General features: G+C 72.2%; 43 protein-coding genes, 1 rRNA gene and 2 pseudogenes. 9 read left to right on the top strand and 37 right to left on the bottom strand.

Translation table 11 applies throughout. The annotated features are described in order from the left end of the window. The first annotated feature begins 106 nt into the window (after positions 1–106). Positions 107–1,726 carry a PAS domain-containing protein gene (locus tag AB0B58_RS20150; protein WP_360225408.1) on the top strand — a complete coding sequence of 540 codons (1,620 nt, stop codon included), beginning with the start codon at positions 107–109 and terminating at the stop codon, positions 1,724–1,726. A 61-nt stretch (positions 1,727–1,787) separates the two neighbouring features. Here the strand turns inward: AB0B58_RS20150 and AB0B58_RS20145 are convergent, their stop codons facing one another. The 4 genes from AB0B58_RS20145 to AB0B58_RS20130 form a co-directional block, all read right to left on the bottom strand. Next, entirely contained in the window at positions 1,788–2,063 is a 276-nt protein-coding gene (locus AB0B58_RS20145; RefSeq protein ID WP_360225406.1) for a GlsB/YeaQ/YmgE family stress response membrane protein, read from the bottom strand. A gap of 81 nt (positions 2,064–2,144) precedes the next feature. After that, on the bottom strand, positions 2,145–4,019 hold the full coding sequence (lepA, locus tag AB0B58_RS20140; protein ID WP_360225404.1) for a translation elongation factor 4: 1,875 nt from the start codon (positions 4,017–4,019) through the stop codon (positions 2,145–2,147). 85 nt (positions 4,020–4,104) lie between these two features. Then, complete coding sequence (locus AB0B58_RS20135; RefSeq protein ID WP_360225402.1) at positions 4,105–5,073, bottom strand: transcription elongation factor; 969 nt, start codon at positions 5,071–5,073, stop codon at positions 4,105–4,107. A gap of 277 nt (positions 5,074–5,350) precedes the next feature. Next, the gene (locus AB0B58_RS20130) at positions 5,351–5,884 is read right to left on the bottom strand and encodes a DUF4240 domain-containing protein (protein ID WP_360225400.1); all 534 of its coding nucleotides are present in this window, start codon (positions 5,882–5,884) and stop codon (positions 5,351–5,353) included. 52 nt (positions 5,885–5,936) lie between these two features. On the opposite strand from AB0B58_RS20130, the gene AB0B58_RS20125 reads away from it, so the two are divergent. Both AB0B58_RS20125 and rpsT read left to right on the top strand, forming a co-directional pair. Beyond that, positions 5,937–6,905 (top strand): phosphotransferase, encoded by a 969-nt coding sequence (locus tag AB0B58_RS20125; RefSeq protein ID WP_360225398.1) that lies wholly within the window; start codon positions 5,937–5,939, stop codon positions 6,903–6,905. Positions 6,906–7,065: 160 nt separating this feature from the next. Continuing rightward, entirely contained in the window at positions 7,066–7,332 is a 267-nt protein-coding gene (gene rpsT, locus AB0B58_RS20120) for a 30S ribosomal protein S20 (protein WP_360225396.1), read from the top strand. Between the two features lie 854 nt (positions 7,333–8,186). Here rpsT and AB0B58_RS20115 read toward each other — a convergent pair. The 7 genes and pseudogenes from AB0B58_RS20115 to AB0B58_RS20085 form a co-directional block, all read right to left on the bottom strand. After that, positions 8,187–8,447: pseudogene (locus AB0B58_RS20115) on the bottom strand (hypothetical protein); the annotation flags it as partial. Continuing rightward, a complete protein-coding gene (gene holA, locus AB0B58_RS20110) occupies positions 8,444–9,427 on the bottom strand; it encodes a DNA polymerase III subunit delta (RefSeq protein WP_360225901.1) in 984 nt (327 codons plus the stop codon). The gene holA and the pseudogene AB0B58_RS20115, both read right to left, overlap by 4 nt. Positions 9,428–9,682: 255 nt before the next feature. Continuing rightward, complete coding sequence (locus AB0B58_RS20105) at positions 9,683–12,094, bottom strand: GH92 family glycosyl hydrolase (protein ID WP_360225394.1); 2,412 nt, start codon at positions 12,092–12,094, stop codon at positions 9,683–9,685. Positions 12,095–12,195: 101 nt separating this feature from the next. Further along, the gene (locus tag AB0B58_RS20100) at positions 12,196–12,930 is read right to left on the bottom strand and encodes an NAD(P)H-binding protein (RefSeq protein ID WP_360225392.1); all 735 of its coding nucleotides are present in this window, start codon (positions 12,928–12,930) and stop codon (positions 12,196–12,198) included. A gap of 171 nt (positions 12,931–13,101) precedes the next feature. Then, a complete protein-coding gene (locus AB0B58_RS20095) occupies positions 13,102–13,830 on the bottom strand; it encodes a hypothetical protein (RefSeq protein ID WP_360225390.1) in 729 nt (242 codons plus the stop codon). Positions 13,831–14,003: 173 nt separating this feature from the next. Next, positions 14,004–16,397, bottom strand: coding sequence for a ComEC/Rec2 family competence protein (locus AB0B58_RS20090; protein ID WP_360225388.1), 2,394 nt, complete (start codon positions 16,395–16,397; stop codon positions 14,004–14,006). After that, entirely contained in the window at positions 16,394–17,170 is a 777-nt protein-coding gene (locus AB0B58_RS20085) for a ComEA family DNA-binding protein (protein ID WP_360225386.1), read from the bottom strand. Before AB0B58_RS20085 ends, AB0B58_RS20090 begins: the two co-directional genes overlap by 4 nt. 780 nt (positions 17,171–17,950) lie before the next feature. Here AB0B58_RS20085 and AB0B58_RS20080 point away from each other — a divergent pair. Both AB0B58_RS20080 and AB0B58_RS20075 read left to right on the top strand, forming a co-directional pair. Next, the gene (locus tag AB0B58_RS20080) at positions 17,951–18,916 is read left to right on the top strand and encodes a methyltransferase (RefSeq protein ID WP_360225384.1); all 966 of its coding nucleotides are present in this window, start codon (positions 17,951–17,953) and stop codon (positions 18,914–18,916) included. Between the two features lie 31 nt (positions 18,917–18,947). Further along, complete coding sequence (locus AB0B58_RS20075; protein WP_360225382.1) at positions 18,948–19,997, top strand: hypothetical protein; 1,050 nt, start codon at positions 18,948–18,950, stop codon at positions 19,995–19,997. A gap of 2 nt (positions 19,998–19,999) precedes the next feature. Here the strand turns inward: AB0B58_RS20075 and AB0B58_RS20070 are convergent, their stop codons facing one another. From AB0B58_RS20070 to AB0B58_RS19985, 18 genes are all read right to left on the bottom strand, one after another. Next, entirely contained in the window at positions 20,000–20,848 is an 849-nt protein-coding gene (locus AB0B58_RS20070; RefSeq protein WP_360225380.1) for a DegV family protein, read from the bottom strand. A gap of 24 nt (positions 20,849–20,872) precedes the next feature. Beyond that, the gene (locus AB0B58_RS20065; protein WP_360225378.1) at positions 20,873–21,250 is read right to left on the bottom strand and encodes a hypothetical protein; all 378 of its coding nucleotides are present in this window, start codon (positions 21,248–21,250) and stop codon (positions 20,873–20,875) included. A gap of 48 nt (positions 21,251–21,298) precedes the next feature. Further along, positions 21,299–21,934: a histidine phosphatase family protein gene (locus tag AB0B58_RS20060; RefSeq protein WP_360225376.1), complete on the bottom strand. Its 636-nt coding sequence runs from the start codon at positions 21,932–21,934 to the stop codon at positions 21,299–21,301. After that, positions 21,931–22,332, bottom strand: coding sequence for a ribosome silencing factor (rsfS, locus tag AB0B58_RS20055; RefSeq protein ID WP_360225374.1), 402 nt, complete (start codon positions 22,330–22,332; stop codon positions 21,931–21,933). The genes AB0B58_RS20060 and rsfS overlap by 4 nt, the downstream gene beginning before the upstream one ends. A 74-nt stretch (positions 22,333–22,406) precedes the next feature. Beyond that, complete coding sequence (nadD, locus tag AB0B58_RS20050) at positions 22,407–23,006, bottom strand: nicotinate-nucleotide adenylyltransferase (RefSeq protein WP_360225372.1); 600 nt, start codon at positions 23,004–23,006, stop codon at positions 22,407–22,409. A 14-nt stretch (positions 23,007–23,020) separates the two neighbouring features. Continuing rightward, positions 23,021–24,568 carry an ATP-binding protein gene (locus tag AB0B58_RS20045; RefSeq protein WP_360225370.1) on the bottom strand — a complete coding sequence of 516 codons (1,548 nt, stop codon included), beginning with the start codon at positions 24,566–24,568 and terminating at the stop codon, positions 23,021–23,023. A 60-nt stretch (positions 24,569–24,628) separates the two neighbouring features. Then, complete coding sequence (pepN, locus tag AB0B58_RS20040; RefSeq protein WP_360225368.1) at positions 24,629–27,139, bottom strand: aminopeptidase N; 2,511 nt, start codon at positions 27,137–27,139, stop codon at positions 24,629–24,631. A 90-nt stretch (positions 27,140–27,229) separates the two neighbouring features. Continuing rightward, the gene (locus tag AB0B58_RS20035; RefSeq protein ID WP_360225366.1) at positions 27,230–27,685 is read right to left on the bottom strand and encodes a GNAT family N-acetyltransferase; all 456 of its coding nucleotides are present in this window, start codon (positions 27,683–27,685) and stop codon (positions 27,230–27,232) included. A gap of 69 nt (positions 27,686–27,754) precedes the next feature. After that, the gene (gene obgE, locus AB0B58_RS20030; RefSeq protein WP_360225364.1) at positions 27,755–29,254 is read right to left on the bottom strand and encodes a GTPase ObgE; all 1,500 of its coding nucleotides are present in this window, start codon (positions 29,252–29,254) and stop codon (positions 27,755–27,757) included. Between the two features lie 80 nt (positions 29,255–29,334). Next, positions 29,335–29,592 carry a 50S ribosomal protein L27 gene (gene rpmA / locus AB0B58_RS20025; RefSeq protein WP_184996933.1) on the bottom strand — a complete coding sequence of 86 codons (258 nt, stop codon included), beginning with the start codon at positions 29,590–29,592 and terminating at the stop codon, positions 29,335–29,337. Between the two features lie 8 nt (positions 29,593–29,600). Then, on the bottom strand, positions 29,601–29,915 hold the full coding sequence (gene rplU, locus AB0B58_RS20020) for a 50S ribosomal protein L21 (RefSeq protein WP_184996934.1): 315 nt from the start codon (positions 29,913–29,915) through the stop codon (positions 29,601–29,603). 208 nt (positions 29,916–30,123) lie between these two features. Next, positions 30,124–30,654, bottom strand: a complete 531-nt coding sequence (locus AB0B58_RS20015) for a hypothetical protein (protein ID WP_360225361.1) — start codon at positions 30,652–30,654, stop codon at positions 30,124–30,126. Between the two features lie 122 nt (positions 30,655–30,776). Next, positions 30,777–33,932 (bottom strand): Rne/Rng family ribonuclease, encoded by a 3,156-nt coding sequence (locus tag AB0B58_RS20010; protein ID WP_360225359.1) that lies wholly within the window; start codon positions 33,930–33,932, stop codon positions 30,777–30,779. 131 nt (positions 33,933–34,063) lie between these two features. Continuing rightward, positions 34,064–34,798 (bottom strand): TIGR03936 family radical SAM-associated protein, encoded by a 735-nt coding sequence (locus tag AB0B58_RS20005; RefSeq protein ID WP_360225898.1) that lies wholly within the window; start codon positions 34,796–34,798, stop codon positions 34,064–34,066. 149 nt (positions 34,799–34,947) lie between these two features. After that, positions 34,948–36,900, bottom strand: a complete 1,953-nt coding sequence (locus AB0B58_RS20000) for a TIGR03960 family B12-binding radical SAM protein (protein WP_360225357.1) — start codon at positions 36,898–36,900, stop codon at positions 34,948–34,950. Positions 36,901–36,979: 79 nt separating this feature from the next. Continuing rightward, positions 36,980–37,321 carry an STAS domain-containing protein gene (locus AB0B58_RS19995; protein WP_360225355.1) on the bottom strand — a complete coding sequence of 114 codons (342 nt, stop codon included), beginning with the start codon at positions 37,319–37,321 and terminating at the stop codon, positions 36,980–36,982. Beyond that, positions 37,318–39,825, bottom strand: a complete 2,508-nt coding sequence (locus AB0B58_RS19990; RefSeq protein WP_360225353.1) for a SpoIIE family protein phosphatase — start codon at positions 39,823–39,825, stop codon at positions 37,318–37,320. Before AB0B58_RS19990 ends, AB0B58_RS19995 begins: the two co-directional genes overlap by 4 nt. Positions 39,826–39,829: 4 nt before the next feature. Further along, positions 39,830–40,621 (bottom strand): alpha/beta hydrolase, encoded by a 792-nt coding sequence (locus AB0B58_RS19985; protein ID WP_360225351.1) that lies wholly within the window; start codon positions 40,619–40,621, stop codon positions 39,830–39,832. A 215-nt stretch (positions 40,622–40,836) separates the two neighbouring features. Here AB0B58_RS19985 and AB0B58_RS19980 point away from each other — a divergent pair, with 215 nt between their 5' ends. Then, the gene (locus tag AB0B58_RS19980) at positions 40,837–42,141 is read left to right on the top strand and encodes a hypothetical protein (RefSeq protein ID WP_360225349.1); all 1,305 of its coding nucleotides are present in this window, start codon (positions 40,837–40,839) and stop codon (positions 42,139–42,141) included. A 62-nt stretch (positions 42,142–42,203) separates the two neighbouring features. On the opposite strand, the gene AB0B58_RS19975 is transcribed toward AB0B58_RS19980, so the two are convergent. The 3 genes and pseudogenes from AB0B58_RS19975 to AB0B58_RS19965 form a co-directional block, all read right to left on the bottom strand. Continuing rightward, positions 42,204–42,884 carry a lysophospholipid acyltransferase family protein gene (locus AB0B58_RS19975; protein ID WP_360225347.1) on the bottom strand — a complete coding sequence of 227 codons (681 nt, stop codon included), beginning with the start codon at positions 42,882–42,884 and terminating at the stop codon, positions 42,204–42,206. 150 nt (positions 42,885–43,034) lie between these two features. Then, entirely contained in the window at positions 43,035–46,151 is a 3,117-nt protein-coding gene (gene ileS, locus AB0B58_RS19970) for an isoleucine--tRNA ligase (RefSeq protein WP_360225345.1), read from the bottom strand. Between the two features lie 223 nt (positions 46,152–46,374). Next, positions 46,375–47,298, bottom strand: a pseudogene (locus AB0B58_RS19965) (alkaline phosphatase D family protein). Positions 47,299–47,366: 68 nt separating this feature from the next. Here AB0B58_RS19965 and AB0B58_RS19960 point away from each other — a divergent pair. Beyond that, positions 47,367–47,531 carry a hypothetical protein gene (locus tag AB0B58_RS19960; RefSeq protein ID WP_360225343.1) on the top strand — a complete coding sequence of 55 codons (165 nt, stop codon included), beginning with the start codon at positions 47,367–47,369 and terminating at the stop codon, positions 47,529–47,531. Here the strand turns inward: AB0B58_RS19960 and ndk are convergent. Beyond that, positions 47,528–47,950 carry a nucleoside-diphosphate kinase gene (gene ndk / locus AB0B58_RS19955; RefSeq protein WP_360225341.1) on the bottom strand — a complete coding sequence of 141 codons (423 nt, stop codon included), beginning with the start codon at positions 47,948–47,950 and terminating at the stop codon, positions 47,528–47,530. The genes AB0B58_RS19960 and ndk overlap by 4 nt on opposite strands. A gap of 168 nt (positions 47,951–48,118) precedes the next feature. Between ndk and AB0B58_RS19950 the strand changes: the two genes are divergently transcribed. Beyond that, complete coding sequence (locus AB0B58_RS19950) at positions 48,119–51,637, top strand: VOC family protein (RefSeq protein ID WP_360225339.1); 3,519 nt, start codon at positions 48,119–48,121, stop codon at positions 51,635–51,637. Between the two features lie 686 nt (positions 51,638–52,323). Here AB0B58_RS19950 and AB0B58_RS19945 read toward each other — a convergent pair. The 3 genes from AB0B58_RS19945 to AB0B58_RS19935 are packed head-to-tail and all read right to left on the bottom strand — an operon-like array spanning position 52,324 to position 56,677. Further along, positions 52,324–52,719, bottom strand: coding sequence for a DUF4233 domain-containing protein (locus AB0B58_RS19945; protein WP_360225337.1), 396 nt, complete (start codon positions 52,717–52,719; stop codon positions 52,324–52,326). Then, positions 52,716–54,041 (bottom strand): folylpolyglutamate synthase/dihydrofolate synthase family protein, encoded by a 1,326-nt coding sequence (locus AB0B58_RS19940; RefSeq protein ID WP_360225335.1) that lies wholly within the window; start codon positions 54,039–54,041, stop codon positions 52,716–52,718. The genes AB0B58_RS19945 and AB0B58_RS19940 overlap by 4 nt, the downstream gene beginning before the upstream one ends. Then, positions 54,038–56,677, bottom strand: coding sequence for a valine--tRNA ligase (locus tag AB0B58_RS19935; RefSeq protein WP_360225333.1), 2,640 nt, complete (start codon positions 56,675–56,677; stop codon positions 54,038–54,040). The genes AB0B58_RS19940 and AB0B58_RS19935 overlap by 4 nt, the downstream gene beginning before the upstream one ends. A gap of 81 nt (positions 56,678–56,758) precedes the next feature. On the opposite strand from AB0B58_RS19935, the gene AB0B58_RS19930 reads away from it, so the two are divergent. Further along, the gene (locus tag AB0B58_RS19930) at positions 56,759–57,427 is read left to right on the top strand and encodes a hypothetical protein (RefSeq protein ID WP_360225331.1); all 669 of its coding nucleotides are present in this window, start codon (positions 56,759–56,761) and stop codon (positions 57,425–57,427) included. A 156-nt stretch (positions 57,428–57,583) separates the two neighbouring features. On the opposite strand, the gene rrf is transcribed toward AB0B58_RS19930, so the two are convergent. Then, positions 57,584–57,671 (bottom strand): 5S ribosomal RNA (gene rrf / locus AB0B58_RS19925); the annotation flags it as partial.

Here is a 57,671-nt window from a genome sequence, read left to right as displayed (position 1 = left end):
TGTTCCCTGGTCATAGCGCTGCGTATACATCGACATGGACAGACAGCGACCGGACTGGTACTAGTTATTCGTGCTCCACGCCATCGAATGGGTCCTCCTCGGAGCCGTGAGCGTCATCGCCGTCATCATCGGAGTCAGCCGCCACAAGCCGGCCCGGGTCGGCCCATGGCTACTGATCGCCGCCGCCGTCACCTCGCTGGCCGTCGGTGACGTCTTCTACGCCCTGCGCCGGTCCGCGGCCGCTGACGTCTCCTACCTGGCGATGTTCGCCTTCGTTGCGCTGGCCATGCTCCAGCTGACCCGCGGCGGCGCGATCCTGATGAACCGCGCCCGGCTGATCGATCTGCTCGCGTTCACGTGCTCGGCGCTGCTGGTGGTGTGGGTCTTCGTGATCGGCGACAGCGGCCAGTTCGGCAGGATCTCGCCGGCCGACGTGATCGGCGGCCTGCTGCTGGTCGGCGTCGCCGTGCGGCTGATCGTGGCGGCCTGGTTCAACTGGTCGGCGGTGCTGCTGGGCGTGGGCGCGCTGGGCATGCTGATCAGCGACATCACCTACCCGATGGCGCCGAACGCCGCGACCGAGGCCGGCTACGTCGTGCTCTACCTGGCCTGGGGCGCCGCGGCGCTGCACCCGTCGATGGCCCGGCTGACGAGCCCGATGCCGACCCGCCCGGCCACGTGGCAGAGCCACTGGACCGCGCTGCTCGGCCTCTCCGTGGCGACGCCACCGCTGGTCCTGCTGATCGAGTCCCTGTCCGGCACGGTCCGCGACGGCGTGGCGATCGCCGTGGTCGGCGGCCTGACGCTGGTGCTGACCTTCACCAGGCTGGCGGATTCGGTCTCACAGAACGGCCAGGCGCTGACCCGCGAACGGGCCCTGCGGGAGGCCAGCGCGGCCCTGGTCGCGGCGGCCGACGAGACGGCGGTGGACGAGGCCGTCCGGGCCGCGGTCACGCAGCTGCTGCCGCCGCACGACGTGCGGCGCATCGTCTTCGCGACGGACGACCGTCAGCTCACCCTGGCGGCCCTCCCGGCGGCACAGGCGGGTCCCCGCCCCCGCAGCTGGTGGCTGGACGAGAAGGAGCGGACCGACTTCCAGGGCGTGGCCGAGGCCACACTGGTCTGTCCGCTGTGGCTGGAACCGCTGGCGGTCGCCCGCCCGAACGGCGGTGCGCTGGTGCTGTCGGGCCGCCTGGACATGCTGACGGCCAGCCGCGACGCCTTGGAGGTGCTGGCAGGGCAGGCCGCGCTGGCCCTGGACCGGATCTCGCTGGTGGAGGCGGTCGGCCGCCGCGACAGCGACCTGTACCTGCGTGCGGTGATCCGCAACACCGCCGACGTGATGCTGGTGATCGACGAGGACAAGCAGATCCGGTACGCGAGCCCGGCGCTGCGCGAGCTGATCGGCGTGGCGGACCTGCCGCCGTTCACCACCCTCCACGACCTGGTGCACCCCGACGACCGCGGCCAGGTACGCCGGGCGCTGCAGGACGAGGGCGACGGGGTGGTGTACTGCGCGCTGCAGCGCACGGACCAGCGCCAGATCCTGGTCGAGGCGACCTACCGCGACCTGCGGGAGGACCGCCTGGTGCAGGGCTACGTGGTGACGATGCGCGAAGTCACCCACTCGCACGACCCGATGGATCGGGTGCCACACCTGGAGCACGTGGACGAGCTGCCGGCCTGGGTCAACCGCCGCAGCGCGCAACACAAGTTCCGCTTCTGATCCGTGCCCGACGCACCGAAGCCCCGGACGAGGTCCGGGGCTTCGTCTGCGGTCGACTCGGTCAGCGGGTGATGCGGCGACGGCCGCTGGCACCGACCACCAGGGCGACCCCGATGGCGGCCAGCACGATCTGGAACGCCAGCTCGATCCAGTCGATGCCGCCGGTCTTGTCGACGCCGAAGGCGCGGGCGAGCACCGTGCCCAGCAGGGCGGCGACGACACCGATGACCATGGTCAGCCAGATCGGGATGTTCTGCTTGCCGGGTACGACCAGGCGGCCGAGCGCGCCGATGATCAGGCCGATGATGAGTGCGGTGATGATGCCGGTGACGGTCATTTGGGGTCCCCCTCGGGGTCGAGAAGCTGTCGCGTTCGTCTGACCCCGAGAATTCCCGAGCGTTCCGGAAACCAAACCGCCCTATTTCTTGGCCTTGCTGTCACCCGAATCGGAGGTTGACAGCGCGGCGATGAAGGCCTCCTGCGGCACCTCCACGCGGCCGACCATCTTCATCCGCTTCTTGCCTTCCTTCTGCTTCTCGAGCAGCTTGCGCTTGCGGCTGATGTCACCGCCGTAGCACTTGGCGAGGACGTCCTTGCGGATGGCGCGGATGGTCTCCCGGGCGATGATCCGGCTGCCGATGGCGGCCTGGATCGGCACCTCGAACTGCTGCCGAGGGATGAGTTTCTGCAGCTTCGACGCGATGGTCACGCCGTAGTTGTATGCCTTGTCCTTGTGCACGATCGCGCTGAACGCGTCGACGGGCTCACCGTGCAGCAGGATGTCCACCTTGACCAGGTCGGCGACCTGCTCGCCGGAGGGCTCGTAGTCGAGCGACGCGTAGCCCTTGGTCTTGCTCTTGAGCTGGTCGAAGAAATCGAAGATGATCTCGCCGAGCGGCAGCGTGTAGCGAAGTTCCACCCGTTCGGTGGACAGGTACTCCATGCCGAGCAACTGGCCCCGCCGGCTCTGGCAGAGCTCCATCACCGCGCCGACGTACTCGTTGGGCACGAGGACCGTCGCCCGCACCACCGGCTCGTGGATCTCGGCGATCTTCCCCTCGGGGAACTCGCTCGGATTGGTCACGACGAACTCGGCGGCATCCTCGGTGAAGACCCGGTAGACCACGTTCGGCGCGGTCGAGATCAGATCCAGGTTGAACTCGCGCTCGAGCCGCTCCCCGATGATCTCGAGGTGCAGCAGGCCGAGGAAGCCACACCGGAACCCGAACCCGAGCGCGGCGCTGGTCTCCGGCTCGTAGGTCAGCGACGCGTCGTTGAGCTGCAGCTTGTCGAGCGCGTCACGCAGCGCCGGGTAGTCGGAGCCGTCGATCGGGTACAGCCCCGAGTAGACCATCGGCTTCGGGTCGGAGTAGCCGCCCAGCGCCTGCTTGGCCGGCCGGTTGTTGCCGGTGACGGTGTCGCCGACCCGGGACTGGCGAACGTCCTTGACGCCGGTGATGAGGTAGCCCACCTCACCGACACCGAGGGCGCCGGCCTTCTCCATCTCGGGCGAGACGACGCCGATCTCCAGCAGCTCGTGCACGGCCCCGGTGGACATCATCTTGATCCGGTCCCGGGCCTCGATCCGCCCGTCGATGACCCGGACATAGGTGACGACGCCACGGTAGACGTCATACACCGAGTCGAAGATCATCGCGCGGGCCGGCGCGTCGGCGTCGCCGACCGGCGGCTGGAACTGCCGGACGACCTCGTCGAGCAGGTGCGCCACCCCGACCCCGGTCTTGCCGGAGACCCGCAGCACGTCCGACGGCTCGCAGCCGATGAGCTTGGCGAGCTCCTCGGCGTACTTCTCGGGCTGGGCCGCCGGCAGGTCGATCTTGTTGAGCACGGGGATGATGTGCAGGTCGTTCTCCATCGCCAGGTACAGGTTGGCGAGGGTCTGCGCCTCGATGCCCTGCGCCGCGTCGACGAGCAGGACCGCGCCCTCGCAGGCGGCGAGGCTGCGGGAGACCTCATAGGTGAAGTCGACGTGCCCAGGCGTGTCGATCATGTTGAGGACCGCGGTGTCGCCCGTGCGGTCGCCCTCCCGGACGACCCAGGGCATGCGCACGGCCTGGCTCTTGATGGTGATGCCGCGCTCGCGCTCGATGTCCATCCGGTCGAGATACTGGGCGCGCATCTGCCGTGGGTCGACCACGCCGGTGATCTGCAGCATCCGGTCGGCCAGGGTCGACTTCCCGTGGTCGATGTGCGCAATGATGCAGAAGTTCCGGATGCGACCCGGATCAGTCGCTCCGATGATGTTCACGCCGGGGTCGAGCGGTCCAGGCACGATCGTCCGTTCTTCTCAAGCGAGCTGGCTACCGGCGAAGGCGCCGGCAATGTCTATCGTCCCACGCCGCCACCGAGCGCCAGGATCACACCCGGTCGAGGGGCAGGTGAGGCGAACCGGGAAGGTCGACGCTGATCGGATCCCCGGGCCGGATCGTGCCGCCGTGCAGGACAACGGCCATGACCCCCGCCTTGCGGACCAGATCGCCCCGACTGTCTCGGCCGAGGACGTGTTTGAGCAGGCCGGTGCGGTAGGTGTTGATCTGCTGGCAGGGGTTACGCAGGCCCGTGACGATCACCGCCGGCCGGGGGATGCCTCCGTCCCCGGCGGGACTCCCGGCCGCATTCTCGGCCTCGATCCGCGCGGCGAGGACCGTGACGACGGAGGCGACGGCGGCCTCGGTCTTCGTGGCGGCCGCAGCAGCGACAACGGCCGCAGCGCCGCCCGCCGGCCCGACCCCCGCACCATCCGCGAACCCGACCCGATCCGCCGGACCATCCGAGCCCTCAACCGGAACCTCGGCGCCACCCGGAGACCCGGTCCCAACCGCCCCACCATCCGTGCCCCCGACCGGAACCTCGGCGCCACCCGCAGACACGGTCCCAACCGCCCCACCATCCGTGCCCCCGACCGGAACCCCGACGCCACCCGCAGACCCCACCCGAGCCCCCGCACCATCCGGGGGCCCGCCCGGGTCCGCCGTTCCGTTCGAGGGTTCGGCCGTGGTTGCGGCAGTGGCCTCACCCGCCGGCAGCGGACCGAAGCGCAAGATCGTGCCGACCGGCAGGTCGAGCAGGTCAAGGCCGGTCGTGGTGATGTTCTCCCCCAGGCCGCCCGCCGGCACCTCGTAGCCCTCCGGGCGCACCTCGTCGTGCAGTTCGGCGTGGATGAGATGGACCTGGCGCAGGTTGGGCTGGGTCGGGTCCGCGGCTACCCGGCTTCGATGCCTGACCGTCACGCCCGCGTGCACGTCACCCACCACGCCGAGTCCGGCGACCAGGGTGATCTCGTCCCGGGTCGGCTTGGTGAACGAATACACGTCGTTGCTGCTCACCGAGGCGACAACGCCCCGCAAGCCCGGTTCCGCTCCGACAATCCCGGAAGCCGCCGGCTCCTGCTGATAAGCGCCCATAGACCCGAGTCTGCCCAAGCAACACCACGTTCCTCGACCCCGTTCCCACCGCACGGCCCTCAACCACGCAACCCACGCACGGCCCTCGTGGTGATGGGCCGCCACTACGGGCCGCCATCACCAAGCACGCCGCCGCTTCGGCACCGGCCCCGACCGCCGATGGCGACGCCCCGGCTTGGGTGGCCGGCCCGCGGGCCGGTCAGTCCGGCGGCTCCAGGAACAGCTCGGAGAGGCGCGGCAGACGCCGCTGCATCTCGTCCTCGTTGTCGAAGTCCCACAGCATCGCCGGATCCGGCCTGGTCGGCGCCGCGTCCTTGGCGGGCAGCCCCGAGCCCGTCGCCTGCCGGTGCGCCTCCTCCGCGATGGTCAGCACCTCCTCCGCCTCGAAGACCGCGCCCGTCGACGCCGCGGCCCGCACCGCCGGGAGGTCGGCCAGCGAGTCGGGCTCGCGGACCGCGCGGGCCACCACCTCCCGCCCGTTGGCGATCAGCCAGCCGCGGAAGTTGTCGAAGCCGTCGTCGGAGCAGCCGCCGTTGATCAGATAGGCCGCCGCCCACAGGTCCTCCTTGCCGGAGGCGGCCATGACCTTGTCGAGGTGGCGGCCCCACGCCGCGATCTCGTCGGGGTCGCGGGTGGCCAGGTCGGCAATGGCCCGCTTGGCCACCTCGTCAGGCGAACCCGGCCGGTCGGCGGTCGCCCGGTCGATGACCGTCCAGAAGTCGTCCGTTCTCATGGCCACAGCCTGCCAGCCGGGTACGACAGGAACGGGGAGGCAGGATGGGGGCATGCGCGCGGTCTTCCTGCCCGATGTTGCCTACGGAGCTACGGCCGTACGCCCGGATTGGGGTGATCTGCCCGCGGCCCTGCGGGAAGCGGTCGGCGCGCGGCTCGGCGCACCCGTCACGTCCGCGGCCAGCGCGGGCGGCGGTTTCACCCGCGCCTTCGCGGCCCTGCTCACGACGGCGACCGGGGACCGGGCGTTCGTCAAGGCCGCGCCGCTGACCCAACCGATCTCCGACTGGTACGCACGCGAGGCCGCGATCACAGCCGCCCTGCCGGCGGAGGTCCCGGCCGCCCGGCCGCGGTGGACGCTGGTGGCCGAGGGGCACTTCGTGCTCTGCCTGGAGGCGGTCGAGGGGCGCCTGCCCGCGCTGCCCTGGGCGCCCGCGGACCTGGCCGCGGCGCTGTCCGCGTGGGAGGCCTCGGCGGCGGCGCTGAGCAGGCCGTCCGCCGAGCTGCTCGGACTGGGCCTGCCGGCGCTCGGCGACATCGTGCGCGACGAGTTGTCGTGGTGGTCCGAGATCGCGGCCGGGCGTGCGCCGCTGCCACCCGCGCCGTCCTGGGTGCCCGGCCGGCTGGGCGAGCTTGCCGCGCTGGAGCGGGGCCTGCCGGCCCTGGTCGCGGGGCCGGGCATGCTGCACGGCGACCTGCGCGTGGACAACCTGCTCCTCGACCGCAGCGGCAAGGCGTGGCTGTGCGACTGGACGTGGCCGTGCCTGGGCGAGCCGTGGTTCGACACGGTGACGCTGCTGGTCACGGCGTACGCGAGCGGACTGGACGTCGACGCCGCCCTGTCCGGTTGGCGCGCGCCACCGGAGGGCGTCGACGGCGCCTTGGCGGTGCTCGGCGGATACTGGCTGACGCGGGCCGCCGGCGGGCCGAGCAGTGCTTCACCACACAGTCGGCAGCATCAGCGCTTCAGCGGCGAGCAGGCCCTCGGTTGGCTCGCGGAGCGCCGCGGCTGGGCCTCCTAGCTGGGCTTTTCCGGTCCGGCGAGGCGGCGTGGGGCCGAGCGATTTGGGTGCCACGAAGCGGGCCTGATACATTGGTTCGTCGCGTGTGGTGACGTTGCTTTTGGCTGCGGTCGCCACCGTCCGAGTACATCATCCGAACTAGTCAGGACAAGGCTGTCGCGTGGCGAACATCAAGTCCCAGATCAAGCGCAACCGGCAGAACGAGAAGGCCCGGCTGCGCAACAAGTCGGTCAAGTCGTCGCTCAAGACCGTGATCCGCAAGCTGAACGAGGCGAGCGCGGCCGGCAACAACGAGACGGCCACCGCGCTGCTGCGTGACGCCTCGCGCCAGCTCGACAAGGCCGTGAGCAAGGGCGTCATCCACAAGAACCAGGCGGCGAACCGCAAGTCGGCCATCGCCAAGCGGGTCGCCTCGCTGTCTGCCTGACCGCAGGCTGGTCATAGACCGCACCTCCGGGCACCGCAGGACCTCCGGGTCCGGCGGTGCCTGAGTTGTATCCGCCAACGGCAGCCGGCCGACACACCTCGGACCCTGCCAAGGAGACCGCCAGGATGGCCCGGTCGACCAGGCCGACAAGCCGACCAGACCGATCAGAAGCCGTCAGGATGGCCGGTCGAGCAACAACCGCCAAGCCCGGCCCCTCCACCAGAAGCCGCCAGGCCAGCCGGTCGAGCAACAACCGCCAAACGCGGCCCCTCCACCAGAAGCGGCCAGGCCAGCCGACCGCGCAACAACCGCCAAACGCGGCCCTCCATCAACCGCCAGGGCGGCCGGGTCGGCAGGTGGGCGACGGCCAGCGGTCGCCGACGATCGACGGGTCAGGGATCTCCCCGGGCGGCAGGGCGCAACGTCCCCGGAACCGCCGCCCTCCGGCTGGTGGCAAGGCACCCGAAAGGCACGGAGAACCGCGGCGCGAAATCACTGATCACCGTCGGGATGCCGCGGCCGCGCGGCCCGAGACGCGCCTGGGGCTACTCGTAGCGGCGCGCCGCCGACTGACGGGCTCGCTGCTGACGCTCGTCCAGCGCCTCCACCCGCTGCCAGGCGACCGGCGGCTCGTTCAGCGCACTCGTGTCGATCGCTCCCATCGGCGGCGGCGTCCACCGCTCGCCGATCGGCCCGCCCGGCACCGCCGCCTGCCGGGCCTCGGCAGAACGCAACGCCGGCGCGCCGCCGGGCCGGGAAGCCGCGATCAGTGAGGCCGGCAGCCGCACGGTCTCCGCGGCGCCCGAAGACTCCGACGCGCGGGCGACCGGGCGCTCGACGGCCACGGGCCGCCCGGCCCCGGTCCGCATCAGCCGTCCCGCCACCACGTCGTTGAGCTTGACCATCACCGCGACCGTCATCGGCAGGACCAGCACGCCCCACCAGCTGACCAGCTCGGCCAGCGCCAGCAGGATGCCCAGCGCCACCGCACCCTCGAGAAACACGAAGCAGAGGAAGCCGCTGGGCGCCAGATATTGCAACCCCAGCATGCGTGCGTAGAGCGGCTGCTCCCGGGCCTCGTCGCGGGACATTCCGGCGCGGCGCGACCGGGTCATCGCGCACCGCCGGACCGGCGTGCGGCCGCGACGGCGAAGACCGCCTGTTCCAGCGCGTAGCCACGGTCCTCGGCACCGCCCTTGACCGCCGCGTTGCAGTCGGCCGCCGCGCGCATCGCGTCGACCAGGCCCTCGGGGGTCCAGCCGCGGCTGCGTTCCTGCGCCTTCTGGATCTTCCACGCGGGCATGCCGAGCGAGCTGGCCATCTGGTACGGATTTCCGCGGCCGGCCGAGGCCACGCGCGCGACCGTGCGGACGCCGTCGGCGATGGCGTCCGCGATCGGCACCGGGTCGACGCCGACGTGCAGCGCCCAGCGCAGCGCCTCGAGCGCGCCCGGCACGTCGCCGACCATCGCCGCGTCGGCGACCGCGAAGCCGCTGACCTCGGCGCGGCCCTTGTAGTAGCGGGCCACCACCGCCGCAGTGATCTTGCCGTCGGTGTCGGCGAGCAGCTGGGAGCAGGCCGCCGCGATCTCGCGCAGGTCGCTGCCCACCGCCGCGAGCAGCGCGGACGCCGCCTGCTCGTCGCAGCGGCCGCCGTGGCGCCGGAACTCGTCGCGCACGAACGCGATCCGCTCGCGGTCACCCTTGAGCTTCGCCACGGGCACGACCGTCGCGCCGGCCGTGCGCAGGCCGTCAGCGAAGGCCTTGCCCTTGGCCCCGCCGACGTGCGCCACGATCAGCGTGACGTCCGGATCGGGATTCTTCGCGTACGCCAGCAGCGCCGCGACGAGGTCCTTGCGCGCGTCCTGCCCGCTGCGGATCACCAGCACCCGCCGGCCGCCGAACAGCGACGGGCTGAGCATCTCGGCGACCTCGCCGGCGCTGAGGGCACCCGCCTCGTACTCGCGGACGTCGGCGCCCGGCTCGTCGGCCCGCGCCGCGGCGACCGCCGCGGTGATCGCCCGGGCGGCGAGGAGTTCCTCGTCGCCTTGGACGAGCAGCAACGAGGCGGGAGGTGCGGTGTTCACGTCCGGAATCTTCGCACGAAGGCCTGACGCTTCCGCACGGCTCACTCCTTTGCGCCGCCGTCCAACCACTGAACGCGAAAGCAGACATATCGGCGATCCGCCATGTGGTTCCCACCGTAATGGTTCTCGATCAGGCTGAATGTCTGCCTTGCGCGGCGAACGTGATCCGACACACATACGAACCGATCGCCCGGGGTCGAATCGCACTCTCGGCCTAATCCGGGCGTGTCGGGTGCGGCGGGACCCCGGAGGGCGACGCGACGCTCAGTGATCCTTCGGAAGATCCGAGGTCGCGGTCGCCCAGCTCGTGTTCGCGGTGGTGCCCAGCGTGATGGTCACCGTGCCGCCGCGCTGCAGGTACGACTCCGGCAGCCAGGAGCGCCGCAGCGCCGAGCCGTTCAGCTTGACGCTCTGGACGTAGGTGTCGGCGCTGTTCGCGTTGACCGTGAGGCGTACGCCGTTGCTGCGATCGATCACCACGCGACTGAAGACCGGGCTGCCGAGCAGCAGTTCCGCGCGGCCCGGCACCTGAGGGAAGAGGCCGATCGCCGCGAAGACGTACCAGGAGCTCATGGTGCCGAGGTCGTCGTTGCCGGGCAGCCCACCGGGCCCGGTCCCGTACGCGGTGTCGACGATCTGCCGCACCGTCGCCTGCGTCTTCCACGGCTGGCCAAGCCCGTTGTACAGCCAGGGTGCGTGGATGCCCGGCTCGTTGGTCGGGTCGTACCGCAGCGCGTTCCCGCCGAGCACCGCCCAGTTGCCGTTCTCGTCGTGGAAGAAGCCGTCCAGCCGCGTCGCCGCCGCGGACCGGCCGCCCATCAGCGTGGCCAGCCCGGAAACGTCCTGCGGCACCATCCAGGTGTACGTGGCGCTGGAGCCCTGCGCGAAGCCGACGTCCGTAGACGGCGTGAAACCGCTCTGCCAGCTGCCGTCCGCCCGCCGCGCCGCCTGGTAGCCGACCGCCGGGTTGTACGTGTTCTTCCAGTAGTCCCCGCGCGGCAGCAACTGCCGGTACAGGTCGTCACGCCCGGCCCGGCGCGCCCACATCGCCAGGGAGAAGTCGGCGAGCGAGTTCTCCAGCGTCTCGGCGGCACCGCCCCAGCAGTGGCAGACGTCGTTCGCGGCGTACTTCAGCGCCAGGTACGTGTTCAGCGTGGGTCGCTGGCCGAGGCACTGGCCGGGGCATCCGGCGTCGGAGAGCGCGTCCTGGTTCTGCACCGTGGCCTGCTTGACCAGCGACGCGAGCGCGGCATCGGCGTCGAAGCCGCGCGCACCCATCGCGTGGTAGGTGGCCAGCGTCGGCGCGGCCGGGTCGCCGGTCATGACGTGGGTGGGCGCGCCGAGGTGCAGCCAGCGGTCCCAGACGCCGTTGTTCTGTGCGGCGAAGTCCAGCATCGACTGGGCCATGTCGCCGGCGACGTCGGGCCGCAGCAGGGCCAGCAACTGGATCTGCGCCCGGTACTGGTCCCAGCCCGAGAAGGTGCCGTATGCGGCCTGCCGGCCGGCCCGGATGCTGTGCACCCGCAGGTCGGCGCCGAGGTAGCGGCCGTCTATGTCGCTGATCGTCTGCGGTTGCATGAGCGAGTGGTAGACCGCGGTGTAGAAGGCGGCCGTCCGGGCCTCGGTGCCGCCGCCGACCCCGATGCGCCTGAGCTCGGTGTTCCAGGCGTCCCGGGTGGCCGCCGCGACGGAGTCGACGGTGGCGGTGTCCGGCACCTCGGCGTCCCGGTTGGCCGCGGCGCCGGCCGGGCTCACGTACGAGATGCCGACCCGCATCCGCACGTCGCCGCCGGCGGCCGTGTCGAAGCCGACCCAGCCGCCGGAGCCCTTGCCGGCCCGGTCCGCGCCGGTGAGGTAGCTCTCTCCCCCGGTCGCCGTGGTGCCGCCCGGGGTGACCGTCGCGTTCTGCCAGGTCCCGGTCCGGGCGAAGTCGCGGTCGAAGACCGCGCTGAAGTACAGCCGGTAGTACGAGCGCCGGTTCGGGTTGGTCGCCCCGCCGCCGTTTCCCCGCCGCCCGCAGAAGCCGCCGGTCAGGACCGACCCAGTCACCGTACGGGTGGTGGCGTCGATGTCGATCCGGGCGTCCTCGCTGCCGTTGAGCGAGTTCGACGTGCGGAACAGCAGGTTCGCGGCGGAGCCGGCGGGGAACGAGAAGTTCCCGATGCCGGCCCGCGTGCTCACCGCGAGATCGGTCCGCACGCCGTTGTCCAGCCCGACGGTGTACCGCCCGGGGCTTGCCGACTCGGCGGCGTGCGAGAACGTGGAGGAGTAGCGCTGGTCGCGGGTGTCGGCGGTGGGTGAGGTGGTCACGTCACCCACGTACGGCATGATCGGCACATCGCCGGCCGCACCGGGGCTGCACCCGGCCCCGTTGACGTGTGTCAGGCTGAAGCCACGCAGCTTGGTCACGTTGTAGTCGTAGCCGTTCGACGCGGGCGCGCCGGTCTGGTCACCGGCGGTGTTCGTCGGGCTCCACGCGATCATGCCGAACGGCCGGGTCGCGCCGGGCCAGGTGTTGCCGCCGCGGGTGGTACCGACGAACGGGTCCACATAGCTCGCCGGGTCCTCGATCAGCGGCACCGGGGCGGGTGCGGCGGCGGCCGGGACGCCGGGAGACAGCGTCGCGATCAGGACCGCACCCACCGTCCCGGCAAGCACGGCACGTGCGCGTGACATCGACATGCGTCTGCCTTTCCGAGGTTACGCAGACATTACGATGACGTAGATGATCACCGATACATTCGCGCCCTGCCGCGGGGTGAACGCTGCGCGAACCGTCATCGGTGCGCTTCCCCCAGCCACTGCTCGAACGTCTGCGTGCCCCTCGGGCCGGGGCCGGTAGGCAGCAGGCCACCGCCGGCCATCGGACCGGGCAGCCACAGCGGCACGACCGGCCGGCGCCGGCTTCCGCCCGCCCGGATCAGCCGGCGGGCCATGTCGACAAGCGACTCGACCCGCGGCCCGGCGAGGTCGGGCGCGGCCTTCTGCGGCCCGCCGGCGACGATCGCGACCAGCGCCTCGGCGACTTCACGCACGGCGATGGGCTGGACGGTCAGCCGCGGCACCAGCGCGATCGGCCCGGGCATCCGGTCGAGCAGCTGCCCGGCGAACTCGTGGAACTGCGTCGCCCGCAGTACGGTCCACGGCACGGACCCATCCCGGACGACCTGTTCCTGACGCAGCTTGCCCTGGTAGTAGCCGGTCTTCACCCGGTCGATCCCGACGATCGACAGCGCGACGTGGTGCCGCACCCCGGCGCGCGCGGCCGCGCCGAGCAGGTTGCGCCCCGCGACGTCGAAGAACCGCACGGCGACGTCCCGCTTCAGCGTCGTCACGTTGCTCACGTCGATCGTGGCGTCCACCCCGTCGAGCGCGGCGTCCAGCCCCGACCCGGACACCAGGTCGACACCCGTCGAGCGGGCCAGCACCACGGGCTCGTGCCCCGCGGCGGCCAGCACCTCGACGACGTGCCGGCCGGTCACCCCGGTGCCACCTGCCACTGCGACCTTCATCGTTGTCTCCTCCATCGCTGATCACTCTTCCGCGAGTTGGACGAGGCAGCCCTCCCCGATGTGACGCCCCGGCCGGACGGAACGCGAATCACCCGGGCGACGACGGCAGGACCGCCATCGGTGCCGGCCCCGGCCAGGTCACCGCCCTAATCGGTACGCAGCCCGCGCGCGTCACACGGTGGTACAGGTCAACAGCTCAGCGGGCTCCTCACTCGATACGGAGGACGGCAGGCGCGCCGTGCACCTGGTTTTCGGCGCATTCGCCTCGATCACGACGTCGTCGGCAGCGTTGAGCGACGCCGTCAGCCGCACCGTCGCGGGGCCGTTCACACCGACGCGCACCGCGGAGCGAGCCAGCACGAACCGGGATCCATCGTCGCTGACCGTCTCCATCGTCGCGTCGAGCACTGCGCCGGCCTCAAGGTCGGGAAACGTCAGCTCCGCCGTGATGGTCGTCGAAACGGGGCTCACGATGCTGCGCTGGACAACCACCATCGGCTCGGTGGAGCCGGCCAACGTCCCGCCGGTTCCCATGACGAGCAACGTCGCCCCGCCGGCCAGCAGCACCGCCAGCATGCTCAGCAGCCCGGCCAGCATGACGGCCATGACGCCGCGCCGACCGGCCCGAAGCTCCGACGCGGCCGTCGAGGCCGGTCCCACCAGCAGCGTGGACAACTGGCCGCCGAGCGCGACCAGGACCGCGACCAGTGCTGTCACCACGGCGCCGACGGCCAGCACCTGTGCCGGCACCGACCGGTCCAGCTGGTTGACCGTCGCCAGACAAAGGCCGGTCAGCAGCGCGGCCACCAGACAGACCGTCACCACGACCGGCTTCGTGCCGGCGCCGGTCCCCGCGGGCGCGAGCGCCGATTGCCCAGGTGCGTTGGACGGCGTCGCCAAGTCCTGGTCCCCGGCCTGCGGGACGTCCCGATCCCCGCCTGGCGGCTCGGCCTGCATGTCTGTCACAACGTCTCCGATCAACGGGTAGACCTGAAGCGGGCTCGTCAACCCGCCGGCAACTAAGGGCATGATCAACCGCCCCTCGGGCGCAGGGCGGCCGACGGCCGAACCCGTCAGCCGTTAGGAGTCGGCGGATCACCGCGGGCGACGACGGCAAGACCCCCATCGGTGCTGACCGCGGCGAGGTCACCGCCCTCATCGGTACGCAGCACGCGCGCACCACTGCGGCTGAGCCGGGCGAGGAGGCCGGCATTCGGATGGCCGTAGTCGTTGCCGGCCCCGACGCTGACGAGCGCAACGGCGGGGTCGACGGCATCGACGAACTCCGGCAGTTGGTACGCGCTCCCGTGGTGAGCGACCTTCAGAACGTCGGCGCGCACGGCCGCCGGCCCGAGATGGCTGAGCAGTTCCTGCTGCTCCTCGGTCTCGGCGTCGCCCGGCAGCAGCAGGGTCCGCCCGTCGACCCGGGCCCGCAGCACGAGCGAGTTGTTGTTCGGGTCAGAACTGGTGCCGCGCAACGGTCGGTACGGCCCCAGCACCCTCACCTCGAGCCCGCCGACCGCGTACGACCAGCCGGGGCCGACGGCCAGCATCGGCGTGCGCGCCCCGGCGGCCTGCGCGGCGACGAGGGCCCGGCCGCCGGGCGGGTCGGGCCAGTCGGGCGTGACGACGGCGGCGACGGACCGGTTCCGGAATACCCCGGCGACCCCGCCGATGTGGTCGACGTGGAAGTGGCTGACGACGAGGAGCACGACCTGACGAACGCCGAGCCGCCGCAGGCAGTGGTCGACGGGCGCCGGCTCGGGCCCGGCATCGACCACGACCGCCCGGCCGGCGCCCGCGGGCAGCACCACGGCGTCGCCCTGCCCGACGGCGCAGGTGACGATCAACCAGCGCGGCGGCGGCCAGCCGGAGGCGAGCAGCCGTACGGGCAGCGTGCCGAGCATGGCACCGGCGCAGAGAACCGCGACGAGGCGCCGGACGACCGGCCGCCGGGCGGCGACGAGCAGCGCGACCGTGGCGGCGCCGAGCAGCAGCGCACCGAGCACCCCGCCGGGCCACGGCAACGCACCGGCGGGCACCCGGGCGCCGTAGGTCGCGACGACGACGAGCCAACGCGCCGGCCACTGCCCCACCCAGGCGGTGAACTCCGCGCCGGCCGGCCACACCGGCGACAGCACGGCGGCGGAGACGCCGAGCAGCGTGGCGGGCGCGATCGCCGGCACGACGAGCAGGTTCGCCGGGACGGCGACGAGGCTCACCGACCCGGAGATCCCGGCCACGACGGGGCCGCACGCCACCTGCGCCGCGGCCGGCACCGCGAGGGCCTCGGCGGCGCCGGGCGGCCAGCCCCGGTCGCGCAGGGCATCACGCCACTTCGGAGCGAGCAGCAGCAGGCCGCCGGTGGCCAGCACCGAGAGTGCGAAGCCGACGTCGCCGGCCAGTTCGGGGTCGACGACGATCAGGACGGCCACCCCGGCGGCGAGCGCGGGCAGCGCCGCGCGGCTGCGCCCGGCCGCGAGCCCGAGCAGCCCGATCGCCCCCATCGCGGCGGCACGCACCACGCTCGGCGACGGCCGCGCCAGGATCACGAACCCGGCCAGCGCGACGGCGCAGACCAGCGCGGTGACGACCGGCCCGGCCCTGGTCCACCGCACCGCGAACAGCACCACGCCGAGGATGATCGCCACGTTGGCGCCGCTCACGACGTTGAGGTGAGTCATCCCGGTCGCCCGGAAGTCCTCCTCCAGGGCGGGATCGAGTTGGCTGGTGTCGCCGACGACCAGCCCCGGCAGCAGCCCACCGACGTCGTCGGGCAGCGGCGCGCACGCACGCTGCAGCCCGGCACGCAGGGCACCGGCGCCGCGCTGCGCCCACGAGGAGCGGCCGCGCAACCGCGGCGGATCGTCGGCGGACAGCACCGCGGCGCGCAGATCACCGCCGCGCGGCGCCAGCAACCGGCCCGCCGCCGAGGCCCGCTGGCCGGGCAGCAGCACTCTCCACGCGGGATCGGAACCGAGCACCAACGCCCGCGCCGAGAGGCGCAGCCGGGGAGCATCGTCGGGATACACGGCCGTGAGATCGACCGCGACCAGGTAGGTGGCCGGCGACCCGGGCGATCCCCGCAGGGCCCGCGGATCATCGCGCACCACCAGATCGACCCGAACGGTGGCGCCGTCCTCGACGAGCGTGGCGAGCGGCCCGGCCTCCCGCACACTCACCCGCGCCGCCGTGGCGACGGCGCCGCACCCCGCGCCGAGCAGGGCGGCGGCCACCAGCCATCGGGCCGCACCCGCCACCCGCCACCCGGACGAGACGCCGGGCAGGCCGGGTGACCACCGGGTCAGCGCCGCCACGGCCGCGGCGGTCAGTGCCGCTCCGCCGACGATCAGGCCGGTGCGGGCTGACAGGTACAGCGCCGCGAGGGCGGCCAGCCACAGGGACACCGCGAAGCCGGCCAGGCGGAGGTCCGGGGTGCGGCGGTCGGCACCCGCGTGGCCGGTCACACCGTCACCAGGTCTTTCAGCTGCTCGAAGCGGGCGGTGCCGATGCCCTCGACCTTGCGGAGGTCCGTGACGGCCCTGAAGCCGCCCTGCGCGTCGCGGGCATCCAGGATCCGCTGTGCCAGCACCGGCCCCACGCCCGGCAGGCCGTCGAGGTCCGCAAGGGTCGCGGTGTTCAGGTTGACCGGGCCGCCGGCCGGCCGGCCCTGCGCCGCGGGCCCGGTGGGGCCGGCCGCAACGGCACCCGGTGGCAGGGTGACGCCGACCATGATCAGTTCGCCGTCGGCGACCTTGCGAGCCAGGTTCAGGGGCGCGACGTCCACGCCCGGATCGGCGCCGCCGGCGGCACGCAGGGCGTCCGCGACGCGCGCGCCGGACGGGAGTTGCACCAGCCCCGGCTTGCGGACCTTGCCGCCCACGGCGACGACCACCTCGGCCGGGCCGGAGGTGCTTGGCACGGGACCGGCCGCGGCCGTTCCGTCGCCCGCGAGCGGAGCGCCCGCCGCGGCGGGATCGATTCCCGGCGGGGCCACCGGATCCACCCGCGGCCGCGCCCGCCAGGCGAGAAACGCCGCGACGAGCACGACGATGACCGCGACGGCGGCCAGCGCCCGCACTCCCCTCCGGCCGGGGTCGAACGCACCCAGCCGAGACCTCGGTGCGTCGCCGAAGGCACCCGCACCGCTGAGTACGGGATCGGCGGCCGCGAAAGAGTCGGTCCCGTCCACGAAGGGGCCGGCCCCCTGGGAGACGACCCCGAAGCGGTCGGCTCCCATGGAGTCGGCTCCCACAGAGCCGGATCCCATCGAGCCAGGTCCCATTGAGCCGGATCCCATAGAGCCGGATCCCATAGAGCCGGATCCGGCGGGATCGGGTCCGAAGAGGGCCGGCGGACGGATCGGGCGTCCCGCGCCGGTCCCCGCCGCCCAGGCCGGCCGGTAAGCAAGATCCTCGGCCACCGGCTCGACCTGGCGTGGCAGCGACGGCTGCGCCTCCTCGCCGGAGCGGGGCTCGAGGGTCACGTCGTCGGGCCAGCCCGGCAGCAGGTCGTCCCAGGTCAACGGCGGCCCACCCGGCACCGGCCAGCCGGCCCCCTCGGCAGACCCTGCCGCCGGCGCCCGCAAAGCGGGAGGGGAAGGCACCGGCGAAGCGGAAGGCACCGGCGCCCGCGAAGCGGGAGGACCCGACACCCCCGAAGCAGGAGGACCCGACACCCCCGAAGCAGGAGGACCCGACACCCCCGAAGCGGGAAGACCCGACACCCCCGAAGCAGGAGGACCCGACATCCGTAACGAACCCGGTGGGGTAGCCCAGGGCGACCCCACGGGATATGCGGACGGCACCCCGGCCTCTGGAACTGCCGCGTCCTCGCGGGCCGATGGGCCCTTCGGCGCCAGGACCGTCCGCAGCCTGGCGCTCACGTCGTCTGGGTTCCTCGCCTCACGCACCGGCCGAAACTAGGTCCCCTGGCCCGCTCCCCGCCTGCCCCGCTGTGGACAACCCGACGGTGTGGAAAACCCCTACCTCGTCCCCGTCCTGTGCTATGAGATGGCCCCGTGACAGTTACCGACCTGGCCGAGGCCATCCGCCGGCTCCGCGCGGCCGGCTGCGTCTTCGCCGAGGACGAGGCGGCCGTGCTCGGCGAGGCCGCCACCGACGCCCGCCACCTCGCCGAGCTGGTCGGCCGCCGGGCCCTGGGCGAGCCCCTGGAACAGGTCGTCGGCTACGCGGACTTCTGCGGCGTCCGGGTCCGACTGCGCCCCGGGGTCTTCGTTCCCCGCGTCCGCAGCGAACTCCTGGTCCGCACCGCCGCGGCCGAGAACGGCGGCGTCGTCGTCGACCTCTGCTGCGGCTCCGGCGCCCTCGGCCTCGCCCTGCGCCGTCAGCGCCCGGACATCACGCTCTTCGCCGCCGACAACGATCCCACCGCCGTGGCCTGCGCCCGCGACAACCTCGGAAGCAACGCCAACCAAGGCAGCATCAACCAAGGCAATGCCAACCAGGTCAACGTCTTCCAAGGCGACACCAACCAAGGCGGTCTCTTCCAAGGCGACACCAACCAAGGCGGTCTCTTCCAAGGCGACACCAACCAAGACGGCATCTTCCAGGGCGACACCAACCAAGACGTCTTCCAAGGCGGCGTCTTTCAAGGCGATCTCTTCGACGCCCTGCCAGCCGGGCTACGCGGGCGAATCGACATCCTGCTGGCCAATGTCCCCTACGTCGCGACCCGGCACATCCCCCTGCTGCCGCCCGAGGCTCGGGAGCACGAGCCACACCAGGCCCTCGACGGCGGCGACGACGGTCTCGACATCTTCCGCGCCGTCGTTGCGGGCGCCACCCGATGGCTGTCGCCCGGCGGCCTGATGCTCTCCGAGATCAGCGCGGCACAGACCGGAGCCGCCGTAGCCGCGGTGCGGGCCGCGGGGCTCCGGCCCGGCCTCGCCGAGGACGAAGAACTGGACGCAAGGGTCGTCACGGCCCGCCGTCTTGAGGTTCCGGAGGTCCCGCCGCTGCGATAAGGTCGGCCGCCGGTGGGAGGGGTGGTGGCGCGTGGGCCTGATCCGCAGGGCCGCCCGGGCCCGGCTGGCGAGCCAGGTCATCAGGCGGCTGCGACGGGCCGGCATCGCCGATGCCCGATACCACTCGGCCACGTTCTCCGTGCGGTTCACGGCGGCCGGCGACGACGTCCCGACCGTGCTGCGGCTCGACAGCCTGCTCGCGCAGCGGGGAAGAGTGCGACGGGAGCGGATCGACCGGTTCGTCGCCGGCCTCCTGCGCGCTCCCGGCCTGCCGGCGAGCTGGGACGCGGCCCGGCCGCTGCTGCGCCCCGTCCTGCGCGGCGCCAACACTCCGGCGGATGTCAGCGCGCCGCTGAGCCGGCCCGCGCTCCCCTTCCTGTCCGAGTTCGTCGTGGTGGACCATCCCGAGACGATGACCTACGTGGCGGCCGAGCACGGCTGGGGCGTGGACCCCGACGAGGTCTTCGCGGCCGCGCGCGCCAATCTGTCCGCCGCCACCCTGGTCGGCTCGGCTGCCGGGCCCGTCGTGGTGCAGTTCATCGACGACGGCGACGCCTACTGGACGTCGCATCTGCTGCTCGACGGGTGGCTGGCCGGGCTCGCCGGACAGGTCGGCGGGCGGCCGGTCGCCTTCGCGCCCGAGCGTGGGACGCTGCTGGTCGCCGCGGACGGCAGTGACCAGCTGCCGGGCCTGTTCGCCCGGGCCGAGGCCACCTACCTGGCGTCGCCCCGGGCGATCACCCCGATGGCGTACGTGAGCGACGCCGACGGCCGCACCGTGCCCTACCAGGCCGGGCCGGGTTCGCCGTACGAGATCCACGTGCGCCGCGCCGAGGCCGTCCTCGCCGCCAGGGAGTACGCCCGCCAGGCCGAACGGCTCCCGCTGGCCGCCGAGTTGCTGATCACCGACCACGGGCGCACCCGGGCCGTGTGGCGCAAGGACGGGCCCGCGCTGCTGCCGAAGGCCGACGAGGTGCAGCTGGGCGAGACGGTCCGGCCTTGGGCGCGGATCGAACCCCACCTGACCGAGGTACCCCTGACGCCGCCCAGGTGGAGCGGCGAGTCCTGGCCGCTGCTGTAGCCCTAGGTTCTGCGGTGTACGACCACCCCGGCGACGCCGGGGCCGACGTGCGCCGCCACCACCGCGCCGATCTCCGTGATGTAGCAGTCGCGTAGGCGATCGCCCAGCCGCACCGAGACCACGTCGGCCAGCGCCGCCGCCCGGTCCTCCGCGCCGAGGTGGTGCACCGCGATGTCGACCTCGCCCTCACCGGACGCCTCGACGGCCAGGTCGACGAGGCGGGCGAGGGCCCGGCCCGCGGTACGGACCCGGTCGCGGACGACGATCACGCCGTCGACCATGTGCAGGATCGGCTTGACCGACAGCGCGGTGCCGAGCAGGGCCGAGGCCGCCCCGATCCGGCCGCCGCGCCTGAGGAACTCCAGGGTGTCCACATAGAACAGGACGCTGACCTGTGCGGAGTGGTCGACCGCCGCCCGCCGTACCGTGTCGAGGTCGGCGGCCCGGCCGGCCGCCGTGGCCGCGGCCAGCGCCACGAAGCCCAGGCCCATGCCGGTTGTCTGACTGTCGACGACCTGGACCTGGGGCCCGATCTCGGCCGCGGCCAGCGCCGCCGCGTCGTAGGTGCCGGAGAGCTGGGACGACAGGTGCACGGAGACGATGCCGTCGGCACCGGCCTTCAGCAGCTTGCGGTACGCGATCACGAACTGTCCGGGCGCGGGCCGGGAGGTGCTGACGGCGACCCGCCGCTGGCCGAGGGCGTGGGCGACCTCAGCCGGCGAGATCTCTTCACCTTCGAGGCCTTCGGCTCCGTTGATGACGACGGTGAGCGGGACGACGGTGAGGTCGTACGTCCCGCTCAGCTCGGACGGCAGGTACGCGGTGGAATCGGTGACGACCGCGACGGGCATGCGGGCACCGTAGCCGATGGTGGGCTAGTTCGCGCGGATAGTGGTCACGACGAACGGCGTGCCCTGCTGGCAGGTCGTCATCATGCCCGGCTCGGCGTGGCCGGTCGCGGTGACCGAGGCGCCCACCTTGGCGACCGGTTTGAGCGCGGCGTCCTTGATGATCAGCAGGTGGTCGTCGAGGAGCAGGCAGCCCGGCTCGACCCCGGCCGTGATGGTGCCGGTGATGGTCTTGCTGCCGGGTTCGGCGGGCTTGCTCGCGCTGGACTTCTCCGTGGGGACTGCGGAGGAGGGCGTGGCCGAGGCGGGCGCGGGCGCGCCGGCGGAGTCATCCGAGGCTCCGTTGGCGCAGCCCGCGAGGGCCAGGACGGCCAGCAGGGGGAGGGTGAGGCGTCGAATAATCATGGTGACTTGGACGCTACCGGGTGGCCGGATCGTTCCTCGCGGGGGCGATCAAACCGGCGGCGGCGAAGGCCGGTCGGCGAACGGGCCGACGTTGTAGGTGGCGATCTGCCAACCCCGCAGCGTGTCGTGGGTGAGCTCCACCCAGTGGCAGTTCTGCAGGGCGCGCAGCGTGCGCAGTTGCTCGCGCGGCCAGCCGAGCAGGTGCCCGACGCCGGATCGCACGGCCGCGCCGTGCGTGGCCACCACGACGGTGCCGCCGGGCTCGACCAGGTCGGCCGCGGCCTGTAGCGCCTCGGCGACCCGCTTTCCCAGGTCGTCGAGCGTCTCCACCTCGCCGCCGATGTCGTCGGCGCCGGCCGTCCAGCGGGCGTACTCCTCCGGCCGGGTCTGGGTGATCTCGGTCATCGTGAGACCTTCCCAGAGGCCGAAGTAGCGCTCGCGGAGCCGCTGGTCGTAGGTCACCGACAGGCCGGTCAGCGCGGCCAGCGCGGCCGCGGTGTCGGCGGCCCGGCACAGGTCGCTGGCGACCAGCGCGTCGGGCCGCATCCGGGCGAGCAGCTCGGCGGCGTCGACGGCCTGCTGCCGGCCGAGGTCGTTGAGCGGCACGTCGGTCTGGCCCTGTACGCGGTGGCCCGCGTTCCAGTCCGTGTTGCCGTGCCGCCAGACGATGAGCCGAGTGGTCATGCCGCGCCGGAGGAGGCCTCGGCCTCGGCCAGGTCGCGGTCGACGAACTCGATGGTCGGGCAGTCCTTCCAGAGCTTGTCGAGGGCGTAGAACTCGCGCTCCTCGGCGTGCTGGATGTGGATCACGACATCGATGTAGTCGAGCAGCACCCAGCGGCCCTGCCGCTCGCCCTCGCGGCGGGCCGGCTTGGCCTTCTCGGGCAGGCCCAGCAGGGCCTCCTCGATGGCATCGACGATCGAACCGACCTGGCGCTCGTTGGCAGCCGAGGCGATGACGAACGCGTCGGTGATGTAGAGCTGGTCGGCGACATCGATGAGGACGATGTCCTGCGCCTTCTTGTCGGCCGCGGCCTGCGCGGCGGTCAGCGCGAGCTCGCGGGCACGTTCGGTGACGGGCACCGGTCTCCCCTCGTTCGGTTTCAGAGTTACTAGCCTCTCATACGGGTATGACATCTCTACCCAGATGAATAGGCCTAAACCGGTCCTTCGGTGCGATATAGTCCACGCTTTGCGATGTACTGCACCACACCATCGGGTACGAGATACCAGACCGGCAGCCCTTCGGCGACCCGCGTACGGCAGGCGCTCGACGAGATCGCCATCGCGGGCACCTCCACCAGCGTCACGGAGTCGGCGGGCAGATGCTCGTCGGAGAGCTCGAAGCCGGGCCGGGTGACCCCGACGAAGTGCGCCAGCGAGAGCATCTCGAGCGCATCCTTCCAGGACAGGATCTTCGCGAGCGCGTCCGCGCCGGTGATGAAGAACAGATCGGCGGAGTGCCCGAAGATCGCGTGCAGGTCACGCAGGGTGTCGACGGTGTAGGTCGGGCCGTCCCGGTCGACGTCGGCCCGGCTGACCTGGAAGTGCGGATTCGACGCGGTCGCGATCACCGTCATCAGGTAGCGGTCCTCGGCGGGACTGACCTTGCCCTTCTGCCAGGGCTGACCGGTCGGCACGAAGACGACCTCGTCCAGGCCGAAGCGGCTCTGCACCTCGCTCGCCGCCACCAGGTGACCGTGGTGGATCGGGTCGAAGGTGCCGCCCATGATGCCGATCCGGCGCCGTTTCCGCACCGGCGAATCCTAGATCAGCCGTCGAGCCGCCGCCGGACCGCGCCGAGCAGGTCCGCGGCCGTGAACGGCTTCTCCAGCAGCGCGACTCCCGGATCCAGCGTGCCCTGCGAGGCCAGCACCGGCTGGGCGTACCCGGACATGTAGAGCACGCGGGTGTCCGGGCGCACGTGTGCGAGGCGCTCGGCCAGCTCCTTGCCGAGCATCCCGGGCATCACCACGTCACTGACCAGCAGATCTATCGCCCCCTCGTGCAGGGCCGCCACCTCGAGGGCCTGAGCGCCGCCGTCGGCCGACAGGACCTGGTAGCCCGCGCCGGACAGGATCCGGCCGGCCACATCGCGCAGCGCCGCCTCGTCCTCGACCACGAGCAGCGTCTCACCGTGCCCGGCGGTCAGCACCGGCTCGACGGCGGGCGCGACCTCCTGTTCGCAGGCGCCGGCGGGCAGCAGCACGGTCACCGTGGTGCCCAGGACCGGCTCCGAGGTCAGGCTGACGGCGCCACCGGCCTGCGTCACGATGCCGTAGACGGTGGCCAGGCCCAGCCCGGTGCCCTCGCCGCTGGCCTTGGTGGTGAAGAACGGCTCGAAGGCGCGCGCGACGACGTCGGGGGCCATGCCGCAGCCGGAGTCGGAGATGCGCATCCGGACGTAGTCCCCGGGCGCGAGGTCGGGATGCTCGCCGGTCTCGAGGTGCGCGGCGGCGGTGTCGATCACCAGCTGGCCGCCGGTCGGCATCGCGTCCCGGGCGTTGGTCGCCAGGCTGACCAGCAGCTGCTCGACCTGGCCGGGGTCGCAGGTCACCGCCGGCAGCGACTCGGCCGTCCGGGTGATGAGGGTGATCTGGTCGCCGATCAGGTCGCGCAGCGTCGGCTCGACGTCGGCGATGACGGCGTTCAGGTCGAGCACCTCGGGCCGCACGACGTCCCGGCGGGCGAACTTGAGCAGCTGGTGCGTCAGGTCCGTGCCCCGCTCGCCGGCCCGGATGACCTGGCGGGCGTCGGCGGCGATGGTCTTGAGGTCGGGCTGCGGCGACTCGGCCTCCTCGATCACGAAGTTCGCGTAGTTCACGATCACGCCGAGCATGTTGTTGAAGTCGTGCGCGATGCCGCCGGCCAGCTGGCCGAGCGCCTCGAGCCGCTGGTTGCGGTGCTCCTGCACCTCGCTGCGCTGGTGCTCCGCCTCGGCCTGCAGCCGGTGCCGCTCGGTCATGTCCCGGATCACGGCGACGGTGATCCGTCCCTGCTCCCACTGCACCCGCGAGAGCGACGCCTCGACGGGGAAGCCGCTGCCGTCGCGCCGCCGCGCCTGGAGGGGGACCGTGCCCATGAACCTGGTGCCGGTGCCGCGCTCGTCGGCGGCGCGCCGCAGCCCCGCCAGCGGCGGCACCTCGCTGAGGTCGACGAGCAGCATGTCCGCACGCTGGCCGAGCAGTTCTCCGCGGCGCCAGCCGAAGACCTCTTCGGCACGGTCGTTGACGAGGACGATCACGCCCTCGTCCATCACCAGGATCGCGTCCGGCGCGGCTTGCAGAAGACCGCTGGACAGTTCCTCGGACCACTCCACCGGCCTCACCCCCCGTACGCCGAGGCTAACCTCTCAAACGGTGGGTATAGGGCAAATCATCTATCCTCGGGCACGCAGCGCACGGCGCACATCATCATCACCATCCGTCACCACGCGACGCAGGATGGCCGACAGGTCCGGCGAGGCCAGCAGGTCCGCGGCGAGCCGCCGGGTCTCCGCGGTCACGACCAGCGACGGGTACGCCAGCGCGGCGATCCGCTCCCCGCTCATTCCGGTACGCCGGCTCAGCATCCCGGGCACCTCGGCGAAGTACCGCTCCACGTACGGGGTGACGAGGTCGAGCTGTTCGGGCTGCCAGAACCCGTGCGCGGTGGCCTCCAGGATCCGGTTCGAGGAGGCCGTGTCGTTGATGATCAGGTCCCAGGCGCCCGCCTTGGCGCCGGGATCGGGCCGCGCCGCGCGGCACCGGGCCGCCTGCTGCTCCCCGGCCGCGCTGCGGTCCGCCGCCAGCGTCGCCTCGATGTCGTCCGGCCCGGCCGCACCCAGCACCACCAGCCGGTAGAGGATCAGCCAGCGCAGGTCGTCGTCGACGCTGACGCCCTCGGGCACCCCCTCGCCGTCGAGCCAGCCGCGCAACCGCGCGGTGTCGATGGTCGTCCCGATCAGCCCGCGCACGCCGGCCAGCCGGCGCGAGCTGCCGGGCTCCGCGGCGGTCAGCAGCCGGTCGCTCGCCTGGGCGAGCAGCTCCAGCGCGGCGGGCCGGGTCTCCGGCGTGGGGTAGCGGTCGACCAGCGCGCGGGTCATCCCCAGCACGTCCTCGACCAGGACCACCTCGCGCTCGACCGGCAGCGCCGCCAGGACCAGGGTGACCAGCTCGGCGACCGGCCGCTCGCCGTCCTCGACGGCGTCCAGCGTCGCGCTCCAGAGCAGCGCCCGGGTCAGCGAGTCGTCCAGCATCGGCAGGATCAGCGGTACGGCGTCGGCGGACGCGTCGTCGAGCCGGACCTTGGCGTAGGTCAGGTCGCCGTCGTTGACCAGCAGCAGGTCGGCCGCGGGCTCGCCGGTCAGGTCCGGCAGCGGGGTACGACCGCCGTCCACCGCCGGGTCGACGTCCACCTCCAGCAGCCGGCGGCGCGTGACCGTGCCGTCCGGCGCCTTGTCGTACAGGCCGACACCGATGCGGTGCGGGCGAAGGGTCGGATACCGCTCCGGGGCGGTCTGCACGATCGTGACGTCCGCGTACCGGTCCTCGGCGTCGCGCCGCACCTCGGCGCGCAGGGTGTTGACCTGTGCCCGGCGCAGCCACACGTCCGCCCAGGCGGTCAGGTCCCGGCCACTCGCCTTCTGGACGACGGCGAGCAGGTCGGCGAGGGTGGCGTTGCCGTACGCGTGCGCCGCGAAGTGCTCGTTGAGCCCGGCCAGGAACGCCTCGTCGCCGACCCAGGCCACCAGCTGGCGCAGCACCGCCGCGCCCTTCGCGTACGAGATCCCGTCGAAGTTGAGCAGGGCGAGCGCGGTGTCGTCGACGTCGGTCGGCGCCACCGGGTGGGTGGACGGGCGCTGGTCGGCGCGCATCCCCCAGGCCTTGCGGTGCATCGCGAAGGTCGTCCAGGTGTCGGTGAACCGGGTGGCCTCGGCGGTGATCCGGGTGCCGAGGTACTCGGCGAACGACTCGTTGAGCCACAGGTCGTCCCACCAGGCCATGGTGACCAGGTCGCCGAACCACTGGTGTGCCATCTCGTGGGCGATGACCATGGCGCGCTGCTCGCGCTCGCCGTCCGTTACCGCCGAGCGGTGGATGAACTCGTCGCGGAAGACGACCAGGCCGGGGTTCTCCATCGCGCCGAAGTTGAACTCGGGCACGAACGCCTGCTGGTAGTGGCCGAAGGGATACCGGACGTCGAAGATCTGGTGGTAGCGGTCCAGGCACTGCCGGGTGATCGTGAAGATCTCCTCGGCCTGCTCGTCGAGGTGCTCGGCCAGCGCCTGCCGGCAGTAGAGCGCGAGCGGGATGCCGTCGTGCTCCTCGGTGCGCGCGTGGTACGGCCCGGCGATCAGGGACACGAAGTAGGTCGACAGCGGCTTGGTCGCCGCGAACTCCCAGCGGCCTGCTGCGGCCTCGGCGGCGGGCTCCCCGTTGGCTGCCACCAGCCAGCCGTCCGGAGCCGTCACCCGCAGCGTGAACGGCGCCTTCAGGTCCGGCTGGTCGAAGCACGGGAAGATCCGGCGGGCGCCGTCGAGGAACATGTGCGCGTACAGGTAGATGCGGCCGTCGGCGGGGTCGGTGAAGCGGTGCAGGCCCTCGCCGGTGTTGGAGTAGGTCATCAGGGCGTCGACGACGAGTTCGTTGGTCTCCGCCAGCCCGGCCAGGGTCAGCCGCTCCTCGGCCAGGGCGGCCGCGTCCAGCGGCGCGCCGTTGAGCGTCACCGAGATCAACTCGGTCGGCTCCAGCTCGGCGAACGTCGTCGCGCCGGCCCCCGCGGCGAAGCGCAGGACCGTCCGGGAGCGGAAGGTGTCGCCGGCACCGGTCAGATCGAGATCGATCTCGTACCCGGAGACGGTGACGGTGGCGGCCCGGGCGATCGCCTCGGCGCGGGTCAGGCTCGGCATCCGCTCATCATGCCGTCCCGCAAGTCGGTACGGCAGTCCGACGCCCGGGCGCGGCGGGAAAGTAGTCCCCGCCCGTGACCGGCGTCGACGTCAGCGGGGCGTGACCGCCGCCGGCGACTTCTCGAAGCACACGCTGAACGGGTTGCCGACGTACTCGCCGTATGCCGGGATCGGGACGTAGCCCACCGACCGGTAGAGGCCGATCGCCGCCGGCAGGTAGGTGCCCGTCTCGAGCCGCAGCACCGGCCGGTCCGCGGCCAGCGCCTCCTCCTCGAGCGCGACGATGAGCTGCCGGGCGATGCCCCGGCCGCGGAACGCCGGGCGCACGTACATCCGCTTGAGCTCGGCCACGCCGGGTTCGAGTGCCTGCCAGGCCCCGCACGCCACCGCACGCCCGTCGAGGACCACGACCAGGTACGCCGCGTCGTCGTGCGGGAGGTAGACGACGCCGTCGAGCCCGCCGTCGGCCTCGCTCAGCTCCTGCTGCTGGGCGATGAGCAGGGCGGCCAGCTCGGCGTCGGACGAGGGACGCGATTCGATCAGCACGACCGAGACCCTAAGCGGCGTCCGTTTCCACCGGGTTGCGGGGGTCTGGCCGTAGCCCGGCGGCGAGGCCTACTCGTCGTCCTCGTCGTCCTCGTCCTCGACCAGCACCGGCTGTGACGCCATCGAGATCGTGCTGACCGTGCCGTCCTCGGCCATGTGCAGCAGCTCGTCCTCGCCGCGGACCCGGCGGGCCTTGCGGGCCGCCAGCCGGGCCGCGGCGCTGGCCCGGGCGTTGGTCTCCTCGAGGCGGATGTCGGTGCCCCGCGGGCCGGAGATGTAGTCGCCCGTGTTGGGCTGCCAGTCGAACTCGCGCTCGCCGATGCGGACCGGGTCGCCCGCCTCGGCGCCCTTCTTGGCCAGCGCGGCCTCGACACCGAGCCGGTCCAGCCGGTCGCCGAGGTAGCCGATCGCCTCGTCGTTGTCGAAGTTCGTCTGCCGGACCCAGCGCTCGACCTGCGGACCACGCACGACGAAGACGCCGTCGGAGTCGCGCTCGACGGTGAAGCCCTTCTCGTCGACCGCGCGGGGGCGCACCACGGCCCGGGTCGCCTCGGGGGCGGGGGTGGCGAGCCGGTTCGCGGCGACGGTGTCGCCGAGGGCGTACATGAGCTCCTTGAGCCCCTCGCGGGTCACCGCGCTGACCTCGAAGACCCGCAGGCCGCGCGCCTCGAGCTCGGGACGGACCATCTCGGCCAGGTCCCGGCCGTCCGGGATGTCGATCTTGTTGAGCACGACCAGCCGCGGCCGCTCCTCGAGCCCGCCGTACGCGGCCAGCTCGGCCTCGATGGCGTCCAGGTCGGCCAGCGGGTCGCGCTCGATCTCGGGCGCGGCCGCGTCCAGGACGTGCACCAGCACCGACGTGCGCTCGATGTGCCGCAGGAACTCCAGGCCCAGGCCCTTGCCGGTGGCCGCGCCCGGGATGAGACCCGGCACGTCCGCAACGGTGAAGGTGTGGTCGCCGGCCTGCACGACGCCCAGGTTCGGCACCAGGGTGGTGAACGGGTAGTCGGCGATCTTCGGCTTGGCGGCCGACATGACCGAGATCAGCGACGATTTGCCGGCCGAGGGGAACCCGACCAGGCCGACGTCGGCGACGCTCTTGAGCTCGAGCACGACGTCCAGCTGGTCGCCGGGCTCGCCGAGCTCGGCGAAGCCGGGCACCTTGCGCCGGGTGTTGGCCAGCGAGGCGTTGCCGCGCCCGCCGCGCCCGCCGCGGGCCACCTCGAACGTGGTGCCGGCGCCGATCAGGTCGGCCAGGATCTCGCCCTCGGGGGTCTGCACGACCGTGCCGTCCGGCACCGACAGGACCAGGTCTCCGCCGTTCGCGCCGTCCCGGTTGGCGCCGGCGCCGCCGGTGCCGTTCTGGGCCTTGACGTGCGGGCGGAAGTGGAAGTCCAACAGCGTGTGCTGCTGCGGGTCGACCACGAGCGTGATGCCGCCGCCGTGCCCGCCGTTGCCGCCGTCGGGGCCGCCGAGCGGCTTGAACTTCTCTCTGCGTACAGAGACACAGCCATGGCCGCCGTCACCTGCCTGCAGGTGCAGCACGACTCGATCAACGAACGTTGCCACCTTGTGTCTCCTACCTCAACCTCGGAAAGCAAACAGCGGGCCGCGGACCCGAGAGGTCCGCGGCCCGCTGTGACGTGGATCTACTCCGCGACCGGCACGATGCTGATGGTCTTGCGACCCCGCGTGTGGCCGAAGAGCACGTTGCCCTTGGCCAGCGCGAACAGCGTGTCGTCGCCACCGCGGCCGACGAGCTCTCCCGGGTGGAACTTCGTGCCACGCTGGCGGATCAGGATCTCGCCCGCGTTGACCAACTGGCCGCCGAACCGCTTGACGCCGAGCCGCTGAGCGGCGGAGTCGCGGCCGTTGCGGGAGCTGGAAGCACCCTTTTTGTGAGCCATGGCTGCCCCTACTTCCCGCTGGAGATGCCGGTCACCTTGACGCGGGTCAGCGGCTGACGGTGCCCCTGGCGCTTGTGGTAGCCGGTCTTGTTCTTGAACTTGTGGATCCGGATCTTCGGACCCTTGGTGTGCTCGGCGATCTCGCCGGACACCGTCACGCTGGCAAGCTTGGCCGCATCGGTCACCAGGTTGTCACCGTCGACGAGGAGCACCGCGGCGAGAGTCAGGGCGTCGCCGGGCACACCCGCGAGCTTCTCGACCTCGATCACGTCGCCCTCGGCAACCTTGTACTGCTTGCCGCCGGTCTTGACGATCGCGTACATCGACGCGGACTCCCTGAGACTTACGCAGCGAAAGAGCTGCTGGCGGATGAAACTGGATCCGGCGGGCACCCGAAGGTGAATCCCAGGGCGCGCACGGAACAGGCGCACGAAAATGCGCCGTCAGAAAGACTACTTCATCGGCGGGCCGGCACCCAAACCGGGGAGCCTCATGTAACGAATTTGCATGGGTTTTCCGCTGCGGGCGGGTTCAGCCGTTGCCGCAGGCCTTGTCGAGGGTCGCCTGCAGCTTGGCCAGCCGCTCCGCATTGATCTTGCGCACGTCGCCCTTGAGGGCCGTGACCTGCGAACCCATGTCGGCCAGGGCCGCCTTGAGCTTCGCGTCGGCGGCCAGCTTCGACATGTCCTTCAGCGCGAACGAGTAGTTCTCCACGTCACGGGCGGTCTTCTGCTTGGCCTTGAGCACCAGGTCCTTGTCCTGCGACGACTCGGCGTCGATCAACAGCTTCAGGTCCTGTGCGAAGTTCTTGGCGGCGTCGCCGCCGGTCTTCGCCGCCTGCTGGCAGATCGCCGCGGTGTTGCCGGAGAGCGCCGCGTCCGCCTCGCCCGGCAGGGCCGCGCCGGCCGACGCCCCGGCGGCCGGCGCGGACGCGGCGGCGGGCGTGGAGATCGCGGGAAGGGGTGCCGCGGTCGTGTTCTCGGCCGCCTTGCCGCTCGAGCAGCCGGTGCCGAGCAGGAGAAGGGCGCCGCTCACGGCGGTCACGGACAGCAGGCGTCGCATGGGGCTCGGTACTCCTCGGGGGATGTGACTGGGGGATCACGAGGGTAACCGACATAGATCGGCGGACATGGGCCGGGCGGCCCCAGCAGGGATTACCCCGCCGAAGCCGCCCGGTCGTGCTCTCAGGGGCGGGTACGCCGCCGGGTGCCACCGCGGCGCGACCTACGCCGGCCGCCCGCTCCCGCACCCACGGGCTCGTCGTCGCCGTCCTCGCCGTCCTCGTCCTCTTCGGCCGCGTCCGGGTCGTCCGAGCCGGTCAGCTGCAACGGCTCGGCCGGGTGCTCCGCGCCGTTCGCCCCGTTCGCCTCGTACCTGGAGAGGTCGTAGCCGCTGATGTCGTAGTCGTCATCGCCGGAGGCGGCGCTGACCACCGGCGCGGTGCGCGCCACGATCCCCGAGCCGGCCGGCGCGACGACGCCCGAACCCCGCGGCGGCAGGCCCGCCGTCTCCGCCACCGGGTCCTCGGCGGGCAGGTGTGCCGGTTCCACGTGCTCCACGACCGGCGCGGTCTCCACGACCGGCGCAGTCTCCACGACCGGCGCAGTCTCCGCGGCCGGCGCAGCCTCCGCGGCCGGCGCCGTCTGCACGGCCGCCACGACGGTCTCGGGCTCGGCCTCGGCCGGCGCCTCGCCGCCACCGCCGCCGCGGCGCCGCCGCGACTTCGTGCTCGGCTGCTGCGCGGGCATCTCGGTGCGTGCCGCCGCGGCGACCGCCTTCACCTGGGTGACCGCGCCGCCGACCCGCTTCTCCGGCACCGGCTCGGTGTGGATGATCAGGCCGCGGCCCTTGCAGTGGTCGCAGGTCTCGGTGAACGCCTCGATCAGGCCGGCACCGATGCGCTTGCGGGTCATCTGCACCAGGCCGAGCGAGGTGATCTCGGTGACCTGGTGCTTGGTCCGGTCCCGGCCCAGGCACTCGGTCAGCCGGCGCAGCACCAGCTCGCGGTTGCTCTCCAGCACCATGTCGATGAAGTCGATCACCACGATGCCGCCGATGTCGCGCAGCCGGAGCTGCCGGACGATCTCCTCGGCCGCCTCGAGGTTGTTACGGGTGACCGTCTCCTCCAGGTTGCCGCCCGCGCCGGTGTACTTACCGGTGTTGACGTCGACCACCGTCATCGCCTCGGTGCGGTCGATGACCAGGTGACCGCCCGAGGGCAGGAACACCTTGCGGTCCAGCGCCTTGAGGATCTGCTCGTCGATGCGCTTCTCGGCGAAGATGTCCCCGGTGCCGGTGTGCCGGTGCAGCCGGTCGAGGAGCTCGGGCGAGACCGAGTCGAGGTAGCCCTCCACCTCGCCGAAGGCCTGCTCGCCCTGGATGACCACCTCGCGGAAGTCCTCGTTGAACAGGTCCCGGACCACGCGGATGACCAGGTCGGGCTCCTCGGAGAGCGCCGCCGGGGCGTGCCCCTCGGCCGCCCGCGCCTGGATGTCCTCCCACTGCGCCTGCAGCCGCTTGACGTCGCGGGCCAGTTCGTCCTCGCTGGCGCCCTCGGCGGCGGTGCGCACGATGACCCCGGCGCCGTCCGGCACCAGCTTCTTCAGCACGTCACGCAGCCGCTTGCGCTCGTTGTCGGGCAGCTTGCGGCTGATCCCGGAGGCGTTGCCGTTCGGCACGTAGACCAGGTGGCGGCCGGAGAGCGCGATGTGGCTGCTCAGCCGGGCGCCCTTGTGCCCGATCGGGTCCTTGGTGACCTGGACCAGCACCGAGTCGCCGGAGCGCAGCGCCTGCTCGATCGAGCGGGCCCGGCCCTCCAGCCCGGTGGCGTCCCAGTTGACCTCACCGGCGTAGAGCACGGCGTTGCGGCCGCGGCCGACGTCGACGAACGCCGCCTCCATGCTCGGCAGCACGTTCTGCACCTTGCCGAGGTAGACGTTGCCGACCATGGTGCCGGACGTGGCCCGCGACACGTAGTGCTCCACGAGGACGCCGTCCTCGAGCACCGCGATCTGGGTGCGGTCGGGCTTCTGCCGGACCACCATCACCCGGTCCACCGCCTCCCGGCGGGCCAGGAACTCGGACTCGCTCAGGATCGGCGGCCGGGTACGGCGCTGCTCCCGGCCGTCGCGCCGGCGCTGCCGCTTGGCCTCGAGCCGGGTCGAGCCGGAGACGCCCTGCACCTCGTCGGAGCGCTCGCGGGTGCGCGGCTCGCGGACCCGGACGACGGTGTGCACGCCGTCCTCGATGCCACCGGCCTCGGTGTCCCCGGAGCCCTTGCGGCGCCGGCGGCGTCGGCGGCGGGTGACCCCGTCGCCGTCCTCGGCGTCCTCCTCGTCCTCGCCCTCGCCCTCGGCCTCCGCGGAGTCCTCCGCGGTGGCCTCGGCCTCGGTGTCGTCGCCCTCGTCGGACGGGCCCTTGCCGCGGCCACGGCCGCGGCGGCCACGGCGGCGACGGCGGCGGCTGTTGCCGTCCTCGTCCAGCTCGTCCTCGGCGCCGTCATCGACCTCGTCGGCCGTCTCGTCGGCCTCCTCGAGCACCGGCTGCTCGAGCAGCTCGGCGGCCTCCGCCGGCTCCTCGGCGGCCGCGCCCCGGCGGCGACGGCTGCGGGTGGTGCGGCGGGCGCCCTCGGCGGGCTCCTCCGCGGTCACGGGCTCCTCGGCGACGAGCTCCTCGGCCAGCGGCTCCGCTGCCGGTGCGACCACCGGGGCCGCCGCGGCACCGCGGCGGGTACGGCGGACCGGTGCGGGCTCGGTCTCGGTCTCGGGCGGCATGAACAGCACGGCCGGGGGAAGGGCGGCGGCACGGCGGCCGCGCGTGCGGGGCGCCGGCGTCTCCTCCACCAGGTCGCCGTCGAGCGGCAGCACACCGATCAGCGGGGCGGCCGGCGTCTCGACCGGCGCCTGCGCGACCGGCTCGTCGACTGACTCCTCCTCGGCGGCGGGCTCCTCGGCGACAGGCTCGGGCGCCACGGCAGGCGCGGCGGCCTTCTTGCGGCGGCTGCGGGTGGCCTTCACCGGCGCGACGGGCTCGCTGTCACCGGGAAGGCTCTCGGCGGCCTCGGCGGGGTCCTGCGCGGGTGCGGCCGGCGCCGCGGCAGGCGCCGCGGCCTTACGGCGCCGGCGGGCCGGCGCCGCGGGGGCCTCGGCCGCGTCGGCGTTCGCCGGCCCCTCGGACGCGCCCGGCTCGGCGCCGGGTGCGTCTGCCGCCGTCTCGGCGGCGGGCGTCGCCTTGCGCCGCGGCGCACGGGTCCGACGCGTCGGTGTGGTGCTCTCGGCGGCATCGACGGAAGGAGTGGTTGCTCCGTCCCGTTCACCGCCCTGTGGCTCGTTATCGAGCATGGGGCGCTCTCCAGTTCTGGCGGCCCCGGGCGCGGGTGAGCGCTGCCACGCAGGGTCGCCGCAAGTTTTTCGGCCCCGACCGAGTCGGACGGGCTGCCGAAGTCTGCCAACGCGGACGCAGACCGAAGCGGTCAGCGCCCTCCGATGGAGGCGCCCTCGCGATCCGCTTCCAACGGATCGACTATCTCCCCCTGCGGCGTGAGAGTGCCCTGCGCCAGCCGAGTCACCCGTGGGGGCACCGGCGGCTCCAGGCCAGCCACCACGCGCAGGCCGGAAAGGACGTCATCGGGTCGGACGGCGGGAGTAACCTGCCGCACGACAAGGTCGATTATCGCACACGGCGCGGCCGCGCCCTCGGAAGGTGCGTCAGACTGCTTGCTCACAGCGAAGACGGTCACTGCGGACCTCGCGTCGAACGAGCGCCGTCCCTGCTTGGTCATGCGCTCGACCTGCACTTCCTCCGCGGCAAGGAAGGCCTCGACGGCCTTCTCGGCGGCAGCCGGCTCGATCTCGGGTAGCTCGATCAGCCAGCGGGAGGCGTTGATCCGGTCGGCGAGACTGCCCTCGGTCGCCACGACGGCGTCGATGACGTCCAGGCCGGGCGAGAGCGCGGCGTCCAGCGCGACCCGCAGGTCCGCCGGGTCGACCTCGGCCTGCAACCCGATCTCCAGGTACTCCGCCTCGCTGCCGACGCCGGTGGGCGCCGCGCTCGCGTACGAGATCTTGGGGTGCGGGGTGAAGCCCTGCGAGTAGGCGATCGGCACGGCGGCGCGGCGCAGCGCGCGCTCGAACGCCCGGGCGAAGTCCCGGTGCGAGGTGAAGCGCAGCGGTCCGCGCTTCGCATAGCGAAGGCGGATCCGCTGCACGACCGGGGCCTGGCCGCCGACCGGCTGGTTCTTGGCGATGACGTTTCTCCTAATGAGCAATTTTCAACCTGGCCTGGGGCCATCGGTATCCGAGCCGTTGATCACCGCCGGGAACTGCCGCCCCGGCCACGTTGAAAAAGGCTCACTGGTCAGTGCGTGTGCGCCGGGGAGCGCAGCCCGTTCGTCGGGGTGAGCGGCAGCAGCTTCCGGCCGGTGGGGCCGATCTGGATCTCGGTGTCCATCGACGGGCAGACGCCGCAGTCGAAGCACGGGGTCCAGCGGCAGTCGTCCTGCTCGTACTCGCTCTTGGAGTCCTGCCAGTCCTGCCAGAGCCATTCCTTGTCCAGGCCGGAGTCCAGGTGGTCCCAGGGCAGCACCTCGAGCTGCTCGCGCTCGCGGGTGGTGAACCAGTCCAGGTCCACGCCGAAGGCGGGCAGCGTCTCGGCCGCGGCCTCGACCCAGCGGGCGTACGAGAAGTGCTCGCTCCAGCCGTCGAAACGCTGGCCCTTGTCCCAGGCACGCCGGATCACCGCGCCGACCCGGCGGTCGCCGCGCGAGAGCAGGCCCTCGATCAGCGACGGCTCGCCGTCGTGATACCGGTAGCCGATCGCCCGGCCCAGCGACCGGTCACTGTTGATCTCCTGCTTGAGCATCCGCAGCCGGTTGTCGATCACCTCGGGCCGCTCCATCGCCGCCCACTGGAACGGGGTGTGCGGCTTGGGCACGAACGCGCCGATGGAGACCGTGCACTTGATGTCCTTGGTGCCGGTGGCGATCCGGCCGGCCTTGATCACCTCGTGCGCCATCCGGCCGATCTGCAGCACGTCGTCGTCGGTCTCGGTGGGCAGGCCGCACATGAAGTAGAGCTTGACGCTGCGCCAACCGTTCGAGTACGCCGTGACGACCGTCCGGATCAGGTCCTCCTCGGTCACCATCTTGTTGATGACCTTGCGGATCCGCTCGGAGCCGCCCTCGGGCGCGAACGTCAGGCCGGTACGCCGCCCGTTGCGGGACAGCTCCTGCGCCAGGTCGATGTTGAAGGCGTCCACCCGGGTCGACGGCAGCGACAGCGAGACGTTGGTGTCCGCGTACTGCTCGGCGAGGCCGGAGCACATGTCGCCGATCTCCGAGTGGTCGGCGCTCGACAGCGAGAGCAGGCCGACCTCGGAGAAGCCGGAGAACTCCAGCCCCTCCTTGACCATCTGCCCCACGGTGGTGATCGACCGCTCCCGGACCGGACGGGTGATCATGCCGGCCTGACAGAACCGGCAGCCCCGGGTGCAGCCCCGGAAGATCTCCACGGCGTACCGCTCGTGCACCGTCTCGGCGAGCGGCACCAGCGGCTTCTTCGGGTACGGCCAGGCGTCGAGGTCCATCGTCGTGCGCTTGTGCACCCGGAACGGTACGTCCGGCCGGTTCGGCACGACGCGCTGGATGCGCCCGTCGGGCAGGTAGTCGACGTCGTAGAAGCGGGGAACGTAGATGCTCTCGGTGCGCGCCAGCCGCAGCAGCAGCTCGTCGCGGCCGCCCGGGCAGCCCTCGGCCTTCCACTCCCGGATGATGCCGGTGATCTCGAGGACCGCCTCCTCGCCGTCGCCGAGCACGGCGGCGTCGATGAAGTCGGCGATCGGCTCCGGATTGAAGCTGGCGTGGCCGCCTGCGAGCACGATGGGGTGGCTCTCGTCCCGGTCCGCGCTCATCAGCGGGATCTGCGCCAGGTCGAGGGCCGACAGCATGTTCGTGTAGCCCAGCTCGGTGGCGAACGAGAGTCCCAGCACGTCGAAGGCCCGGACCGGCCGGTGCGCGTCGACGGTGAACTGCGGTACGCCGTTCTCCTTCATCAGCGCCTCGAGGTCCGGCCAGACCGCGTAGGTGCGCTCGGCGAGCACGTCGCTCTGCTCGTTGAGCACCTCGTAGAGGATCTGTACGCCCTGGTTGGGCAGGCCGACCTCGTAGGCGTCGGGATACATCAGCGCCCACCGCACGGTGGTGGCGTCCCAGTCCTTGACGACGACGCCGAGCTCACCGCCCACGTACTGGATGGGCTTGCTCACCCGGGGCAGCAACTGCTCAAGCTGGGGAAACACAGAACTGACACTCATGCCATAGCCTCCGCTGGCGCTCCGGCGATGACATTCGTCGCGCTCGCGAGCTCATTCGTTGGCCCCCAGGGTACGCGGCTCAGGGTGCCAATTCGTTCGCGGCCCGATCGAGGTCGGTGGTCAGGAGATCATCACGGAACGCGCACAGCTGCAGCGTCATCCGCGCCGGGCCGGTGGCACCCACCACGAACCGGACCGGGGTGCCCTGGTCGTCCAGGTCGCCGACCAGCGTGTCCAGCAGCCGCACACCCGCGCTGTCCAGGAACGAGACAGCGGTCAGATCGATCAGCACCGCGCCCGCGTACCCGGTCTGCCGCACGATCTCGCGGCCGATCTCCGGCGCGTTGGCCAGGTCGATCTCGCCGGCCAGCCGGACCAGATCGACCTTGCCCAGCTTGGCGAAGGTCACCCACTGAGTCATCGCGCCTCCCGGCGGGTACGCCGCATCGACACCGTGGTGCCCTCGTCGTGATCGAACGACGCGTGGTCCATCACCTGGCGGATGAGCTTCAGCCCGCGGCCGCGGGCGGCGTCGTCGTTCGTGGCCTGCCACTGGCCCTGGTCGCGGATGCGCAACTCGACGGCCTCGGGCGACACCGCGGCGACCACCTCGACGATCCCGAACGGGTCGTCGCGGTAGCCGTGCTCGATCGCGTTGGCCACCGCCTCCGAGCAGGCCAGCAGCACCGCCTGGGTGCTCTCGTCGTCGACGCCGTTCGCGACCAGCCAGCCGCGCAGGTCCTTGCGCAGCAGGGCGATCTGCAGCGGGTCCGCGCCGATCGAGCGTTCCAGCCGCTCCTCGACGCCGATTGAGATGCAGAGCAGGCAGACGTCGTCGGCGTGCTCGCGGCCGACGAGGAAGTCGGCCAGGCCGGCGGCCAGCCCGGGCAGCGGCGAGTCGCGGCGGCCCGCGTACGCCCGGGCGAGCACCTCGAACCCGGCGTCGATGCCGCGGTTGCGGCGCTCGATGAGGCCGTCGGTGTAGAGCAGCAGCCGGCTGCCGGCGGAGAGGCGTACGCGGTGCTCCAGCCGCATGCCGCGTCCGGCGCGCGATCCCAGCGCACCGGAGCGGGCGTCGAGCAGGTAGCGCGGCGGGGCGCCCGGCTCCGCGAGCAGCGGCGGCACGTGCCCGGCGCAGGAGTAGGTCATCTCGTTGCTGGACAGGTCGACCTCGGCGTAGGCGACCGTCGCCATCCGGGCGGACTCGACCCGCTCGACGAACCTGTCCAGGCGCTCGAGCAGCCGCGCCGGCCCAGCCTCCGCCGAGGCCAGGGCCCGGATGGCGCTGCGCAGCTGGCCCATGGTGGTGGCCGCGTCGATGCCGCGCCCGACCACGTCGCCGACGACGACGGCCAGCTTGTCCGGGGTGATCTGGAAGGCGTCGAACCAGTCGCCGCCGACCTCGAGGTCGTGCGCGGCGGCCTGGTAGTGGGTCTCGACCGCGAACCGCGGGTCCGAGGGCAGGTCGTTGGCGAGCAGGCTGCGCTGCAGGGTCCGGGCGATGGCCCGCTCCTGCTCGTAGAGGCGGGCGTTCTCCAGCGCCAGCCCGGCCCGGTCGGCCAGGGCGGCCAGGAAGACCGCCTCGGCCACCGCCGTACGCCGGCCCGGCGCCATCCGCAGCGCGAGGGTCCCGAACACCTTGCCGTTCGCGACCAGCGGCAACACCGCGCAGTCGGGGTCGGGGCCCTTGTCGTCGGTCAGCTGGGACTGACCGCTCGCGACCACCTCGACGATCCGCTCGGCCAGCCGTTCGGGATCGGGTGCCGGTCCGCCGCCGTCGGCGTGCAGCCCGGCGGGACCGACCTGCAGCCGCACCGACGCCCACTCGGCCATCTCCGGCACCATGCGTTCGATCAGGCGGCGGGCCCGGGGCATGAGCCGGGGCACGACCTCCAGCGCCCGGGTCGTCTCCGCGAGGAAGGTGGACCGGATCTCGCGCCGCCGGAGGTCGTCGTAGAGCCGCGCCCGGTCGAGCGCCTGCCCGGCCTGGTGCCCGAGCAGCCGGACCACGCGCAGCTCGCTGTCGGTGAGCTCCCGCTGCTCGGCGAAGTCGAACCCGAGCACGCCGAGCACCTCCACGCCGGCCGGCTCCTCGGCGGAGGAGGCGGTCAGCGGCAGCAGCACCACGGTGCCGCGCCGGTTCCGCAGCATCGTGCCGGCCAGGTCCGGGAAGTGCTCCTCGGCCTCCTCGATCGAGCCGATCACGTGCAGGTCTCCGCGCCGGGCCACCTCGGCGACGGCCCGCGGCGAACCGCGCGGGATGTCGTCGCGGGCCGGGCCGGCGGAGTCGGTGCACGCGATCGCGGTCAGCTGGTCCCGGTCGGGATCGGACAGCCAGACCGTCGCCGTGCTCGCGCCGAAGGCCGGCTCCGGCACGCGCACGACGGTGTCGGCGACGTCGGCCTCGGTCGGCGCCGCCGCCAGGTCGGCCACTATCTCCTGCAGCACCCGGACCCGCCGCTCGGAGGCCTCGGCGGCGCGGCGGGCGGCGAGCAGCTCCTTCTCGTACCCGCGGCGCTCGGTGGCGTTGAAGATCGTGGTGCGGATGACCCGCGGCAGCCCGGCCGGGTCCCGCCCCAGGGTGGAGTTGGCCAGGATGGGCAGCCGGCGGCCATCGGCGCAGACCAGGTCGAAGGCCACCTCGTGCACGTCGTTCTGCATGCTCAGCAGCGGCGCGTAGTGGGTCTCGTAATAGATCTTGTCGCCGGGGCTGAGCAGGTCACGGAACCGCCGCCGGCCGACCAGCGAGTGACGGTCGTAGCCGGTCCAGTCCAGGAACGTCTCGTTGACCTTCACGATGGTGCCGTCGGGCATGGTCGTCAGGTAGCCGCACGGCGCGTTGTCGTAAAGGTCGCCCGGGTCTTCCTCCCAGGGCACCTGGACGTCGTGCGTCACGTCCGGTCCGCCGTCACCGCTGTCCGTCATCGCGCTACAGGTACGCCCTGATGGCGGCGACCGTCTCGGCGGGAGCGCTGAGATTCGGGCAATGGCCGGTCGCATTCATGACGACCAGTGTGCTCCCCGCGAGATGTTCGTGCACATAGGAGCCGACGGCCCCGGGCGCGATGACGTCGTCGGTGCACTGCAGGATCAGGGCAGGGGTGCGCAGTTTCGCCAGGTCCGACCGGTTGTCCGACATGAACGTCACGTGCGCGAACTTCTTGGCGATCTCCGGGTCGGTGGCGCAGAAGCTGTTGGTGAGCTCGGCGCCGAGCTCGGGCCGGTCGGAGTTGCCCATGATGACCGGCGCCATCGCGCTCGACCAGCCGAGATAGTTGCTGTCGAGCGACTCCAGCATCTCCTCGATGTCGTTTTTTCCGAAACCGCCGACGTAGTCGCCGTCGTCGATGTAGCGCGGCGACGGCCCGACGAGGACCAGCTTGGCGAAGCGCCCGGGCTCGCGGATCGCGGCGAGCACGCCGATCATCGCGCTGACCGAGTGGCCCACGAAGACGACGTCGTACAGCTCGTGCTCGTGCAGGATCTGCAGGACGTCGCTCGCGTACCCGTCGAGGGTGGAGTAGCGCTCGTCGTCGTAGGCCGTCAGGTCGGAGCGGCCCGCGCCGACGTGGTCGAAGAGGACCACGCGGTGGGTGTCCAGGAACGCCGGCGCAACGAAGCGCCACATGTTCTGGTCGCATCCGTAGCCGTGGGCGAACACCATCGCGCGGCCGTCCGGCCGCCCGGTCACGGACACCGCGTTGCGCTGAGTCGTGTTCATCTTCCGCTCACCATCCGGGTCACCATACGACTCCGGACCGTCCCGCACATCGCCCCCCATGTCCGTCGTTCGCGAATGACCTTCACCGAATCCGGCTCCGGCAGGGTGATTCGATCAACACCGAGGAAGTGGCGGAGCGGCTCTAACCTGGCGGAAGACGCCGCGATGGCGACCGATGCGACGGCCCGGTACGAGCGGTGGGAGGAGATCGACGGATGGCCGACCAGCAGCCGGAGAAGCCGGCCGCCGGGGCGCCCGACGAGAGCACCGCCGTGCCGCCCCCGGCACCCGAACCCACCCGCGTGGAGGGCACCCCGGACGACCCGACCCCGGCCGAGGGCACCACCGCGGCCCGATGGAGCGGCTCCGCGGTCGTGCCGCCGCACGTGCCCAAGCGCCCCTGGTGGTCGCGCCGCCGCGCCGAGGACCAACCGCCGCCGGGCGCCGACCCCTGGGCCGGGCGCGACGACTGGTCGGCCACGCCCGCGGTGGATCCGTGGGCCGACCAGGACACACCCTGGCAGGCCGAGCTGCCGTTCCCGGAGGCCATGCCGCCCACCCGGATCGACGGCCCGATGCCGCCCACCCGCGTCGGATCGCCGCTGCCGCCGACCCGGCTCGAGCCGCCGCTCCCGCCCACCCGCACCGAGCGCCCGGCGCCGCCGGCGAGCGCGCCCGCACCGCCCGCCGCGAGCCTGCCGGCCGCGCCCGCACCGGCCGCCGGGAGTCCGCCGGCCGCGCCCGCCAGGCGCCGCTGGGGCCGCAACCGCGCCAAGCCGACGCCGGCCGCCCCGGCCAACCGGCTCGCGGTACAGCCCCGGCCGCCGGCGGCACCGGCGCCGCAGTACCGCGCGGCCCAGCCATCGGCCCGGCCGGCCCCGGCCCGACCGGCGCCGCCGCCGTGGCAGCCCCCGCCGAAGGGCCGCCCGCCGGCCGGCCCGCCGGGCCCGCACCCGCCACGCCGCAAGCGCCGGTGGCCACGCCGGCTGTTCCTGTTCACCCTCGTCAGCCTGGTCTGCTGCTGCGGTGTGCCCGGCTACCTCGCCTGGCCGGCGGCCAACCAGTACCCGGTGACGGCCGACCTACCGGCGTCGATAGCCGACCTGGACCTGCGCGACGACGGCGCCAGCCGGCGGGCCGTCGAGCGGCTGACAGAGGAGCTGCGCGGCACCAGCCTGGCGCAGGGCGACGTCTTCGGCGGGGTCTACACGGACGGCAACGGCAAGAAGGTGACGGTCTTCGGCACGACGGGGCTGCGGCTCACGCCGCAGGAGGACGTCGAGGCCGAGATCGCACACCTGGCCGACGGTTACCGCATCAAGAACGTCGAGCCGTACGACCTGGGCGAGACCGGACTGCACGAGCGCTGCGGCGTCGGGCGCTCCGGCGGCAACGCGGTCGTCGTCTGCGCCTGGGCCGACCACGGCAGCCTCGGCACCGTGCTGTTCACCAGGCGTTCCCTCGCGGAGAGCGCGGAACTCACGGGTCGGGTGCGCAGCTCGGTGCTCGTCCGCCGGTGACGCCGACGCGAGTCGGGCGTGTGACCCCCGGCCCGTGCGGGCCGGGGGTCATACGCCGCCGACTAGGCCTCCGGCGTGGCGCCGCGCGGCGGTGCGTAGCGGGGCACGTACTCCTGGCCGGTGAGCTTCTGGATCTCGACCATGACCTCGTCGGTCAGCGTGCGCAGCGCGGTGCGGTCGTCGCTGCGGCCGACCGTCGGGATCGGCGGGCCGAACTTGATCGTGACCTTGCCCTTGACGGGGCGGGGGATGCGCTGGCCGATCGGCTGGACCTTATCCGTGCCGAGCATGCCGACCGGAATGATCGGCACGCCGGCCGCGACGGCGAGCCGGGCCACGCCCGTACGCCCGCGGTAGAGCCGGCCGTCCGGTGAGCGGGTGCCCTCGGGATAGACGGCGACCATGTCACCGGCCTTGAGCACCGGGATCGCGCCGTCGAAGGCGGCCAGCGCCGCGCGACCGCCGCCGCGCTCGACCTTGATCGCGCCGAGGCCTTCCAGCACGAACTTGGTGACGTTGCCGCCGATGCCGCCGCCGCGGAAGTACTCGGCCTTGGCCCAGAACGCGATGTGCCGGGGCACGACGGCGCCGAGGAACAGCTCGTCGGCGACGGACAGGTGGTTGCCGGCGAAGATGGCGCCGCCGGAGGTGGGGATGTGCTCGAGACCTTCGACGTGCGGCCGCCAGCCGAGTGTCATCGCTTTACCGACAGTGATCTTGCCGATCGAGTAGAGCAGCGGCAACGTGTTCCTCCGGCGGGGACTTCCAGTTTGATGAGGGGGCGGTTTCGAGGTTATCGGAAACAGGCCGGAAAGCTGCTGTCAGGCTGGCCGCCGACCGGCTCGGCATTTACCGCCGAAGCAGGCAGATCCCGAGCCGACCGGCGCCAAGATTCACACCGCCCGGGTGACCGACACCGTGACCGCCTCGCCGTCACCGACCTCGCCGCTGAAACCTGTCACACCCGGGTCGAGGCCCAGCGAGGTCGCCAGCGTCTCCGCCGCGACGAAGTCCCGGTGCGTCTCGACCGCGGCCGAGACCGCCGGCGTGGCGCCGACGAGCAGCGAGATCCGGTCCGAGACGTCCAGCCCGGCGTCGCGGCGGGCCTGCTGCACCACCCGGATCACGTCGCGGGCCAGCCCCTCGGCGGCCAGTTCGGGCGTGACCGCGGTGTCGAGCACGACCACGCCACGGCCGGCCGGCAGCGGCGCCGAGTTCTCGGCGTCGGCGGCGACGAGCTTGAGCTCGTACTCGCCCTCCTGCAGGGTGACGCCGGCGGCGACCGGCGCGCCGTCGACCAGCTCCCAGTCGCCGGCCTTGACGGCCTTGATGACCACCTGGACCTGCTTGCCCAGCCGCGGGCCGAGGGCACGCGGCACCACGGTCAACACCTGCTGCGAGTACGCGGTGAGATCGGCACTCAGCTCCACCGTCTTCACGTTCACCTCGTCGGCCAGCAGGTCGGCGAACGGGCGCAACGCGTCGGCGTCGGGGCTGGCCACCGTGAGCCTGGCCAGCGGCAGCCGTACCCGCAGGGCCCTGGCCTTGCGCAGCGACAGCGCCGCGGACGCCACCTCGCGGATCGCGTCCATGGACGCGACCAGGTCGTGGTCGGCGGGGAAAACGCCGGCCTCGGGCCAGTCGGTCAGGTGCACCGAGCGCTCGCCGGTCAGGCCGCGCCAGATCTCCTCGGCGGTCAGCGGCGCGAGTGGCGCCACCACCCGGCAGAGGGTCTCGAGCACGGTGGCCAGGGTGTCGAACGCGTCGGCGTCGCCGGCCCAGAAACGGTCCCGGGAGCGGCGCACGTACCAGTTGGTCAGCGCGTCCAGGTAAGAGCGCACCGAAGCGGCCGCCCCCGAGATGTCGTACTCGTCGAGCTGCCTGGTCGTGTCCGAGACGAGCTCGCCGGTCTTGGCCAGGATGTAGCGGTCGAGCAGGTGCGCCGAGTCGGTACGCAGCGTCGCCTCGTGCCCGGCGGCGTTGGCGTAGAGGCTGAAGAAGTACCAAACGTTCCAGAGTGGCAGCAGCACCTGGCGCACCGAGTCGCGGATCGCCGTCTCGGTGACCGGCATGTCCCCGCCGCGCAGCACCGGCGACGACATGAGCATCCAGCGCATGGCGTCCGAGCCGTAGGAGTCGAAGACCTCGTAGACGTCCGGGTAGTTGCGCAGGCTCTTGGACATCTTGCGGCCGTCGGCGCCCTGCAGGATGCCGTGGCTGAGGCAGTTGCGGAACGCCGGCCGGTCGAACAGCGCCGTGGCCAGCACGTGCATGGTGTAGAACCAGCCGCGGGTCTGCCCGATGTACTCGACGATGAAGTCGCCCGGGTAGTGGTGCTCGAACCAGTCCTTGTTCTCGAACGGGTAGTGCACCTGCGCGAACGGCATCGAGCCGGACTCGAACCAGCAGTCGAGCACCTCCGGGACCCGGCGCATCGTCGACCTGCCGGTCGGGTCGTCCGGGTTGGGGCGGGTCAGCTCGTCCACGTACGGCCGGTGCAGGTCGGTCACGGCGACGCCGAAGTCGCGTTCCATGTCGGCCAGCGATCCGTACACGTCGACCCGCGGGTAGTTCGGGTCGTCGGACTTCCACACCGGGATCGGCGAACCCCAGAACCGGTTCCGGCTGATCGACCAGTCCCGGGCGTTGGCCAGCCACTTGCCGAACGAACCGTCCTTGATGTGCGCCGGCGTCCAGGTGATCTCCTGGTTGAGCTCGACCATCCGGTCCCGGAACCTGCTGACCGCGACGAACCAGGAGCTCACGGCCTTGTAGACCAGCGGCGTGTCACAGCGCCAGCAGTGCGGGTACGAGTGGGTGTAACCGTCGTGGCGCAGCACGACGCCGCGGCCCTTGAGCTCGGCGATGATCGCCTTGTTGGCGTCGAAGACCTGCACACCCTGGTAGTCGGGCACGAGCGCGGTGAACCGGGTGTGCTCGTCGACCGTCACGATCGTCGGGATGCCGGCCGCGTTGCAGACGGTCTGGTCGTCCTCGCCGAACGCCGGCGCCTGGTGCACGACCCCGGTGCCGTCCTCGGTGGTCACGTAGTCGGCGGCGAGCACCTGGAAGGCGTCCGGGCCGGCCTGCTCGACCAGGAAGTCGAACAGCGGCGTGTACCGGCGCCCGGCCAGCTCCCGGCCGAGCACGGTGCCGACCTGCTCGAAACCCTCGAGCTCCTTCGCGTACGCCGGGACGCGCCCCGCACCCAGGATCAGCCTCTCGCCGTCCTTCTCGAGGATCGCGTACCCGATGTCCGGGCCGACGGCGAGCGCGAGATTCGACGGAAGTGTCCACGGCGTGGTCGTCCACACCGCGATCTTCTCGCCGGTCTCCAGCTGGAACGTGACGGTGAGCGCCGGGTCGGTCCGGTCCCGGTAGACGTCGTCCATCCGGGTCTCGGTGTTCGACAGCGGCGTCTCGCACCGGAAGCAGTACGCGAGCACCCGGAAGCCCTCGTAGACCAGGCCCTTGTCGTGCAGGGTCTTGAAGGCCCACATGACGGACTCCATGTAGTCCGGGTCGAGGGTCTTGTAGTCGTTGCCGAAGTCGACCCACCGGGCCTGGCGGGTGACGTAGCGCTCCCAGTCCTTGGTGTACGCCAGGACCGAGGTGCGGCAGGCGTCGTTGAACTTGTCCACGCCGAGCTCGAGGATCTGCGCCTTGGTGGTGATGCCGAGCTGCTTCTCGGCCTCGACCTCGGCGGGCAGCCCGTGCGTGTCCCAGCCGAACCGCCGCTCGACGCGCTTGCCGCGCATCGTCTGGTAGCGCGGGACCAGGTCCTTGACGTAGCCGGTGAAGAGGTGGCCGTAGTGCGGCAGGCCGTTGGCGAACGGCGGGCCGTCGTAGAACACGTACTCGTTGCTGCCGTTCTGCCCGGCGGGCCGCGCCTCGACGCTGGCCTCGAACGTCTTGTCGGCGGTCCAGTGGTCGAGCACGGCCCGCTCGACGGCGGGCAGATCGGGGCTCGCGGGCACGCCCGTCGCGTCGGTGTGCTTGGGGTAGGCCATCGGTGGTCGCTTCTCCTCGCGCAGCTCACTGTCGTGGTCTGCGAGGACGAGCCGGAGCCCGCGGTACCACCTCGCTTGGCGCCGCTGTCGCGACGCCCGCTCGTTCGGCGGCTGTGACGGACCGCGACCGTCCGGTTCTACTGAGGCGTGCGCCCGTTCTTCCGGAGACTCCCCGGTGATGGCCGGATCAGCGCCTGACCACCCAACGATACCGGCAGAGGTGTCAACGCGGGGGTGCGGGCAGGGTGGTGTTCCACAGCGAGACCCCGTCGCGGTCGCGCAGGTCCACCCGGAAGGCCCCGGTGGCGGCGTCGATGCGTACCTCGCCGAAGTGCTGGTATCCGTCGGCGGGCGAGGTGTTCGCGACCGGCGGCGCGTGCACGAACGCGACACGCAGCCCGAACGTCGCATCCAGCGTGTTCGGGCCGAATCCACCCGCGTGCGCCGGCCCCGACACGAACTCCCAGAACGGCGTGAAGTCCTGCACCGCGGCCCGCGCCGGGTCGTAGTGATGCGCGGCCGTGTAGTGCACGTCCGCGGTCAGGAAGACGATGCCGGTGACCCCCGCCCGGTGCGCCGACCGAAGGACCTGGGCGAACTCCAGCTCCCGGACCTTCGGCGCGCCCGGATCGCCCTGCGCGACGCCCTCCTGCGCGCCCGCGCCGTCCGGCACGACCAGGCCGAGCGGCAGGTCGTTGGCGATCACCTTCCAGGTCGCCCTCGACGTGCGCAGGCCGCGGATCAGCCACTCGCGCTGCTCGGCGCCGAGCAGGCCGTGGTGCGAATCCGGGTACGTGTTGCCGTCGTCGAGGATCTCCCCCGGGTACCAGTAAGCCGGGGCGGCGGGCGCGCTTCGCGTCGAAGAGCTTCAGGCCACCGTACGCGGGTCGATGCCCCAGCCCTGTCCGACGACGCCACCGGTCCACACGAACGAGACGTCCTGCCGGCGGGTCGGCGCGGTGGTCAGGGAGCCGTCGAGGGGCTCGCTGAACAGGCCCGCCCGGTCCGCGCGGGCCCAGACGACGGCGGAGTCGGCGGTGGCGTCGCCGGACGGAACGCCGTGGGTGAGCACCGGCCGGGCCGCCGACCAGCCGGCGAAGACCGGCCCGGCCGGCAGGGCACCGAGAACGCCGCCGGCTCTTCGCACTGGCGGCCTGGCACGACGCGCCGTTCTTCACCGAGAGGGAACGGGCCGCCCTGGCCCTGACCGACTCGGTGACCCGCCTCGGCGAGCACGGCGTGCCGGACGAGGTCTGGGAGCCGGCGGCCAAGGCGTTCACCGAGGAGGAGCTGGCGAACCTGCTGGTGGCGATCGCCACCATCAACGTCTGGAACCGGCTCTCGATCGCCGCCCGCAATCAGCCACCCACCGAGGTTTAGAGCTCGGGGAACCAGAGCGCGAGCTCACGCTTCGCACTGTCGGGTGAATCGGAGGCGTGCACGAGGTTCTCCCGGTTCGACAGCGAAAGGTCGCCGCGGATCGTCCCCGCGGCGGCCTTGCGCCCGTCGGTGGCGCCGACCAGGGCGCGCACGACGGCGATGACCTCGTCGCCGGAGAGGACCAGGGCGGCGAGCGGCCCGCTGGTCATGAACTCCTTGAGCGGCGGGTAGAACGCCTTGTCGACGTGCTCGGCGTAGTGCTGGTCGGCGAGCTCCGCGTCCATGGTGCGCACGACCAGCGCATCGATCGTGAGGCCCTTGCGCTCGAACCGGCCGAGGATCTCACCGAGGAGGCCGCGGCGCAGCGCATCGGGCTTGACGAGCACGAGCGTGCGCTCGGCGGGAGTAGCGGTGGACAACGGAAGATCCTCCTGGTCATGGCTTGTGCAAGTCGGCGCGCCGGTGCTGTCACACCGGGATGTCAGCCTATCGGTACCGCCCGGGACGCGAGCGGCAACCGCCCGGTAGCGCACTTTCCACGGGCGGTCGCCGCTACGTAACCTGACTGGTAACCCAGGAGGTCCACAGTGGCGAACCAGAACGGCCGGCCGATCGCGCCTGCCCGTAAACTCGTGGCCGCGGTCGTCGGCACCATCGCGGTCTTCGTGATGCTGTTCGGCCTCGGCATGTCGAGCTGGGCGATCGTCGCGCTGGGCGTGGCCATGCTGGCCCTGGCCATCGGCGTCGGCATGGTCAACGTCGTGCGCCGCGGCGCACGCGCCTGGGTGGCCGGATCCGCGCAGGTCAAGGCGGTGTCGGACCCGCCGGCCACGTCGATCTACGGCCGCGCAGAGCTCCAGATCGTGATCGTGGCCCCCGGCCTGCCGACCTCCGAGGTGACGGTCCGCGACCCCCGGGTGCCGGTGACGAAATGGCCGCACGTCGGCGACACCCTGCCGGTGACGGTGGACGTCGACGACATGCGCCGGGTCCGCATCAACTGGGACGAAGCGGAAACCCACGAGGCGACCCTGAACGCACCGCCCCTGTACTACGAGGAGGACCTGCCGGACGACGACCTGCTGGGCGGCGAGCCGGCCCCACCGCCGTGGGCGACCCGAGACCGCCAGTGGGGCCGGGGACCGGACGAGCCCCCGCCGCCACCGCCGGCCCCCCGAACGGGCGACCTGGACGACACGATCCCGCCGCCGCCCCGCGCGGCGGAACCGGACGAGGCGCCGGCCCCGGTGATCGTCCGCGACGCACCCGGCGGCCCGATCGTCGAGGGCCAGCTGGTGGAGCCGGACTACGACTACCGCGCCCCGCTGCCGCAGCGGGCCCGGACCGCGACGGCCGCCCCGCCGCGCGCGGCGGAGGCCGCACCCGAGCCCCGGCCGAGGCCCCAATCAACCACAACCCTCGATCCGGATACGCGCACCGGCCCGACAGACGCAGCGGCCACCACCCCGCAAGCGGCTACCGGTTCCCCCCAGGGGCCCCCGGACCCAGAGGCAGAGCAGGCACCGCCCCCAGCGCCGACCCAGCGCACCGCCCCGCCTTTCACGGCACCCTCCGCGGCGCCTTCCACGGAACCTTCGAGGGAGCCTTCGGCGGAGCCTTCCGCGGCGCCGGACGCCGAGGCTGCCGCGGCGGCGTCCCCGCCCGCCGACCCGGAACCGGAGCCGGAGCCGGAGCCGGAGCCGGAGCCGGAGATCGACTCTGCGCTGGACGAGAGCCCGGAGACCGACGCTCCGCCGGCCCGCGATCCCGAGATCGACCTCGCGCTCAGCGGTGACCCGGAACCGGCGCCCGAGACCCGGCCGCAGTCCCGCTCGGCGATGGCGAGCGGCCTGATCGCACCCCCGGTCGATGCGCACCGGGCCGCCGCCCCGCCCGAACCCGACCAGTCCGAACCCGACCAGTCCGAACCGGACCAGCCCGAGCCGGACCAGCCCGAGCCGAACCAGGACGATGGCCGAGTGGGCGAGCGGGCCGCCCGGATCCTCGACGCCGAGGCACCGGCCGGCGGCGGCACGGGCCCGGTCGTTCCCCCTGCCCGCTCGACAAGATCCGCCGACGACGACCTGCTTGGTGACCTGGAGCCGCCGCCGTGGCAGGCCCGCGAGCGCCAAGGCCCCCCGGATGCAACACCGACACCCACCGCGGCCGAGCCCGCCGCAGCCGGGTCCGCCGCCGAGTCCGGGCCGAGCGTTCCGGCCGGGTCGGCACTCGCCGGCGAAAGCTCTGGCGCCGAGCACACCGTCCCTGCCAACGGAGGCGGTTCCGCCGTCACCGCAAGCACGGACGGCTCTGCCGCCGAGAACACCGCCCCTGCCAACGGAGGCGCCCCGGCCGCCGGCGAGCGCACGGCCGCTGACGACGGAGGTTCTGCCGCTGCCGGTGAGCCGGGATCCGCGGCTCGCGATGCGGCCGGGCCCGGGGTGGGCTTCGCCTCCGGCGCCGAGTCCGGGCCGCGGTCCACGGCCGGCGCGGAGAACGAGCCGCCGACCGAGACCCGGTCGCGCCCGCGGCCCCGCCACGTCGCCGGCGACGACGAGCAAGTCGCCCGCACCGCCGCACCCGCACCCGCACCCGCACCCGCACCCGCACCCGCACCCGCACCCGCACCCGCAGCAGCGTCCGCGGCAGTGGTCCCGCCGCCTGCCGACGACACCGCCTCCACCACCGCCGATGCGTCCGCGGAGGACGATCGCGCGCACCACAGTGAGCACCCGAGGACCCCGACCGGGGGTTCAACCGGCCTGCCGGCGGCAGCGGCCGCGGTCGTCGCCGCCGGAATAGCGGCGTTCGGCCATGCCCTGCGCGGCAGGAAGCACGAGGACCCCGAGCCCTCCAACGAACACGAGACCGACGGCACCGAGGACGCCCGCACGACCCGCTCGGCGACCGTCCCGCCCAGCCACCGGGATCCGGCGCCGCCGCCGGCCACCGCAACACCGGCCGACTCCACAGCCCGCGCCGACAGCGACCGCGACCCCGCCGGAGGAGCCGCCTCAGGCCCGCCCACCGGCGATCCAGACGCTGCGCGTGCCCCGGGCCCCACCTCCGCGCCTCCGACGGCCCACGCCGGGGCGTCCTCCCCGGCGCCGTCCACCGCCCAGCCCAAGGGGTCATCTCCAATTCCTGGCCAGGCGCCCTCCACCACCCGCGCCGAGGCGCCGCCCCCGGCCCCCGGCCAGGCGCCCTCCGCCACCCAGCCCACGGGGTCGTCCTCGTCCCCGATTCCTGGCCAGACGTCTTCCGCCACCCGCGCGGAGACACCGCCACCCGGGCCCGACCAGGCCCCTTCCGCCACCCGGTCCGAGGGGCCGTCCCCATTCCGTGGTCAGGCGTCCCCCACCGCCACCCGGCCCGAGGCACCGCCACCCGGGCCCGGCCAGGCACCGTCCGCCACCCGGCCTGAGGCACCGACCCCGAGGCCCGGCCCGTCGCGTGCCGCAGCCTGGGTCCCCAGGCCTGCCTCCGGTCCGGTCTCCGCTCCAGCCCCGTCGGTCGCCTTCGGCGAGGTCCCCGCGTCCGCCGCGGACTCCGGCGCCGGACCGGCCCACCGCCCGGTCCCCGGCGCGACGACGGGCGCCGCGGCCCCCAGGTCAAAGGGCGGGACGACGAGACGCGCCAACGGCCCCTGGTCAGATCTGGAAGGCGGCTTCGAACCGGACGAACGCGCCGACGACCTGATCACCGCCTACCCGAGCGCCCGCCCGGGCCCGGCGGGCGCGATCCACGGCGTAGGCATCACGATCCTGGTCACCAACCTCGAACGCTCGGTGGTCTTCTACCGCGAGATGCTCGGCTTCTACGAGATCGACGCGGGTTCGAGCAGCGCGGTGCTCGCCTCGGGAGACACCCGGCTGGTCCTGCGCAAGGTGCACGACCTGTCCGCGGTCGCCGGTCGTCTGATCTACCTGAACCTCGAGGTCGGCGACGTGGAGGCGGTATACGAGGAGCTCATGCGCAAGGGCGTGACCTTCGTGCACGGTCCCCGCCCGGTGAACCGCGGCGGCAAGCTGGAGCTCTGGGCGGCGTCGTTCCACGACCCCGACGACCACAACATCGCCATCACCCAGTGGCGGGCCATCCGCTGACGCCGGCATCGCGCTCCACCACCAAGGGTGAGCGCGATACGGCCCAACGCGAGCCGCCGACATCATCAACCCGCTCCCAGCCGCGAAGGGCTCTGGCCACCCCGCATCGCGCTCCACCAAGGGACCCCGCGAGGCAGACCGACGCGGGTTGCTGACGTCAACAACCCGCACCCAAGCGCGACCGACTCCGGTCAGTCCACAAGTTCCCAACCAACCGAGACCGACGCCGACGACCCGCACCCGAGCGAAGCCCAGTCAGCCGGCTCCGGGGCAGACGCAGCCGAGGCCAACGATCCACGTCGGAGGTAGGGCGGTCAGCGCTTCCGGGGTAGTTCGGGTGATGCTTCCGGCGACCGCCGCCCATCGCCGTCCATCACGCAGGCGCCCATGAACCCCGACAGACCCAGACCGACGCCGACAACCCGCGCCCACGCAAAGCCCGAACAAGCCCAGCTCCGCCAGACCGAGACCCGCGCCGACGGCCCGCCTCAGCCCAGGCACTGAGTCCGGACACTTCCCGCAAACCCAGACCCCACGCCGACAGCCCGCCCCAGGCCAGGCACTGAGTCCGGACACTTCCCGCAAACCCAGACCCCACGCCGACAGCCCGCCCCAGGCCAGACACTCAGCCCGGACACTTCCCGCAAACCCAGACCCCACGCCCACGGCCCGCTTTGGAAACGCGGTCAGCCCAGGATCTTCCGGCGGACCGAGGTCGCGTAGATCCACGCCGCGCCGAAGATCAGGCCCAGCGCCCCCAGCGACCAGTGCAGCAGGCCCGACGCCAGCAGCAGGACCTGCAGCGCGGATCCCGCGTTCCAGGCCCACGACCGGCGCATGCTGCCGGCCAGCACCGCCGCCAGCACCGCCAGGGTCACGACCGCGCCGACACCCCAGCCGCTGAGGTCCCCGCCGGAGAGGCGGATCGGCTGGATCGCCAGCAGCAGCACGATCGCTTCCAGTGCGAGCGTGCCCGCCCCCAGGCCCCGCACCGCCGCCTCGGGATTGCGCAGCCCGGAGCGGCGCGGCGCGTCCCCGTCGGCCGGGGCCGGGGAGACCGGCTCGGGTGGTGGCGTTGTCACTTCTTCAGCAGCTTCCTCGCGTCGGCAACGGTCACGACCGAGCCGGTGATCAGCACGGCAACGCCGCTGTGCTCACCGTCCGTATCCTCCTCGGCCAGGACGACCGCTTCCTCGATCGCGTCCGGCATCGTCTGCGTGACGGTCACCCGGTCCTCGCCGAAGATGTCGATCGCCACCTCCGCCAGGTCGTCGACCGGCATCGAGCGCGGCGAACTGTTCTGCGTCACCACCAGCCGGGCCGTGACCGGCTCGAGCAGCTCGAGCAGGCCGGACGCGTCCTTGTCACCGAGCACCGCGACGATCGCGACGAGGTGGCGGAACGCGAACTCCTCCTCCAGCGCTTTCACGGTGGCCGCCATGCCGTGTGGGTTGTGCGCTCCGTCGAGCAGGATCGTGGGAGCGCTTCGGACCCGCTCGAGCCGGCCCGGCGAGTCGACGCCACCGAAGCCCTCGCGGACGACGTCCGGATCAAGCTGCTTGTCGGGCCCCGCACCGAGGAACGCCTCGACGGCGGCGAGCGCCAGGGCCGCGTTCTGCGCCTGGTGCGCGCCGAAGAGGGGCAGGAACACCTCGTCGTACACGCCGCCGAGGCCCTGCAAAGTGAGCACCTGGCCGCCGACCGCCTGGTCACGCCGGATGACGCCGAACTCGCTGCCCTCGCGGGCCACGGTCGCGCCCACCTGAGCGGAACGCTCCAGCAGCGGCCGCATGGCCTCTTCGGTCTGGACCGCGCTGATCACGGTGGCGCCCGGGTGGATGATGCCGGCCTTGGCCCAGGCGATGTCCTCGATCGCGTCGCCGAGCCACTCGGTGTGGTCGAGCCCGATCGGCGTGATGACGCAGACGCCAGCCTCGATGACGTTGGTCGCGTCCTCCTCGCCGCCGAGGCCGACCTCCACCACGGCGATGTCGACGGGCGCATCGGCGAACGCCGCGTACGCCATCGCCGTGGTCATGTCGAAGTAGGTGAGCGGTTCGGCGGCCTGCTTGTCGATGAGGTCGGCGAGCGGCGCGATCTCGTCGTAGACGGTGGTGAGCCGCTCCTCGGTGACCGGCTCGCCGTCCAGGCTGATCCGCTCCCGGACGGTCTCCAGGTGCGGGCTGGTGTAGCGGCCGGTGTGCAGGCCGTGCGCGCGCAGCAGGCCGTCGATCATCCGGGCCGTCGACGTCTTGCCGTTCGTCCCGGTGAGATGGATCGACGGATACGCCCGCTGCGGAGAGCCGAGCACGTCCATGAGGTCACGGATCTTCTGCAGGTCGAAGGCCATGCGGGTGAAGCCGCGCCCGTCGAGCGCGGCGATCACCTCTTCATAGGTGCTCATGTCGCCGGCAACGCCTTCAGGGCCGCCGCGATTCTCGCCAGATCGGCCTCGGCCGTCGCCAGCCGATCCTTGATCTTCGCGACCACCTGCTCGGGGGCCTTGCCGACGAACGCGTCGTTGCCGAGCTTGGCGCGGCACTGCGCCGCCTCCTTCTCGGCGACGGCCCGGTCCTTGTCCAGGCGAGCCCGTTCGGCCGCGACGTCGATGGTGCCGCGGGTGTCGAGGTCGACCGTGATGCCGCCGGTGACCGCGAGCGTCGCCGTGGCGGCGAAGTCGGCGGCGGGCGTGTCGAGCCGGGCCAGCGAACGGATCAGCGGCTCGTGCACGTCGATGCCGACGTTGCCGAGGCCGGTGAGGGCCGCGCTGACCCGCTGGCCCGGGCGCAGGCCCTGGTCCGAGCGGAAGCGCCGCACCTCGGTGACGACCTTTTGCAGCGCGGCCAGTTCCTCCTCGGCCACGTCGTCGACGCGGGCCTTGTCGGTGACCGGCCAGGCGGAGGTGACCAGCGACTCGGCGCCGGTCAGCACCGTCCACAGCTCCTCGGTGACGAACGGGATCACCGGGTGCAGCAGGCGCAGCAGCTGGTCGAGGACGTGCCCGAGGACCCGGCGCGACCGCGCGGCCTCGGGGCCGTCGGTGGCCAGGACCGGCTTGCTGAGCTCGACGTACCAGTCGCAGACGTCGTCCCACGCGAAGTGGTACAGGGTGTCGCACGCCTTCGCGAACTCGTACGTGGCGAGCTGCTCGTCGACCTCGGCGATGACGTGCTGCAGCCGGGACAGGATCCACTTGTCGACGGTCGACAGCTCGCTCGTGGCCGGCACGTCGCCCTCGACCGTCGCGCCGTTCATCAGCGCGAAGCGGGTCGCGTTCCACAGCTTGTTGCAGAAGTTGCGGGAGCCCTGGCACCACTCCTCGCTGATCGGCACGTCCGAACCGGGGTTCGCGCCGCGGGCCAGGGTGAAGCGGGTGGCGTCGGCCCCGTACCGGTCGATCCAGTCCAGCGGGTCGACCGCGTTGCCGAACGACTTGGACATCTTCTTGCCGTGCGCGTCGCGGACCAGGCCGTGCAGCGCGACGACGTCGAACGGCTGCACGCCGTCCATCGCGTACAGGCCGAACATCATCATCCGGGCGACCCAGAAGAAGAGGATGTCGTAGCCGGTGACCAGAACGCTTGTCGGATAGAACTTGGCCAGCGTCTCGGTCTGCTCGGGCCAGCCCATCGTGGAGAACGGCCACAGCCCGGACGAGAACCAGGTGTCGAGCACGTCCTCGTCCTGCGTCCAGCCGTCACCCGAGGGCGGTTCGTCGTCGGGTCCGACGCAGACCACCTCGCCGGCCGGTCCGTACCAGACGGGGATGCGGTGGCCCCACCACAGCTGGCGCGAGATGCACCAGTCGTGCATGTTGTCGACCCACGCGAAGTAGCGCTTGGCCAGCTCCGGCGGCTCGATCGCGACCCGGCCGTCCCGCACGGCGTCGCCGGCTGCCTTGGCGAGCGGCCCGGTGTTGACGAACCACTGCAGCGACAGCCGCGGCTCCACCGTCGTCTTGCACCGCGAGCAGTGGCCGACCGAGTGCTGGTAGGGCCGCTTCTCGGCGACGATCCGCCCGTCTTCGCGCAGCGCCGCCACGACAGCGGGGCGAGCCTCGTAACGGTCGAGGCCCTCGAAGGGCCCCGGCACGGTGACCACGGCACGCTCATCCATGATCGTCATGCTCGGCAGGTTGTGCCGCCGGCCGATCTCGAAGTCGTTCGGGTCGTGCGCCGGGGTCACCTTGACCGCGCCCGTACCGAAGCTGGGGTCGACGTGCTCGTCGGCGACGATCGGAATGCGCCGACCGGTGAGCGGCAGCTCCACCTCGGTGCCGATCAGGTGCTTGTAGCGCTCGTCGTCGGGGTGCACGGCGACGGCGGTGTCACCGAGCATGGTCTCGGCCCGGGTGGTGGCGACCACGATCGAGTCGTCGCCGTCGCCGTATCGGATGGAGACGAGCTCGCCGTCATCGTCGGAGTGCTCCACCTCGATGTCGCTGAGCGCGGTGAGGCAGCGCGGACACCAGTTGATGATGCGCTCGGCCCGGTAGATGAGTCCGTCGTCGTAGAGCCGCTTGAAGATGGTCTGCACGGCACGCGACAGGCCTTCGTCCATGGTGAAGCGCTCGCGGCTCCAGTCCACGGAGTCGCCCAGCCGGCGCATCTGCCCGGTGATCGCGCCACCGGACTCGGCCTTCCACTCCCAGACCTTCTCGACGAAGGCCTCGCGGCCCAGGTCGTGCCGGGAGAGCTGCTGGGCGGCGAGCTGGCGCTCGACGACGTTCTGCGTGGCGATGCCCGCGTGGTCCATGCCGGGCAGCCACAGCACCTCGAAGCCCTGCATCCGCTTGAGGCGGCTGAGCGTGTCCATGATCGTGTGCTCGAGGGCGTGGCCGACGTGCATGGAGCCGGTCACGTTCGGCGGCGGGATGACGATCGAGAACGGCGGTTTGTCGCTTGCCGGGTCCGCCGTGAAGTAGCCCGCCGATACCCAGTTCTCGTACCGCCGCTGCTCTACCTCGCCCGGCTGGTACTGGGCGGAGAGGCCACCGGTGGGCCGGCTGTCGGGGGTACGGGTGTCGGTCGCTTCGCTCACCCGACAAGTCTACGGAGCCCGCTCGGGTGGCTTGCTATCGCACCGGCCTGCCTGTGGATAACCGGTTGTTAGGCTCGCACGATGTCCGAGCGCCCTGGTAATCCGCCGCACACCGAGGCGGACCCGGTAGAGATCACCACCGAGCCGTTCGCCCTGACCGAGCCGGCCGAGGAGGAGAGCTCGGGGCCCGGTCCGCGGTCGCGGGCCAAGACCATCGTGCTGAGCTCGCTGCTCGCGGTGGGCCTGGCGGGTGCGTCGGTCATCGGGTACGCGGGCTGGCGCATCGCCTCGCAGAAGGACGCCACCCTCACGGTTCCGGCGCAGGTCGCCGGGCTGACGGTCGACAGCAGCGAGGACGGCCGGGCGACGGGCGACTACCTGCAGACCGCGTTGTCGGCCGAGGTCGCGCTGGACGAGGCGGTCGGTGCGGTGCTGACCGACGGGTCCGGCAAGGATGTGCTGTTCTTCGGCGGAACCACGCTGATCTGGATGCCGGAGAGCGACCTGGAGACAGCGTTTGGCCTGATCTCGGACGAGCAGGGGGCGGTGACCGGACTTCATGACGTTCCGGCGGGCCCGCTCGGCGGCACGATGAAGTGCGGAACGACCAGGTCCGACGGCGCGGACATGCCGGTGTGCGGCTGGGCCGATCACGGCAGCCTCGCGCTAGCGATGTTCCCGGGCCGGACCGAGGCCGACGCGGCGGCCCTGTTCGAAGACATTCGTTCCGCGGCCCAGAAACGCGACTGAGCCGGCGCCTCAAGCAACAGAAAAGGCCCACCCGCCACGGGTGGGCCTTTTCGAATGCGGATGCAGAAAGGCCCACCCCGAAAGGGAGCGCTTTTCGATACACAAAAGCAGTCGAGGGCCAACCCCTACCGGGGAAGGCCCTCGACTGTACGTTAAGTCCGGCGGCGTCCTACTCTCCCACACCCTCCCGAGTGCAGTACCATCGGCGCTGGAGGGCTTAGCTTCCGGGTTCGGAATGAGACCG

Origin of the sequence: Actinoplanes sp. NPDC049118 (assembly GCF_040648555.1) — a bacterium.
Classification (GTDB): Bacteria; Actinomycetota; Actinomycetes; order Mycobacteriales; family Micromonosporaceae; genus Actinoplanes.
Note: the sequence above shows the minus strand (reverse complement) of the source record. Positions and strands in the feature narration are given on the sequence as shown.

What these genes read in the sequence shown, in the direction of transcription:
- AB0B58_RS20085 (WP_360225386.1), bottom strand. Translation starts at nt 17,170, where the DNA reads ATGGGAGCCGACCGCTTCGGGGTCGTCTCCCAGGGGGCCGGCCCCTTC.
- AB0B58_RS19990 (WP_360225353.1), bottom strand. Translation starts at nt 39,825, where the DNA reads ATGACGGACAGCGGTGACGGCGGACCGGACGTGACGCACGACGTCCAG.
- AB0B58_RS20010 (WP_360225359.1), bottom strand. Translation starts at nt 33,932, where the DNA reads ATGCTCGATAACGAGCCACAGGGCGGTGAACGGGACGGAGCAACCACT.
- AB0B58_RS19995 (WP_360225355.1), bottom strand. Translation starts at nt 37,321, where the DNA reads ATGACTCAGTGGGTGACCTTCGCCAAGCTGGGCAAGGTCGATCTGGTC.
- AB0B58_RS19985 (WP_360225351.1), bottom strand. Translation starts at nt 40,621, where the DNA reads ATGAACACGACTCAGCGCAACGCGGTGTCCGTGACCGGGCGGCCGGAC.
- AB0B58_RS19980 (WP_360225349.1), top strand. Translation starts at nt 40,837, where the DNA reads ATGGCCGACCAGCAGCCGGAGAAGCCGGCCGCCGGGGCGCCCGACGAG.
- AB0B58_RS20130 (WP_360225400.1), bottom strand. Translation starts at nt 5,884, where the DNA reads ATGAGAACGGACGACTTCTGGACGGTCATCGACCGGGCGACCGCCGAC.
- AB0B58_RS20100 (WP_360225392.1), bottom strand. Translation starts at nt 12,930, where the DNA reads ATGAAGGTCGCAGTGGCAGGTGGCACCGGGGTGACCGGCCGGCACGTC.
- AB0B58_RS20060 (WP_360225376.1), bottom strand. Translation starts at nt 21,934, where the DNA reads ATGACCACTCGGCTCATCGTCTGGCGGCACGGCAACACGGACTGGAAC.
- AB0B58_RS20015 (WP_360225361.1), bottom strand. Translation starts at nt 30,654, where the DNA reads ATGCGACGCCTGCTGTCCGTGACCGCCGTGAGCGGCGCCCTTCTCCTG.
- rplU (WP_184996934.1), bottom strand. Translation starts at nt 29,915, where the DNA reads ATGTACGCGATCGTCAAGACCGGCGGCAAGCAGTACAAGGTTGCCGAG.
- AB0B58_RS20145 (WP_360225406.1), bottom strand. Translation starts at nt 2,063, where the DNA reads ATGACCGTCACCGGCATCATCACCGCACTCATCATCGGCCTGATCATC.
- AB0B58_RS20070 (WP_360225380.1), bottom strand. Translation starts at nt 20,848, where the DNA reads ATGCCCGTCGCGGTCGTCACCGATTCCACCGCGTACCTGCCGTCCGAG.
- AB0B58_RS19940 (WP_360225335.1), bottom strand. Translation starts at nt 54,041, where the DNA reads ATGAGCACCTATGAAGAGGTGATCGCCGCGCTCGACGGGCGCGGCTTC.
- AB0B58_RS19930 (WP_360225331.1), top strand. Translation starts at nt 56,759, where the DNA reads ATGTCCGAGCGCCCTGGTAATCCGCCGCACACCGAGGCGGACCCGGTA.
- rpmA (WP_184996933.1), bottom strand. Translation starts at nt 29,592, where the DNA reads ATGGCTCACAAAAAGGGTGCTTCCAGCTCCCGCAACGGCCGCGACTCC.
- AB0B58_RS20000 (WP_360225357.1), bottom strand. Translation starts at nt 36,900, where the DNA reads ATGAGTGTCAGTTCTGTGTTTCCCCAGCTTGAGCAGTTGCTGCCCCGG.
- ileS (WP_360225345.1), bottom strand. Translation starts at nt 46,151, where the DNA reads ATGGCCTACCCCAAGCACACCGACGCGACGGGCGTGCCCGCGAGCCCC.
- AB0B58_RS20065 (WP_360225378.1), bottom strand. Translation starts at nt 21,250, where the DNA reads ATGATTATTCGACGCCTCACCCTCCCCCTGCTGGCCGTCCTGGCCCTC.
- AB0B58_RS20105 (WP_360225394.1), bottom strand. Translation starts at nt 12,094, where the DNA reads ATGTCACGCGCACGTGCCGTGCTTGCCGGGACGGTGGGTGCGGTCCTG.
- pepN (WP_360225368.1), bottom strand. Translation starts at nt 27,139, where the DNA reads ATGCCGAGCCTGACCCGCGCCGAGGCGATCGCCCGGGCCGCCACCGTC.
- AB0B58_RS20125 (WP_360225398.1), top strand. Translation starts at nt 5,937, where the DNA reads ATGCGCGCGGTCTTCCTGCCCGATGTTGCCTACGGAGCTACGGCCGTA.